This window comes from Thiohalocapsa marina (assembly GCF_008632335.1).
GTDB classification, from domain to species: domain Bacteria; phylum Pseudomonadota; class Gammaproteobacteria; order Chromatiales; family Chromatiaceae; genus Thiohalocapsa; species Thiohalocapsa marina.
This window is the reverse complement of record NZ_VWXX01000003.1, coordinates 230,687-281,203: the sequence shown is the minus strand read 5'-3', so window position 1 is coordinate 281,203 and position 50,517 is coordinate 230,687. Positions and strand designations below refer to the sequence as shown.

44 protein-coding genes (1 of these 44 running past the window's edge) are annotated in these 50,517 nt (G+C 67.2%); 13 read left to right on the top strand and 31 right to left on the bottom strand.

What is annotated here, in order from left to right; all coding sequences use genetic code 11:
• The first annotated feature begins 519 nt into the window (after window positions 1-519).
• Window positions 520-909 (top strand): preQ(1) synthase, encoded by a 390-nt coding sequence (queF, locus tag F2Q65_RS04065; RefSeq protein ID WP_150090657.1) that lies wholly within the window; start codon window positions 520-522, stop codon window positions 907-909.
• An 84-nt stretch (window positions 910-993) separates the two neighbouring features.
• On the opposite strand, the gene recD is transcribed toward queF, so the two are convergent.
• The 5 genes from recD to F2Q65_RS04040 all read right to left on the bottom strand — a co-directional run bounded on the left by recD (window position 994) and on the right by F2Q65_RS04040 (window position 13,300).
• Window positions 994-3,303 (bottom strand): exodeoxyribonuclease V subunit alpha, encoded by a 2,310-nt coding sequence (gene recD, locus F2Q65_RS04060; RefSeq protein WP_150090656.1) that lies wholly within the window; start codon window positions 3,301-3,303, stop codon window positions 994-996.
• A gap of 1 nt (window position 3,304) precedes the next feature.
• Window positions 3,305-7,327 (bottom strand): exodeoxyribonuclease V subunit beta, encoded by a 4,023-nt coding sequence (gene recB / locus F2Q65_RS04055; RefSeq protein WP_150090654.1) that lies wholly within the window; start codon window positions 7,325-7,327, stop codon window positions 3,305-3,307.
• Between the two features lies 1 nt (window position 7,328).
• Window positions 7,329-10,964 (bottom strand): exodeoxyribonuclease V subunit gamma, encoded by a 3,636-nt coding sequence (gene recC, locus F2Q65_RS04050; RefSeq protein WP_150090652.1) that lies wholly within the window; start codon window positions 10,962-10,964, stop codon window positions 7,329-7,331.
• A 140-nt stretch (window positions 10,965-11,104) separates the two neighbouring features.
• Entirely contained in the window at window positions 11,105-11,671 is a 567-nt protein-coding gene (locus tag F2Q65_RS04045; RefSeq protein ID WP_150090650.1) for a copper-binding protein, read from the bottom strand.
• A 63-nt stretch (window positions 11,672-11,734) separates the two neighbouring features.
• A complete protein-coding gene (locus F2Q65_RS04040) occupies window positions 11,735-13,300 on the bottom strand; it encodes a cache domain-containing protein (protein ID WP_150090648.1) in 1,566 nt (521 codons plus the stop codon).
• Window positions 13,301-13,699: 399 nt separating this feature from the next.
• Here F2Q65_RS04040 and F2Q65_RS04035 point away from each other — a divergent pair, with 399 nt between their 5' ends.
• Window positions 13,700-14,404 carry an EAL domain-containing protein gene (locus F2Q65_RS04035; protein ID WP_211353942.1) on the top strand — a complete coding sequence of 235 codons (705 nt, stop codon included), beginning with the start codon at window positions 13,700-13,702 and terminating at the stop codon, window positions 14,402-14,404.
• A 101-nt stretch (window positions 14,405-14,505) separates the two neighbouring features.
• Here the strand turns inward: F2Q65_RS04035 and F2Q65_RS04030 are convergent, their stop codons facing one another.
• The 11 genes from F2Q65_RS04030 to F2Q65_RS03980 all read right to left on the bottom strand — a co-directional run bounded on the left by F2Q65_RS04030 (window position 14,506) and on the right by F2Q65_RS03980 (window position 24,461).
• Window positions 14,506-16,977 (bottom strand): proton-conducting transporter transmembrane domain-containing protein, encoded by a 2,472-nt coding sequence (locus F2Q65_RS04030; protein ID WP_150090646.1) that lies wholly within the window; start codon window positions 16,975-16,977, stop codon window positions 14,506-14,508.
• Window positions 16,974-18,473, bottom strand: coding sequence for a proton-conducting transporter transmembrane domain-containing protein (locus F2Q65_RS04025; RefSeq protein ID WP_150090644.1), 1,500 nt, complete (start codon window positions 18,471-18,473; stop codon window positions 16,974-16,976). Before F2Q65_RS04025 ends, F2Q65_RS04030 begins: the two co-directional genes overlap by 4 nt.
• The gene (locus tag F2Q65_RS04020) at window positions 18,470-19,939 is read right to left on the bottom strand and encodes a complex I subunit 5 family protein (protein ID WP_150090642.1); all 1,470 of its coding nucleotides are present in this window, start codon (window positions 19,937-19,939) and stop codon (window positions 18,470-18,472) included. The genes F2Q65_RS04025 and F2Q65_RS04020 overlap by 4 nt, the downstream gene beginning before the upstream one ends.
• Complete coding sequence (locus F2Q65_RS04015; RefSeq protein ID WP_150090641.1) at window positions 19,929-20,213, bottom strand: cation:proton antiporter subunit C; 285 nt, start codon at window positions 20,211-20,213, stop codon at window positions 19,929-19,931. The genes F2Q65_RS04020 and F2Q65_RS04015 overlap by 11 nt, the downstream gene beginning before the upstream one ends.
• A complete protein-coding gene (locus F2Q65_RS04010; RefSeq protein WP_150090639.1) occupies window positions 20,210-20,890 on the bottom strand; it encodes an MnhB domain-containing protein in 681 nt (226 codons plus the stop codon). The genes F2Q65_RS04015 and F2Q65_RS04010 overlap by 4 nt, the downstream gene beginning before the upstream one ends.
• Complete coding sequence (locus F2Q65_RS04005) at window positions 20,887-21,174, bottom strand: Na(+)/H(+) antiporter subunit B (RefSeq protein WP_150090637.1); 288 nt, start codon at window positions 21,172-21,174, stop codon at window positions 20,887-20,889. Before F2Q65_RS04005 ends, F2Q65_RS04010 begins: the two co-directional genes overlap by 4 nt.
• Window positions 21,171-21,467, bottom strand: coding sequence for a cation:proton antiporter (locus F2Q65_RS04000; protein WP_150090635.1), 297 nt, complete (start codon window positions 21,465-21,467; stop codon window positions 21,171-21,173). The genes F2Q65_RS04005 and F2Q65_RS04000 overlap by 4 nt, the downstream gene beginning before the upstream one ends.
• Complete coding sequence (locus F2Q65_RS03995; RefSeq protein WP_150090633.1) at window positions 21,464-21,733, bottom strand: MrpF/PhaF family protein; 270 nt, start codon at window positions 21,731-21,733, stop codon at window positions 21,464-21,466. Before F2Q65_RS03995 ends, F2Q65_RS04000 begins: the two co-directional genes overlap by 4 nt.
• On the bottom strand, window positions 21,730-22,296 hold the full coding sequence (locus F2Q65_RS03990) for a Na+/H+ antiporter subunit E (RefSeq protein WP_150090631.1): 567 nt from the start codon (window positions 22,294-22,296) through the stop codon (window positions 21,730-21,732). Before F2Q65_RS03990 ends, F2Q65_RS03995 begins: the two co-directional genes overlap by 4 nt.
• 352 nt (window positions 22,297-22,648) lie before the next feature.
• Entirely contained in the window at window positions 22,649-23,413 is a 765-nt protein-coding gene (locus F2Q65_RS03985) for a hypothetical protein (protein ID WP_246155955.1), read from the bottom strand.
• Window positions 23,414-23,657: 244 nt separating this feature from the next.
• Window positions 23,658-24,461 carry a DUF4198 domain-containing protein gene (locus tag F2Q65_RS03980; protein WP_150090629.1) on the bottom strand — a complete coding sequence of 268 codons (804 nt, stop codon included), beginning with the start codon at window positions 24,459-24,461 and terminating at the stop codon, window positions 23,658-23,660.
• Between the two features lie 218 nt (window positions 24,462-24,679).
• Here F2Q65_RS03980 and dauA point away from each other — a divergent pair, with 218 nt between their 5' ends.
• The 4 genes from dauA to F2Q65_RS03960 all read left to right on the top strand — a co-directional run bounded on the left by dauA (window position 24,680) and on the right by F2Q65_RS03960 (window position 28,971).
• Window positions 24,680-26,383 (top strand): C4-dicarboxylic acid transporter DauA, encoded by a 1,704-nt coding sequence (gene dauA, locus F2Q65_RS03975; protein ID WP_150090627.1) that lies wholly within the window; start codon window positions 24,680-24,682, stop codon window positions 26,381-26,383.
• A 161-nt stretch (window positions 26,384-26,544) separates the two neighbouring features.
• Window positions 26,545-26,865 (top strand): hypothetical protein, encoded by a 321-nt coding sequence (locus F2Q65_RS03970; RefSeq protein WP_246155954.1) that lies wholly within the window; start codon window positions 26,545-26,547, stop codon window positions 26,863-26,865.
• Window positions 26,866-26,888: 23 nt separating this feature from the next.
• Entirely contained in the window at window positions 26,889-27,674 is a 786-nt protein-coding gene (locus F2Q65_RS03965) for a DUF4198 domain-containing protein (protein WP_150090625.1), read from the top strand.
• Window positions 27,675-27,714: 40 nt separating this feature from the next.
• Window positions 27,715-28,971 carry an LbtU family siderophore porin gene (locus F2Q65_RS03960; RefSeq protein WP_150090623.1) on the top strand — a complete coding sequence of 419 codons (1,257 nt, stop codon included), beginning with the start codon at window positions 27,715-27,717 and terminating at the stop codon, window positions 28,969-28,971.
• 91 nt (window positions 28,972-29,062) lie between these two features.
• Here the strand turns inward: F2Q65_RS03960 and F2Q65_RS03955 are convergent, their stop codons facing one another.
• On the bottom strand, window positions 29,063-29,551 hold the full coding sequence (locus F2Q65_RS03955) for an HMA2 domain-containing protein (protein WP_150090621.1): 489 nt from the start codon (window positions 29,549-29,551) through the stop codon (window positions 29,063-29,065).
• A 451-nt stretch (window positions 29,552-30,002) separates the two neighbouring features.
• Between F2Q65_RS03955 and F2Q65_RS03950 the strand changes: the two genes are divergently transcribed.
• From F2Q65_RS03950 to F2Q65_RS03930, 5 genes are all read left to right on the top strand, one after another.
• Complete coding sequence (locus F2Q65_RS03950) at window positions 30,003-30,482, top strand: YtxH domain-containing protein (RefSeq protein ID WP_150090619.1); 480 nt, start codon at window positions 30,003-30,005, stop codon at window positions 30,480-30,482.
• Between the two features lie 10 nt (window positions 30,483-30,492).
• Window positions 30,493-30,837 (top strand): magnetosome protein MamC family protein, encoded by a 345-nt coding sequence (locus F2Q65_RS03945; RefSeq protein ID WP_150090617.1) that lies wholly within the window; start codon window positions 30,493-30,495, stop codon window positions 30,835-30,837.
• A 3-nt stretch (window positions 30,838-30,840) separates the two neighbouring features.
• Entirely contained in the window at window positions 30,841-31,041 is a 201-nt protein-coding gene (locus tag F2Q65_RS19605; RefSeq protein WP_211353941.1) for a carbon monoxide dehydrogenase, read from the top strand.
• 78 nt (window positions 31,042-31,119) lie between these two features.
• The gene (locus tag F2Q65_RS03935) at window positions 31,120-31,512 is read left to right on the top strand and encodes a YtxH domain-containing protein (RefSeq protein ID WP_150090615.1); all 393 of its coding nucleotides are present in this window, start codon (window positions 31,120-31,122) and stop codon (window positions 31,510-31,512) included.
• A gap of 31 nt (window positions 31,513-31,543) precedes the next feature.
• Window positions 31,544-33,673: a heavy metal translocating P-type ATPase gene (locus F2Q65_RS03930; RefSeq protein WP_246155953.1), complete on the top strand. Its 2,130-nt coding sequence runs from the start codon at window positions 31,544-31,546 to the stop codon at window positions 33,671-33,673.
• A 528-nt stretch (window positions 33,674-34,201) separates the two neighbouring features.
• Here F2Q65_RS03930 and ccoS read toward each other — a convergent pair.
• The 14 genes from ccoS to surE all read right to left on the bottom strand — a co-directional run bounded on the left by ccoS (window position 34,202) and on the right by surE (window position 47,538).
• Window positions 34,202-34,417 (bottom strand): cbb3-type cytochrome oxidase assembly protein CcoS, encoded by a 216-nt coding sequence (gene ccoS / locus F2Q65_RS03925; protein ID WP_150090611.1) that lies wholly within the window; start codon window positions 34,415-34,417, stop codon window positions 34,202-34,204.
• A 48-nt stretch (window positions 34,418-34,465) separates the two neighbouring features.
• Window positions 34,466-37,042 carry a heavy metal translocating P-type ATPase gene (locus F2Q65_RS03920; protein WP_281290986.1) on the bottom strand — a complete coding sequence of 859 codons (2,577 nt, stop codon included), beginning with the start codon at window positions 37,040-37,042 and terminating at the stop codon, window positions 34,466-34,468.
• 197 nt (window positions 37,043-37,239) lie between these two features.
• A complete protein-coding gene (locus F2Q65_RS03915; protein WP_150090610.1) occupies window positions 37,240-37,764 on the bottom strand; it encodes a FixH family protein in 525 nt (174 codons plus the stop codon).
• Between the two features lie 70 nt (window positions 37,765-37,834).
• Window positions 37,835-39,268, bottom strand: a complete 1,434-nt coding sequence (gene ccoG, locus F2Q65_RS03910) for a cytochrome c oxidase accessory protein CcoG (RefSeq protein ID WP_150090608.1) — start codon at window positions 39,266-39,268, stop codon at window positions 37,835-37,837.
• A 338-nt stretch (window positions 39,269-39,606) separates the two neighbouring features.
• On the bottom strand, window positions 39,607-39,738 hold the full coding sequence (locus F2Q65_RS20145; protein WP_281290985.1) for a hypothetical protein: 132 nt from the start codon (window positions 39,736-39,738) through the stop codon (window positions 39,607-39,609).
• 116 nt (window positions 39,739-39,854) lie between these two features.
• On the bottom strand, window positions 39,855-40,775 hold the full coding sequence (ccoP, locus tag F2Q65_RS03905) for a cytochrome-c oxidase, cbb3-type subunit III (protein ID WP_150090606.1): 921 nt from the start codon (window positions 40,773-40,775) through the stop codon (window positions 39,855-39,857).
• On the bottom strand, window positions 40,762-40,968 hold the full coding sequence (locus F2Q65_RS03900) for a cbb3-type cytochrome c oxidase subunit 3 (protein WP_246155952.1): 207 nt from the start codon (window positions 40,966-40,968) through the stop codon (window positions 40,762-40,764). The genes ccoP and F2Q65_RS03900 overlap by 14 nt, the downstream gene beginning before the upstream one ends.
• Before the next feature lies 1 nt (window position 40,969).
• On the bottom strand, window positions 40,970-41,722 hold the full coding sequence (ccoO, locus tag F2Q65_RS03895) for a cytochrome-c oxidase, cbb3-type subunit II (RefSeq protein ID WP_150090604.1): 753 nt from the start codon (window positions 41,720-41,722) through the stop codon (window positions 40,970-40,972).
• A gap of 33 nt (window positions 41,723-41,755) precedes the next feature.
• A complete protein-coding gene (gene ccoN / locus F2Q65_RS03890; protein WP_150090602.1) occupies window positions 41,756-43,207 on the bottom strand; it encodes a cytochrome-c oxidase, cbb3-type subunit I in 1,452 nt (483 codons plus the stop codon).
• A gap of 289 nt (window positions 43,208-43,496) precedes the next feature.
• Window positions 43,497-44,558, bottom strand: coding sequence for an RNA polymerase sigma factor RpoS (gene rpoS, locus F2Q65_RS03885; RefSeq protein WP_170265503.1), 1,062 nt, complete (start codon window positions 44,556-44,558; stop codon window positions 43,497-43,499).
• A 98-nt stretch (window positions 44,559-44,656) separates the two neighbouring features.
• On the bottom strand, window positions 44,657-45,469 hold the full coding sequence (locus F2Q65_RS03880; RefSeq protein ID WP_246155951.1) for a peptidoglycan DD-metalloendopeptidase family protein: 813 nt from the start codon (window positions 45,467-45,469) through the stop codon (window positions 44,657-44,659).
• A 13-nt stretch (window positions 45,470-45,482) separates the two neighbouring features.
• Window positions 45,483-46,058, bottom strand: a complete 576-nt coding sequence (locus F2Q65_RS03875) for a YqaA family protein (RefSeq protein ID WP_150090601.1) — start codon at window positions 46,056-46,058, stop codon at window positions 45,483-45,485.
• A complete protein-coding gene (locus F2Q65_RS03870) occupies window positions 46,058-46,801 on the bottom strand; it encodes a protein-L-isoaspartate(D-aspartate) O-methyltransferase (RefSeq protein WP_150090599.1) in 744 nt (247 codons plus the stop codon). Before F2Q65_RS03870 ends, F2Q65_RS03875 begins: the two co-directional genes overlap by 1 nt.
• Window positions 46,789-47,538 carry a 5'/3'-nucleotidase SurE gene (surE, locus tag F2Q65_RS03865; protein ID WP_150090597.1) on the bottom strand — a complete coding sequence of 250 codons (750 nt, stop codon included), beginning with the start codon at window positions 47,536-47,538 and terminating at the stop codon, window positions 46,789-46,791. Before surE ends, F2Q65_RS03870 begins: the two co-directional genes overlap by 13 nt.
• Before the next feature lie 233 nt (window positions 47,539-47,771).
• Here surE and F2Q65_RS03860 point away from each other — a divergent pair, with 233 nt between their 5' ends.
• On the top strand, window positions 47,772-48,326 hold the full coding sequence (locus tag F2Q65_RS03860) for a Smr/MutS family protein (RefSeq protein ID WP_150090689.1): 555 nt from the start codon (window positions 47,772-47,774) through the stop codon (window positions 48,324-48,326).
• 99 nt (window positions 48,327-48,425) lie between these two features.
• On the top strand, window positions 48,426-50,517 hold the 5' portion of the coding sequence (locus F2Q65_RS03855) for a mechanosensitive ion channel domain-containing protein (protein ID WP_170265502.1). Its footprint extends 1,355 nt past the window's final position; only the first 2,092 of its 3,447 coding nucleotides appear in the window; it begins with the start codon at window positions 48,426-48,428; the stop codon falls past the right edge of the window.

Here is a 50,517-nt window from a genome sequence, read left to right as displayed (position 1 = left end):
CCCCCCCACCCGCCCCCCCAATCTCACCCCACCACCCGGTGGTTGCGCCGGGCGGGCGGGCTGGGTACCGGCGGTCGGGGGTCTCGATCGCAGGGATGCGATCGTGAAGCCTCCAAGGACGGATCCACGGCGTCCCCCGACTGCCGATACCCAGCCCGCCAGCCCGTCTCCAAAAAACTAAAGCCGCCAGCCGCCTGGGACCTCGAAATTGAAACCGCAAAGGCACGGAGGGCGCAGAGAAGACGCAAAGCAGCCGAAGGGGAATGCTGGTTTTTAGCCAACGATCATCAGTTTTCGCAGCGAGCCTTGTCTTTTCTTCGTGTCGGCTACGACCTTTGCGGTCATGTTCCGCGACCGTCGGTATCAGGCAAGCCTGAGCGGCGTCTCGTTGGCGACAGATGTCCTCTCAGGCAAGCGACAGTCGGGCTGCATCCGGCATGCACGCTGGCCGGGCCTGCTATACTCCGCACCCTTTCCTATCTGGCCCCCTGTGCGGCCCTAATTTCCAGAGAGCATGCCATGAGCACAACCCCGAGCAAGACGCTCGACACCTTTCCGAACCCGCAACCGGAGCGCGACTACAACATCCACATGCGCATGCCGGAGTTCACCTGCCTGTGCCCGAAGACGGGCCAGCCGGACTTCGCCGAGCTGACCCTGGACTATGTGCCGGATGCCCTGTGCGTGGAGCTGAAGTCGCTCAAGCTCTACATCTGGTCGTTCCGCGACGAAGGTGCCTTCCACGAAGCCGTGACCAACCGCATCCTGAGCGATCTGGTGGCCGCCACCCAGCCGCGTTTCATGCGGCTGACCGCGGATTTCAACGTGCGCGGCGGGATCTACACCAAGGTGGTGGCCGAGCACCGCGCCGAAGGCTGGCAGGCCCCGACACCGGTGCAACTACCCTGACCCCCGCCTAAGCCGAAGCCAAGGCCGGATCCCCACGGCCGCTCGCGCCCAGGTTTAGCGGTGCAAGCCGCTGAACATGAAGCCCTAGCACAGCCCCTGCTGCAATCCGCTGACGCGGCGCACGCGGCGCTCCAGCGCCTCGGCCAGGACGGCGTCGCTGCCCACCAGCAGCGTGAAGCGCTGCCTGGCCCGCGTGATGGCGGTGTAGAGCAGTTCGCGGGTCAGCACCGGATTGGGCCTGTCCGGCAGGATCAGCGCCGTGTGGGTGAACTCCGAACCCTGGGCCTTGTGCACCGTCATGGCAAAGACCGTCTCCACCGACTGCAGGCGGCTGGGCAGCACCCAGCGCACACCACCGTCGGCGGTGGGAAAGGCCACCCGCAGCATCTGGCGTGATTCGGCCCCAGCGGGCATCCGATCGGGCACCGGCGCCGATGCCTGCTCCTGAAGCCGGCCGGTGCTGTCGCCCGGCGCCGGCACGTTCAGAGTCAGCCCGATGTCCCCGTTCATCAGGTTCAGGCCGTACTCGTTGCGCGTGACCAGCACCGGACGGCCCGCGAACCACTGGCGCGGCTGTGCCGGACCGACAGCATCCGGGCCGAGCAGGCCCTGCCCGCGCAGCAGTTCGATGATGCGCTGATTGAGCCCCTCGACACCCCAGACGCCCTGGCGCAGGGGCGTGAGCAGCTGAAACCGCTTCTGCGCCTCCAGCAGCCGGCGCGCCCAGGCATCGAGCGCAGCCGGGTCGGCGGTCGCCGGCGCCTGGGTGTGCATCAGGCGCAGATAGCCGTCGTCAGCGCCGTGACCGTCGATGATCAGGGCCGTGAAGCGCGGATCGGCAGGATCGGCCAGGCGCTGCAGGGCGATGGCGCCGAGGTCGCCGTCGGTGCGCTGCGCCTCGGCGTCGAACAGCGCCAAGGCCGCCTTCAGCCGATCGGGGCGCTGGGTTGCGATTCGGGACCCGGGCTCGTTGCGGGACTCGGTCTGTGACTGGCTCTGAATCTGGGACTGGGCGTCGCCCGGAGGCATGCCGTTGACAAGGGCCGCGAGGGCGCCGATGCCGCCGCGGGCGCTGAAGCGATGACTCGTGCGCAGCATCACCACCGCCTGATCCAGCGCGGTTCCTGCGGCATCCGTCAACGCCGGCGGCACGTGCTGACCCGTGGCCGCCTGCAGCCAGTCCACCACCGCCGGCCGGTAGCGGGCATCCGCCGCACGCTGGCACAGATCGCCAAGCACCGCCCCGGCCTCCACCGAACTCAACTGATCCTTGTCGCCCAGCAGGATAAGACGTGCGTCCGGCCGCAGTGCCTGCAGCAGCCGGGCCATCATCTCCACGTCCACCATGGAGGCCTCGTCCACCACCACCACGTCCGCCGGCAGCGGGTTGGCCGCATGATGGCGAAAGCGACGGCTGTCCGGCAAGGTGCCGAGCAGCCGATGCAGGGTCTGCACCCGGGTCGGGATGCGCTCGTGAACGACGCCCTGCCCGGCCAGTGACAGTACCTGCCCGGCGATGGACTCGTTGAGCCGGGCGGCGGCCTTGCCGGTGGGCGCGGCGAGCTCGATCCGCAGCGGTGACGCGCCGGCGTCCGCCGCCAGCCCCTGCAGCAGCGCCAGCAGCCGCACCACGGTGGTGGTCTTGCCGGTGCCGGGGCCGCCGGTGATGATGAAGAAGGCGCTGCGCGCCGCAAGCGCACAGGCGATGCGCTGCCAGTCCGGCGCCCGGCCCGGCACCCGCTCAGACATCGGAGCCTCGGCCTGTGCCGGCCCGAAGATCGCATCCAGTTGCAGCCTCAGGTGCACCGGATCGACATCAAGGCGCTGAACCAGGCGGCCCAGGATGCCGTCCCGGATCAGATTCTCGTACTGCCAATAACGACGCAGATACAGCAGCGGCTGCGTTGCTGTGCCCGCAAGCACCAGGGGCGAGACGCCGTCGTCGGCCCCGGCATCGCTCCCATCGCCGGCCCCGGCGCCGAGCCGGTCGCTGATCGCCGGGCTGCGGGCCAGGCGCGCGACCCAGTCCGACAGCCGCAGCCCCTGCAGCCGCTCCGCCAGTTGCCGCCGAACCCCGGTGCTGACCGCCTGATCGTCCCGCAACTGCCCGAGCAGCGCACTGGGGTCGTCGAGCACCCCCTGCAGGTCCAGGCAGACATGGCCATGGCCGTTGCGCTCGCTGGTCAGGGCGACCGCCAGCAGCACGGCGTCGTCGGCCTCGCCGCCCTGTTCGGCAATGAAACGCGTCAGCGCGAGGTCGAGGGCCCGTAAGGCGTCGGCCTCGACCCAGCTGGCCAGGGTGTCGAGCACCGCGCCCGGCGGGGTTTGGGGCGTGGCTGAGGTCGGAGCCGAGAGCGGGGCCGACGGCTGCGAGAACAGGTCCAGTTGTTCCATGTCAGGCGACCCCGTGGATGGATGGGGAGGAATGCCCGGCAAACAGCCGGTCCAGGCCCTCGATCAAGGCTCGGGGTGGCCTGTCGGTGAACAACCCCTGGCTCGCCGCGCCACTGCCGCGCAGAAAGACATAGACCGCGCCGCCGATGTCCCGGTCGTAGTCATAGCCTGGCAGGCGTGCACGCAGTTGTCGGTGCAGCGCGAGCAGGTACAGGGCGTATTGCAGGTCGTAGCGATGCTGCAGCATGGCCGCGCGCATCGCTTCCGGCGTGTAGGCGTCATCGTCCGGTCCGAGCCAGTTGGACTTCCAGTCCAGCACGTAGTAGCGCCCCTGGTGCTCGAAGACCAGGTCGATAAAGCCCTTGAGCATGCCGTTCAGTGCATCCTGGCGGACCAACGGTCGAGGCAGGCCGGGCAGGCAGTGTGTCCGCACCAGCTGATCCAGGACCAGGGTGTCGACGGCGCGGCTCTCCAGCCAGAACTCCATTTCCACCTGTAGCTGGTGCGGCGCGAGATCCCGCAGGCGCATCCGCGGGGCCTGGCCCGTGGCGTCCTCGAGCCCGGTGAGCCGCCATTCCTGGGTCAGCACCCGGGCGAGCCAGCCGTCCAGGGGCTTGATCCAGTCGCCAAGGCCGCGCAGGCTGCAGCGGCGCGCGAGCATGTCCTGGCGCAGATCGGCGGCGCCGGCCGCGGCGGCATAGCCGCGCAGTCGGCTGCCGTCGTCCGCCGGCGCCTGCTGCACCGCGGCCCATTCCAGCAGGCCGTGCAGGAAGGTGCCGTAGCGGCTGCCGCGCGGCAGGTCGTGCAGCGACGGGCCGGACGGGATCATCGTGTCGCCCGGACCTGAGCCTGGGCCAACGCCCAGACCGGCGAGCTCCGCGGTGTGTGCCGGCGCCTGTTGTTCGCGGCCCAGTTCCTCCAGGGCCGTCTCCTGAGCGGCGGTGTCGGCGGAGACACCCGGCAGGGCGGGTGCTGCCACGGTCGGCGCCCACCCCGACGAGAGATCCGTCGCACTGCCTGCCGCCTCCAGCCGCAATGCCGAATAGCTCGCAATCCACCAGGGTGCGAAGGCGGCATGCGCGGCCACGCGCGCCGGCTCCAGCGCAACCTCGGGAGACGCGGCCAGGGCATCGGTCCGGGCCGCCGGCGCGGCGGTGAGGTGGATCTCCGGGCAGCCTTCAGCCACCTGCGCCAGCGCCTGCCAGAGCGCGTCCGCCGAGGCCAGCTGCTCGCCACCGGTGAGCACGTGACCGATGGCCGCCTTCTCCAGTTGCGGCTTCTCGGTCTTGCCGCTCTTCAGCGGCGCAATGCCCAGCCAGACCCCGTGGCGGGCGCGGGTGACGGCCACATAGAGCAGACGCATGTCCTCGCTCAGACGCGCATCGTCGGCGGCCTGCCAGGCCTCTGCGAAGACCCGTTTGCCGGCCACCTCCAGCGCGCGCTGCGCCGAGCGGCTCGCCGCGGGGCGATAGGGCACCTGCTTGGTGCGGCCGTCGACCTCGCGCCAACTGCAGATGAAGGGCAGCAGCACCAACGGATATTCCAGCCCCTTGGACTTATGGATGGTCACCACCTGGATCAGCTCGGCGTCGCTCTCCAGGCGCACGATGAACTCGTCGCCGCGACGGTCCAGATGCTCGGACAGGTGCCGGATCAGCGCCTGCTCGCCGTCCAGTGCGCCGGCCGACTGCTGCAGCCATTCGGCGAGATGCAGCAGGTTGGTCAGGCTGCGCTCGCCGTCGTGGCGCGCCAGCAGCCGCGCCGGCAGGTCCTGCTCGTGCAGCAGCCGGTGCAGCATGGCCAGCACGCCCCGGCGCTGCCAGAGGCGGCGGTAGTCGCCGAAACGCTCCACCTGCGCCTCCCAGGCCAGCTCGTCCTGTTGCAGGCGGGCGAGCGCCTCCAGGGGCATGGCCAGGGTGTTGGTCGCCAGCGCCGTGCGCACCAGGCCCTCGTCGGTGGGGGCGGCACAGGCGCGCAGCCAGTGCAGCAGGTCGCGGGCCTCTGCGGTCTCGAACACCGAGTCGCGGTCGGATAGATAGACGCTGTTGATGCGCAGCGCTGCCAGCGCCTCGCGCATGGCGGCCGCTTCGCTGCCGGTGCGCACCAGGATGGCGATGTGCTTCGGCTGCAGGGGCGTGAAGCCGTCCGCTGCCTGAAAACCAGTGCTGCCGGCGCGCGCCTGTTCGAGCCAACCCGCGACCGCGGCGGCAGCGGAGGTGGCCATGCGCGTGCGATAGTCCTCGGGGTTGATCACCTCCGGATCGCCATCGAGCTGCCATAAGGTCATGGCCCGGGCAGGGGCGCCGTCGATGACAAGGTGCTCCCCGCGGCCCTTCGCCTTGACCTGAACATAGGGGATGGGATTCTCGGCAGCGGGGTCGGTGTGGAAGCGAAAGGCGCCGCGGGGCCGGGCCTCGGCATGGCCGAAGAAGTGGTTGCAGGCGTCCACCACGGCTGTGGTGGAACGAAAGTTGGTGCCGAGGCTGTAGTGGCGCCCGTCGGTGGCCCGGCGGGCCGCCAGATAGGCGTGGATGTCGGCGCCGCGAAAGCCGTAGATGGCCTGCTTGGGGTCGCCGATCATTACCAGGGCAGTCGCCGGATCATTGCCGGCGACGTCGTAGACGGCATCGAAGATCCGGTACTGGACGGGATCGGTATCCTGGAACTCGTCGATCAGCGCCACCGGGAACTGGTCCCGGAGGGTGGCGGCCAGCGCCCTGGCCCGGGCCATGGACTCCGGCGTCGGGTCGGCCGGCGTGAGGGCGGCATCGAGGTCGCGCAGCAGTTCGTCGAAACCCATCTCGGCCCGAAGGTTCAGCCGCCGCGGCAGCTCGCGCTCGACCCAGGCGGCGGCGTGGGCGAGCAGACAGGCCTCCAGCGTGGGCTCGGGCGCTGCGGGGGCCGCGGGCTTGGCGGTCTGGGCCGACTGCCAGGCGGCGATGGCGGCAAAGGCGGGATGCGCCTGTTCGGACTGCACCGATGCGTTCTTGAGGAAGGCGAAGCCGCCCTGGGCGAAGTTCTTGAGCTTGCCCGGCGCCGGGCCGCCGTGGGCCCAGGTCGCAATCTGCGCGAGCAGCGCGTCGAAGCCCTCCTCGGTCTTGCTGTCGTGTTGCGGTCCCTTCAGGTTGGACCTGAGCGCGCGCAGGTAGGTCTCCAGCCCCTTCCGGTCCGCCTGCCATGCGTCACGGGCGGTCTGCTCCAGACGCGCGACTTCGGCGTCGATAGCGGCGCGGGCCTCTGCGACCGCGTCGGCCTGCCCCCGCCATTGGCGCTGCGCGGCCAGGGGCTCGGCAAGGCTGTCGCACTGCAATGGCACGCCCTTGTAGCAGAAGGCGGCATCGCGGCGGCTGAGCCAGTTGCCGAGCGTCTGCCGCAGGGCCTCGGGGGAGGCGACGATATCGCGGATGGAGCGGGCATCGGCCGCGTCGAGGGGGTAGAAGTGTACGCGCCAGTAGTCGCGCAGGATCTCGGTGAGCAGATCGGTCTGGTCGCTGACCAGCGTGCGCTGGAACAGCCCGCGGGTGGCGAAGGCATGCTCCTGGAGCATGCGCTGGCACCAGCCGTGGATGGTGGCGATCATGGCCTCGTCCATCCATTCCGCCGCCTGGCGCAGGCGCCGCGCACAGCCGGGCCAGTCCGCCTGCGGATAGCTGTCGCGCAGGGCCAGCAGCGGGTCGTCCGCGGCGCCGGATTGGTCGCCGCATTGGTCATCAGTCTGCTCGCCGCCGTCCTCGACCGCCTGGCCGAAGACCTCGGCGGCCTCCACCAGGCGCGCGCGGATGCGCTCGCGCAGTTCCTTGGTGGCCGCCTCGGTGAAGGTGACCACCAGGATGTTCGGCGGCATCAGCGGCGTGCGGAACGCACTGCCCCCGGCACCGTGGCCGAGCACCAGGCGGGTGTAGAGCAGCGCAAGGGTGTAGGTCTTGCCGGTGCCGGCGCTGGCCTCGATGAGGCGGCTGCCGTGCAGCGGAAAGACAAGCGGGTCCAGCGTCTGATCGCGGGTCGTGTCGGTGGCGGCCGCCATGTCAGAACACCTCCTGTCGCAGGTCGTGCGCCAGCAGCGGGGCATAGAGCTGCCGGATCAGGGGCTGAAACCGCCTGTCGGCCGTCAGCGCCGCATAGTCCGGCCAGAAGCGGCCGTAACCGGCATGCTCGTCGCGCTCGGCGCCGCGGTTGTAGCCGCCTTCGTAGGTGTCCCTTGGCTTGGCCTTGGAGTCGCCCGCCTCCGCGGCGAGCACGTCGAGGGCGGTCTTGCAGGCCAGCGGCAGCAGTTCGGTGAGACCCAGCACATAGCCCCGCAGCAAGTCGGCCAGGTGCGCCTCGGCCTCGACACGCAGCAGCGGCGGCAGCATCACCGCACCGCCGGGGCCGAACAGCCAGGTGCTGGTGGGCGCCACCAGTTGAGCGGCAAGGTGCGTGGGCCAGGCACGCACCAGGTGGTGCAGCTTGAGCCGTTCGTCCTTGATCAGCGCACTGGGCTGCAGGGTCAGGCCCAGCCGGTTGCCCTCGGCATCGGCGCGCAGGCCGCTCAGGCTGTCCTCCAGCACCAGGCCGTCCTGTTCCAGGCGCAGACCCTCGCCAGGCAGCAACTGCGGATGGTCTGCTAGCAGGGCTCGGTAGCGCGCCAGCGGGGGGTCCAGTTCTGCCGCCAGCTGTTGCCTCCAGGCCGCATCGAAGGGTGGTAGCGGCAGTTGGCCGGCGCGGGCCAGCCGCGCGATGGCCGCGTCCAGACAGGCCTCCGTGGTGCGGTCGGGCGTCTGCACCCGCTGCTGCTCGACGGCGGCGATGACCTGCTCGCGCAAACCCCAGCCGTCGAGGCCGTCGATGTCGAAGGGCTCGGCGTCTTCGCTCGGCGCGGCCTCATGCTCCAGCCTGACCTGCAGCCGCTGGGTGTAGAAGGTGCGCACCGGGTGGCGCAAAAAACGACCGAGGGCGGCCAGGGAGATCGGGCCGTCGAAGTCCGGACGGGACAGCCGGGGTGGGTCGTCCTGTTCGGTGGCCGGGGGCGCATGCAGCGCGCGCCATTCGTCGGCATAGGTGAACAGGCGCGCCGAGCGCCCCGGCTCGAAATAGCGCCGGCTGAAGGGCTGCAGCGAGTGCTCGGTGGTCAGGGCCGCGACCAGGGCGGTGCCGGAGGTGTCCACCTCCGACGCCTTGGCGGCTGGCCGGGCGACCGCCGCCGTCTCCGCAAGCCGCCAGCCGGCGGCGATGTGATCGCGCAGTTGCCCGACCAGCACCGAGGGCGGACGCTCGGCGTTGTCGCGGATGCTGCGCCCGACCCAGCTGACGACGAGCTTCTCGCGCGCCGACAGCAGCGCCTCCAGAAACAGATAGCGGTCGTCCTCGCGTCGGGAACGGTCGCCCGGACGGTAGTCGTTGGCCATGAGATCGAAATCCGCCGGCGGACGTCGGCGCGGGTAATCGCCGTCATTCATGCCCAGCAGCCAGATCTGGCGAAAGGGAATCGCGCGCATGGGCATCAGGGTGGCGAAGTTGACCGCACCGGCCAGGAAGCGCTGACTCAGTGTCGATTCATCGAGCCCGGCGAACAGGGAGCCGCGCACCACCTCCAGCGGCAACGGCTCTGCCCCGAGCGCGCCGCGGGCGCAGTCCTGCTGCCACTGCTCCAGGGCCTCGCGCAGCCGCGCCAGGGTCAGCTCGTCGGCATCGCCCGCGGCGCTGAAGCAGTCATCGAGCAGGTCGGCGATGAGCGCGACCCAGTCGTCCGCCGGGCGCGGCGCGCCGAGCACGGTGGCGTAGTGGACGAGTGTCTCCAGCAGGGCGTCGAGGCGCCCGACCAGCACCGCCTCCAGACCGCCGATCTCGTCGAACGGCTCCACGCCCTTCCAGGGACCGCTGTCGCCGGTGGCGAAGCCGAGCAGCATGCGCCGCAGGCCGAACCGCCAGCTGTTCTGCTCCAGCCCCGCGGGCAGGCCGAGGCCGCTGCGCTGCCGGGCATCCAGGCCCCAGCGGATGTTGGCGCCGGCGATCCACTGGCGCAGCCGCGGCAGGTCCGTCTCCCGCAGACCGAAGCGTGCCCGCAGTGCCGGGATGTCCAGCAGGTCCAGCACCTCGCTGACCGACATGCGCGCCTGCGGCAGCGTGAGCAGGGTCTCCAGACCGATCACCAGCGGGTTGCGCCGGCGCTCGCCCTGATCGGTGATGTGGAAGGGGATGCGGCGCGGGTCGTCCTGGGGCAGCCGCCCGAAGACCGCCTCGATGTGCGGAGCGTAGACGGCGATGTCCGGCACCATGACCAGGATGTCGCGCGGATGCAGGCGCGCGCCGGCCTGTTCGGTCTCGGCATCGGCGAAGGCCGCAAGCAACTGGTCGTGCAGGATCTCCACCTCGCGCTGGGGGCCGTGGGCGGTCAGGAATTCCAGGCTGCGGTCATGGCGCGGGTCGATGGCGCTTGCGCGTGCTTGGCGCTCGTGCAGCGGGCGCAGTTCCAGGATGTCGTCCTGCAGCTGCTGCAGCAGGGTGGCGTCGCCGGGGGGCTCGAACAGGTCGATGCTGAGGTGCTGCTCGGCGAAGTGTTCCTCGTAGCGGGTGCGGTCATCGTGCGCATCGAGCAGCCGGATGTAGTCGCGGCCCTGCTTGCCCCAGGCCGCCAGCAACGGATGGCCGTGCAGGTGGAGTTTGTGCTCGTCGACGGCCTCCGGCACCTTGCGTGCGGCGGTGCGTCCGTAGGCGCGGCGAAACAGCTCGCGGCCCTCGACGATGTCGCCCCAGTAGTGCTGGCTGGGGTTGTGCACCAGCAGCATGACCTGGCAAACCGGGGCGATGGCCTCCAGCACATCGATGGTCTGGCGCGGCAGCGAGGAGATGCCGAAGACCACGACCCGTCGCGGCAGGTCCTGCGGACGCGACGCAGGGGTCAGGGACCTGGCTCGGGTCAGGAACCGGGTGTGGATGTCGGCGCGGCTGAGCTCTGGTTGCGCCGGAGCGGCCGGACCCTGCCCGGCCAGGGGCACGGCGGTCGACGTGGTGACCGGCGGGGTCATGTCCTGCCTCAGCCGGCGCCAGAGCAGCGGCTGCCAGCGCTGGCCCTCCGGCACCGACACGCGGCTCTGGTCTGGACGGATCAGCGCGTCCTGGCCCGCCTGCCAGGCCGCGAGCCAGTCGGCGCGGTAGACCTGATACTGGTCGTACAGATCGGCCAGGCGCTCGGCGAGCTGTTGGCGGCGGCGTGCAGCGTCATCGGACTGCAGGAATCCCCGCAGCGGGGCGAGCCAATCGTGCTCCTGTGCGTTTTCTGCCAAGGCGTCGAGATCGCCCAGCAGCCGGTAGAGCCGCCAGCCGAGCGGTGCCTTGTCGTAGGCGGAGAGGTCGGGCAGGTCGCCGAGGACCGCCCGGTAGGCCTGCCAGAGAAAGCGCCCGGGCAGCATCAGGTCCAACGCCGCGGCGATGCCGCAGCCGCCGCCGATCGTTGGGCTGGTTGACGTCTCCGCCGGATCGTCATCGGGCTGCATCGCCAGCGCAAGCTTCAGCCATTGGCCGATGCCGTTGCTCTGCACCAGGATGATCTCGTTCTCCAGCGGATGCAGCGGGTGCTGGCGCAGCCAGGTGGTGAGCAGCCCGCGCAGGGACTCCAGCCGGTTGCCCTGGATCAGCATGAAGCCGGTGGGCCAGTCGCGCAGGGACTCCGATGACTGTGACATCTGACGATCCTCTGTTCAGGGCGGTCAGGCACCGATCGCCGGTGTCCGGCGCCCGACCCAAGGAAACCCGAACGGGAGGAGCGTATCGGACCGATGCGACAAGGGCTGTCGCAGGATGTCAGGACGCTGTCGGTCCCCGGTCAGTCGAAGGTCACCCGACCGGAGATCACGTTGAGGAAGTTGGCCACCACGCCGTCCCCCACCGCCAGATCATCCAGCAGCGTGACGTCTTCCACCTCGAAGGTGCGCACCGCTTCGGGGCCCTGGATGGTGACCGTCCCGGCGGCCTTGTCGATGCCCACCACCTGCCCGCGCACGGTCAGGACATCGGTGATGGTACCCGCGGGCTTCTCGCCCGGCTCGCGATCGATGAGGGTCGCACCTTCGGCCCCGATGGCCCCTGCATCGGCCCCCTTCTCAAGGGCGATCAGGGTGGAGGTGGTCTCGCTGACCTCCACTCTGTTGCCGATCTTGATGCGATCGATGCGCTCCACCTCCGGCGGCACGTGCAGCAGCACATAACTGCCGTCTCCGACCTTCACCGTCATCAGCCGCGTCTCGGTGTTCACCACCATCACCTTGCCAACGATGGAGGTCTGCGTGGCGGCGAGCGCGACCGGTTCCGTGGTGAGATCGGACTGCGCAAAGGCCGGGCCTGCCAGCAACGAAATCAGGATCGACGCAGGAACAAAAGGAGATCTGGGCATGTTGCCGTTTCCTTGAGCGAGTGAATGAAGTGCATGAAACCCCGCCGGAAGGGTAGCGAGCCCCTAACGTTTGCGCAACTTGGTGATCACAGCAAACCGCCAGCCGGTGAGCGTGGATTTGCGGAATGACAGGACCTGGTCGCGTCCCGCCAAGGACAAGCCGACCTGTCCTTGCGGCTGTTGCATCATGCGGCGGAAGATATCCCGCGCCGCCGGTGTCACCTGGACGGCAGGGTCCTGGCCGATCCGTGGCGCCTTGGCATGCAGGATGTATTTTCCACGGCTGTCGAGGGCGAAGAAGGTGCGATCCTCCGGCAGTGAGAGCATCCGGGAGATCTCCCGGCTCAGCACCTCGGCATAGACCGAGGCCCCGAGGACACCGGTGACCCTTTTGCCGTCCATGACCGGGACGGCGACGATGGCGGTGGTCCGGCCGGTGGACAGGCTCACCACAACCGGCCCGACGGCAGGCACGCCGGCAAGCAGGCCCGGGAAGTAAGGCCGCGCCATGAGGTTACCGGAGGTCAGGTCATCCACCGTGGTGTAATAGGATCCGTCCGGTCGGGCATACCAGAGCCGTGCCGCGGCCTCGCCACGTTCCTGCTCGACGAGGAGCGGGCGGATGCGTTCCCACACCCCGGACTGGACCTCTTCCGTCAGGGCCAGCACCTGGAAGGTCCGTGCGATGGCACCAAGTCGCAGCTCGGTCAGGGCGACGAGCGAGGACAGCAGGGGATCCGTGTCATCGCGTACGGGCTGCTCGCCGAAGTGGCGGGCCATGATCGCGTCGTAGGTACCGTCCGCCTTCATGGCATCAAGTGCGCCTTGCCAGGCCGCCACCCGCGCCGGGTCCGTCTGCTTGTTGAATGCGATGAACAGCTCCCTGGTCTCGACCGGGTAGAGGGCAACAATATCCGTCTGCTCGATTCCCGCCTTGCGGATGTTCTCGGCGGCGGTGTCGCTACTGCCGAACCACAGCGCAATGTCCCCGGCCATGAGCGCCTGCACACAGGTGACATCGTCCGGGCAGGTTGTCAGGTGCGTTATGTTGTGTCGCTGCAGGAACCGATGCCTCGCACTCGCTTCGACGACACCGATCGGTCCCGCGTTGCGCACCGCCTCGAGGCTTTGAACGCGGATCGGCGCGCTGGCTTTCGCATAAAAGACCAGCTCGTAGGCACCGACCGGCCCGACCCATGCAAAGAGCGGCTCGCGTTCCGCGATGCGCGCGGTGGAATAGAGGACCGAACCCGGTGTCTCCAGGGTCTGCCGATAGCCTTCCGCCCAGGGAACGAGTTCGATTGGGGCGGCTTGTCCAAGGCGGGAAAGGATCGTGCACACCACATCGGTCGAAGACCCGATGAGCGTCCCGTCCGGCGCGCGGTCGTTGTAGGGCGGAAAGGCTTCGGTGTAGATGCGCAGATCGGCCGGGGTCCGGACGCCTGATTTGCACTGTTCGCTGGCGCTTGCCGCCTCCACCGGCGGCAGCACCGGGGCACCGACGGCCTGGACTGCGGTCGACGCCGCTGGCGTCTGCGCGACCCCCTCATCGGCGGCGCTGCAAGGTCCGGCCAGCGCAAGACCGATCACAACATGTGCAAAAACGACAATCCTGTGTGCAGGCATCATGACATCTTCAAGGTTGAAACAGATCTGCCGCGCGCTACACCTGCCTCGTCTGCCGCGAAGTCGTGTACAAGGCGCGCGCCTAAGGAGACGCCGCGCACGGGAGCATGTGCTCAAACTTAAACGCGACCGCACCTGAACGCTGTGGCGCAGGCAGATTGCGCACCACTCAGGGCATGAAGGCCCGACATGCAAACTGTATACTTACCCGCCGCGGCCTACCATTACCTGAGCCTGCTGGCGCCCTGCCTTGCTAAAAAACAGCCTACTCACCAAGCCGATGCCGTACGGCGCGACCTCCCGCCATCACAGGTACAGATTGACATGGCAAAGATAACACGCGTCCCAAAGGCACACTGCGCACAGTGTCATCAAGCGGAACCCTTGGGTTTCGAGTTTACGATGGCCTTGCAACCCATCGTCCGTCTGAGTGATCGCAGTATCTATTCGCATGAGGCCCTGGTCCGGGGCTTGGCAGGCGAGTCGGCCCGATGGGTTTTCGAGCACGTCAACGCAGACAATCTATTTCGGTTCGATCAGGCATGCCGGGTCAAAGCGATCCAGTTGGCCAGCCAGCTGCGGATGGAAAGCCATCTCAACATCAACTTTACACCGACAGCCGTCTATCATCCTGAACGCTGCATCCAGAGCACACTGGAGTTTGCCAGGGCGACCGGATTCCCTCTGGAGCGGATCATTTTCGAGTTCACCGAAACCGAGAAGGCCAACTCGCCAGCGCATCTGAACGATATTGTTGAGTGTTATCGGAGCTTGGGATTCAAGACGGCGATCGACGACTTCGGTGCCTGCTACTCTGGCCTGAATCTGCTGGCTCAGCTCAAGCCCGACCAGGTGAAATTGGATGCAGTACTCGTGCGCAACATCGACCGTGACCGCAGACGCCAGGCGATCGTTCGTGGGCTCGTCGACATCTGTCGCGAGCTCGAGGTCGAGTTGCTTTGCGAAGGGATCGAGACCGCCGATGAACTGGCCGCCTGTGCCGACACCGGCATCGATCTCTGTCAAGGCTACTGGTTTGCAAAGCCCTTGCTGGAAGCCATGCCAAGCCTGAATCCAGGCTGCTTCGAACCATTAGGGAAGCGCTGATTTATTCGGCGCTTCCCGTGCGGGGCAAGACTCTCCACCAAGCGCTGGTGCGGTTACCGGCAATCACGGTGTCGATATAGAAGGGTCCGATCGATTGTCCGTTATCCGCGGGGCTGAAGCCGGTCGAGCAGCTCGAAATCGATGGTCCCGTCCGCCTCCATACCCTGGCTTTGCTGGAAGCGGCGGATCGCATCTCGGGTCAAGGGACCATCCAGGCCGTCCACGGGGCCGGCAGCGAAGCCCAGGGTGTTCAAGCGTGCCTGCAACAGACGCAATAGCTCATTCGAGACGGGCGGAGCCGCGATCCTTTCTGGCGAGCCATTCACCAGACGACACTGCACCAGTTCGAGCGTCGTGTCACTGCCATCGGTAAAGCGGTAGCGCTGACCCGGATCGCAGACCCCAGGCGCTTGCGGCCGCTGGGGCGCCGATTCCTGCGCGGTCACCGATGCTGGTTCCGATGCTGGCTCCGATGCTGGTTCCGATGCGATGGACTCAGGCGTCGCATCGGGCACCGAGGGGGACAGAGCCAGCTCCACCACAGGCGTCACCGGCGCGGGCTGGACAGGGTCTGATACGAGATCGACGGGGGCGGGTTCGGGTGCGGTCGCCTCGCCAACCGCCTCCGACTCCGCCGACATCTGGGCCCCATCGACCGTGGCCGACGGCCTCTCGACAGCTTCGGGGGCGGCGTCAAGCGGCTCGGACGGCAGGCCACTGGCGGGGCTCTCGCCCTCGAGGGTTCTCTCGGCAGACGCTGTCTTCGACGCCGGTGGCTGCTCCGCGATGCTCGGCCAGAGAAGCGCCAATGCGATGAGCCCGGCCATGATGCCAAGCCAGAGTGCACCGGCCAGGGGCCAAGCCGTGAGGCGCTGATCGAGCCCGACGCCGGTCGCTCCCGCCCGCGACTCGAGGCGCTGTCGCACCGTCGCAAGAACACCAGCGCTGGCCGCCCGGATCAGAGCCTCTGCCCTCCCCAGCACCCAACGAAGCGTCCAACGGATGGCCCAGCGCAGGCCCAGGAGCAGCGGGCGCACGAGCCCGAGCAGGTCCCCCGGTGGGATGCCGTCCTTCAAGGGCGCAAGGATGGCCGGCCGGCGCCAGGCAACCAGGGCGATGGGCAAGAGCAGCACACCGACCAGGGCGATCAGCCCGACATCGGTGGTCCAGGAGACGGCGGTCCCGAACACCAGGGGATAGAGCAGCACCAGGATGATGAGCGGGCTCCAGGCCAGCAGCGGGATCAGATCCCGATACCTGGCAACCGCCTGATGCTCCAGGCGCAGCGCCCCAGATTCAGACCCGGCAGCGCCGGCCTCCGCGGACTCGGCCCCCACCTTGGCGATCGCCGGCCTGGCGAAGGCCATGATCCAGATGAACCGCGCCATCATGGCCGCGGTGGCCATGGTGGTCAGGGCGATCGCGACACGCAGCCAGGTCCATTCGAGCGCCACCAATGCGGGCTTGATGCCGTACTTGGCGACCGCACCGCCCGTGAGCGGCACCGCGGCCATGGAGAGTGCCAGCACCAGCAAACCAATGAAGACCCAGCCCTGCGCTGCCGGCGCGGCGGACTTGCGCAGTCCAACACCGAGAAACAGGCCGCCCTTGCTGAGTGCATGGTGTCCCGCATACAGTCCGATGCCGATGACCGCCGCGCCGGCGATGGCCGGCTCGAGCAGTGCCGCCCCGACCACCACGACCATGAGTCCCATCTTGCTCACGCTCGAATAGGCCAGCAGGACCTTCGGATTGGACTGCACCAGTCCGACGGGGACCGCGAAGAAGGCGGTCGCAAGACCGACGAACACGAACAGCAGGCCCCAGCCCGGCAGGGCCATCTCCCCGATGGGAAGAAACCTCAGCCACCCGAGCAGGGCGACCTTGATCATGGCGCCACTCAGGACGGCGCTTGCCGGGATCGGCGCGGCCGGGTGGGCGAGCGGCAGCCAGACATGCAGCGGCACCAATCCGGCCTTCACGGCCAGACCAAGGATCAGCAGGCCGATGGGCAGATCGCCAAGCCCCCTGAGGTCCTCCGGGCCCGGGACGAAGGTGCCCGCCTGCGCCGCGATCAGCACCAGCGCCATGAACAACACCACCTCGGCGCACAGGGTCAGGACCAGATAGACCCGACCCGCACGCAGGGCATCGCGATCGCCCTCATGCACCACCAACCCGTAAGAAGAGAGCCCCATCAGGGCAAAACCGGCATAGAAGCTCACCAGATCCTGGCCCAGGATCAGCCAAAGATTTCCGGCCATCGCCAGCAGGAAGAAGGTGTTGAAGCGCCCGCAATGGGCCGTGCCCCGCAGCGAAGCGGCGGCATAGAGTCCGGCACTGAGCCAGAGGATGGCCGTGAACAGGAGGAATGTCCGACCCAGCGGGTCCAGCGCAAAGACTGCGCCGGTCAGCAACCAGCCGGCCTCGAGCTCGGTGCCGATCGGAACCAGCAGTGCGGTGCAGAGTGCCGGGATGGCACCGATCGCCGGCGCCCAGGCCAGACGCGGCGAACGCGCACCCGCGGCCAGGATGAGCGGAAACGCCCAGGCCAGGATGAGCAGCAGGCTCATCGCCCGTACTCCCGCTCGGCGATCAGGGCCGCCCACTCCAGCGGCGAGAAGGGCGCTGCGGCGAAGAGACCGGCGGTAAGCGCCAGCACGGCCGTGATCACCGGCGGCCAGAGCAGCGCCCCGGCCGTCTCCAAGCGGCCGCGCCTCGCATGTTCCTTGGGCCAGGCGCCTGGCTCGGCGCGGAACCAGGCGCGGAAGAGGATCGGCAGGAAGTAGGCCGCGTTCAGCAGGCTACTGGCGACCAGGACGATCAGGACCCAATTCGCGCCGGAGTCGGCCGCACCAAGACCCAGGTACCACTTGCTGACGAATCCGGCGACCGGTGGCACCCCGATCATGCCGAGCGCACCCACGGTGAAGGCGAGACTGGTCAAGGGCATGCGTCGACCCACGCCGTCCATCTCGCTCACCTTGTGGATACCAAGGGTCTCCGCATAATTGCCGGCGCAGAAGAACAGCGTGATCTTCATCACCCCCTGATGCACCAGATGCACGACACCGCCGATGGTGGCGATGGGACCAAAGATGGAGGCGCCCAGCGCGATGTAGGACACCTGGCTGACGGTCGAATAGGCCAGCCGCTTCTTCAGGCTGTCCTGGGTCAGCGCCTTGACCGATCCGTAGACGATGGTGATGGAGGCAAGGATGCCCAGCGCAAACAGCAGCCCGTTCGCATGCGCGAAATCCACGCCATAGACATCGTAGACCACGCGAATGAGACCGAAGGCGCCGGCCTTGACCACGGCAACCGCATGCAGCAGCGCGCTCACGGGCGCCGGGGCGACCATGGCCTGCGGCAGCCAGCCATGCAGGGGCACCAGGGCCGCCTTGACTCCCAGACCGGCGAGCAGCACGAAAAAGAGGATGATGAGCGCTGGACGGAGCGCCTCCGCAGAATCGCCCAGGATGCCGCCCTGGGTGAATTCGACCGGCCCGACCAGCGACTGCAGCCCGATGGCGCCGATCAGAAGCACAGCACCACCGCTCATGGTATAGGCCAGATAGACCTTCGCCCCCTGGGCGGCATCGGGGGTGCCGCGATGTGCCACCAGCGGATAGGTGGCCAGGGTCAAGATCTCATAGAAGAGCACGAAGGTCAGCAGGTTCCCGGAGAGTGCAATGCCGACGGTGGCCGAGACACAGATGCTGAAGAACCCGAAAAAGCGGCTGCGGTTCGGCGAGTCCTCGAGATAACCGATGGCGTAGACGGTCGTCACCAGCCAGAGGACGCTGGACAAGGCGACGAACAGGACGGAAAGCGCATCTGCACTGAGCACGAGTTCCAGGCCGGGTGCGAGCGCCCAGCGATACTCGAACTCATGACCGTCGTAGACGCCCTTGATCATCCAGACCACGAGCGTCAGTTTCACGACCGCTCCGCCCAGGTTCAGCGCGGTGCGCAGGCGATGGCTCTTTTCCTTCAGGAAAAAGATCAGCAGGCCCGGCAACAGCGAGCTCAAGACGATGGCGGGTGGCAGCAGGGTATCGGGGCTCATCCGATCACCCCTTGTCCGAGGAGCGTCCAGAGGGGCTGGGCAGCCAGGCCCAACACCAGGGCAGATAGCGCACCCAACAGCAAGGCAGGGATCTCGGCGCGCGCATCGTTGACGAAACGGTAGGGCGTGGGCTCACGGTTGAAGGCCCGGCTGAGCACGCGAAACACGTAGCCAACGGCAAGCAGGGTGCCGATCATCATGACAAGCACCCACCACCAGAGTCCCAGGATCAGCGACTGCTCCAGCAGGATCCACTTGGCGATGAAGGTCCCGCTCGGCGGCAAGCCGATCAGGGCCACCCCCGCCAGACCGATGGTGAAGGCGGCGGCCGGCAGCCCTTGGGCGGCGCCGCCGAGATTGTCGATCCGGTCGTGCCCGGCGGTCTTCTGCACCATCCCTGCGGCCAGAAAGAAGCCGGCCTTGGCGAAGCCATGGGTCAAGGCCAGGAGCACGATCGCCGCGATCAGGTTATCCCGTGCCGGGCCGGCCGCGGTAGCGGCGATCAGGGGGAAGCCGATAAACAGGTAACCCATCTGCGCGACGGTCGAATAGGCGGCCAGCAGCTTCAGCCGCTCGGCGCGCAGGGCGCGCCAGGATCCCCAGAGCACCGCCGCGGCGCCGAGCAGTCCCAGCAGATTGGCGGCACCGAGCGGCGTGATCGGCCCGTAGAGGTCGAGCCAGAGACGCAGCACCAGATAAAACGCCGCCTTGACCACCAGCGCGGAGAGCACGGCGCTCACAGGTGCCGGGGCATTTGCATGCGCCGGAGGCAGCCAGAAGTGCATGGGAAACAGGGCCGCCTTCAACAGGAGCCCGCCGAACATCAAGGCCATCGCGGTCGCGGCCACGGGTCCGGGGGCGATAACCTCCGCCAGCAGGCCGATATCCAGCACGCCATAGGCGGTGTAGATCAGGGCAACCCCGAGCAGATAGAACAAGGATCCCAGCAGACCGACCAGGAGATATCTGAGATTCGCCTCCACCGCCTCTCGGCTGCCCGTCAAGGCGCCCAGCGCGGCGGCGGAAAGGCCAAGTAGCTCGAGCGTTACATAAAGATTGAACAGGTCTCCAGCAAGGAAGAGCCCGTTGAGCGCGCTCCAGAGCAGGAGCCAGAGCGGCCAGAAATGCCGGGACCTGGAGTCATCCGCAAGGCGCTCACCGTCCTGGGGCGAGCTGAAGTAGCCGCCCGCATAGACGCTCACGGACAAGGCCACGAGGCTCGCCATCCCGAGCAAGGCCGCAGAGAGACCATCCGCCTGCAGCGTGATCGCCAGCGGCACGCCCCAACCGCCGAGCTCGGAGCGCAGCACCCCGTCGGTCCAGACGACGGCGGTAATGGCCAGAGCGGCCGCGGCCGAGACGACGGCCGCCGCCACACCAAGCCTTTGGGCATGTCTCGGGAACAGGGTCACCACCACCGCGCCGAGCAAGGGCGCGACAATCGCCAACGCCAGGCTATCGATCATCGTCGCGGTCCAGGCGCTGGCCAAAGGCCAGGGCCAGCGCGGTCGCGCTGACGGCCACCACGATCCCCGTGAGCACCAGCGCATGCGGCACCGGATCCGGCGGCGTGTCGAGGCCACGATAGGCGGTGGCGACCAGGATGTGGAAGACCCCGGCGCCCATGACATTCAGGGCGATGAGCTTGCGCAGCAGCGGCGCATGCACCAGGAAGGACCAGAGGCCAAGGAGCAGCAGCAGGATTCCGCCCCCGCCGTAGAACAGTTGGGTCGAGATCATGGCGCATCCACCTCAGAGGTGTGGTCCGGGCGTCCGCCCAGATAGGCCGCCGCCAGGGTCACGCCAATGGCCAGGGTTGCGCCGGTTTCAATCAGCAGTATCAACCACTTGGCCAGTTCAGGCGGGTAGGTCAAAAAGCCCAGACCGAGCACCATGAGGACCAAGCCAACGAGGCAGAATGCCAGGATCCCAAGGATCGAGAGCAGCCTCAGCAACCGCTCCGAGGGCAGGCCCGCGCTCGGGTAGCCGGCGAGCGCCAGCATGACCCCAGCCGAGCCCAGGAGGGCGCCGGCCTGGAAGGCCCCGCCCGGGGCGTAGGCGCCCACCCAGAGCATGTAACCCGCGGCAAGGATCAGCAGCGGCACGAACCAGTCCACCATGCCCTGCAGGATCTCACCCCCACGCTGAAACCCCGGTGCAGCCGGGCCAAGCGACCAGATGCCGAGCAGGGCGGCCAGGAGCACCGCGAGCTCGAGCAGGGTGTCATAGGCGCGGTAGTTGAGGAGCACCGAGGTCACGGGATTACTGACGCCGGTCTCGGGGACACGCGCGAGTGCGAGGTCGGCGAGACGCGCACCGGCCTCGCCGGTGGCAGCCAGGTAGAAGGTCCAGATGAGCACGACCCCGATTGCTGCCAGACCAAGCGGCAGCAAGACCAGCGAGACGAAGCGTGTCATGGCTGACCCTCCGGCGATCCCGATGCGCCTTCCTTCGTGTGCGCCTTCGCGCGGCGCGTCGCCGCGAGCAGAAGCGCACCGCTGAGCCCGGCGCCGATGGCAGCCTCGGCCAAGGCGAGGTCGGGCGCCCGCAGGCGAGCCCAGACCAGTGCCAGCACGAGTCCGAAGGCGATGAAGAGGATCACGGCGCGACGCGGCTCAGCGCTGGTCAGCGCCGCCGCGGCAAGCGCGAGTAGCGTGAGAGACAGCAGGATGTCGAAGGCGGCCAGCAGCGTCGTCGTCATTGGGCGTCCTCACCGTCGCCGCGCAGGGCCCGCTTTGCGATCAGGTGCGCCCCGGTTGCCCCGGCGATCACCACAAGGATCCAGATCAGCCCAAGCTTGAGCGCCTCGCGTACATCGGCCGCGAGCGGCATCAGGCCGAGCACGATCAAGCCCAGACCGACATTGTCGGCCTTGGTCAGGGCATGGAGTCGGGTGAAGCGATCCGGCAGCCGGATGAGTCCGACCGAACCTGCCATGAAGAAGAACGCACCTGCGCCGAGCAGGCCGAAGCTCAGACCCTCTGCGATCGTCATCCTTTCGCCTCGCGCTCGTTTGCACGCCGACGCGTGAAGGCTGTTACGGCCACCGCGGCGAGCAGCGCGAAGATCAGGGCGACATCGACGAGCCCGCCGACCTCGACCACCTGCGCGAGCAGCAGAACGACGCCGATGCCGGATGTCCCCATCAACTGGGCCGCCATCATGCGGTCCGACGGCGTTGGGCCGATGGCGACACGCACCAGGCCGATGGCGATGCTCAGCATCAGGACCAAGGCGATCACAAGCAGATAGGCGGTCATCGGGCGCCCCCCGCTGCCGGTGGCGAATCCACTCCAGCCTGGTGATCGAGCACCTCGCCGAACAGGCCGGCCACCCGCTCCTCGAGCCGACGCAGTTCCGCATCAAGAGGGGCACGCGTATCCAGGGCATGCACCGACACCTGATCACCGCGCAGATCGGCGCTCAGGGTGCCTGGAATCAGCGAGACGCTGTCGATGAACATGACGCGGGCGGGCCGCCCGCGCAGCCGCATGCGATAGACATGCACCCCCGGCCGAATGCGCAGGCGCGGCACCATGACCCGCCCGGCCACATCGAGCCCGCCCCGCACGGACTCCCACAGGAAGTAGGGGGTGAAGCGCAGCAATCCAGTCAACGACAAAGAGGATCCAGGGGACCCCGGGCGCGCCGACGGGCGGCCCTTGATCAGCCAGAGGCTGGCGACAGTCGCGCCGATCACGGCAGGCCCGCCCACGATCCAGGCCACGGGGTCAGGTCCCACCAGGAGTACCCAGACGCCCGCAAACAGGGCGCCCCGCAGGAAGAGCCGCTTGGCAAGGAGGCCGGGCGAGCGATGGGTCATGCGCGTGCGGGTCCGTGTCTCATGCGTGTCGGGATGAGCAACTCCAGCTCACCGCTGGGAGGTCATGGCACTTCGGTGGCACCGCGCACCGGCGCGTCGCCATTCCCGACCAGAGGGTGGGGTCTTGTCCCGAAATCTCCAAAGGGGCACCAGTGCGTATCCGTGTTAGAGGGTGTCGGCGGTCGGGGTCTCGATCGCCCTTGATCCGAACAGGGATGCGATCGTGAAGCCCCCGAGGATGGATCCACGGCGCCCCCAGACCACCGACACCCAACCTGCGAACCCAAGCTCAGGTTGCGATGAATCGATACACCCTCACCCGGAGTTTCCGCTTAATTTATACACTGTCACCCTAGTTGACAGATGTGTTGCGACGGGCCTTCCACCACAGCGCCAGACCGGCGAGGCCGAAGATGTAGCCGATGCCGCCGAGCACGTCCTGCAGCCGCAAGGCGTCGCGGGTGGCGAGCAGTTCCTCTCGCAGGGGGCGGATCTGTTGGGCAATCTGGCGCGCGACGGCGGCCTCGATCGCCGCTTCGAGCCCCGCGGCTTCAGGTCCCGGCGGCGGCGCGGCCAAGGTGACTGGAACTGCGCTGTCTGCCGCGCCCGTGGCTGCATCACCAGTGACTGCATCACCAATGGCTGAATCCAGGACCGGCTGGTCTGCCACCGGGGCATTGGTCATTGCAGGCGCCAGCGTCTCCGCCTGTGCCGGCGCAAAGCCGCCGGCAAGTTCCTCGGCCGTGACCAGCCATTCGGCCCGATGACCATCTCCAATGCGGGCGATGACCCGGTGGTCCTGGGGACCGCTGGCCTGAAAGCGAAAGCGGCCGTCCGCCGCCGACTCCAGTTCCGCCAGCAGGGCGCCGGACGCGTCGGTCACGCGGATTCTTGCGCCACTGGCCCCGGCGCCACCGGCGAAATAGGTCGAGCCCTCGATCCAGGTGCCGTCGGCGGCGGCAAAGACATTGAGCTTGTGGGCGTAGGCGGGCCTGATGCCTGGCCACAGGACGCCCGACAACAGGGCGACCAGCAGCAGGACGACCGGCGCCCGCACACCGGGCGCCGGAATGCCGGCCAACAGCGCGCCCAGACTGGCCCGTCGCTGTCGGCGCATCACGCCCCCTCCGGACGTCGGTTTGCCGGGACCTTCATCACGCGATCAGTACCCCTGTATCTTCAACTCGCATCGGTGTTCGGGCGCAGCCTGAGACAGTGATCATCAACGACCATGACCTTGGGCCCAGGCCGACACCCAGCCCGCGATAAGGAGACACCGTTTTACTGGCCAGGAGACCAAAAATCAGCATTTCCCTTGCGGTTCAACTGTGCGTTCCGGGATAAACGGACTCAATCCGGGCCTATTGCATGTCCCGGGCGCGCACCCAGATCAGCGCGCCCTGCTCCACCGGCACCGGCTCACCGTCCGGATTCGGCATCGGTGTGTCCCCTTCGATCAGCGCCGCGAAGCCCCACCAGCCGGCCCGCGGCATGGCATAGCTGAACTGTCCCTGGGCGTCGGCCTTCAGCACCTGGGTCACGAAGGGGGCCGCCGGGGGCGTGACGCTGCCGTCGTTGCGCCATTCCACCTCGACCTCGGCATGGGGCACGGGCTCGCCGCCCTTCCTGACAATGCCGGTGAACAGGTTGCCGGTCCAGAGACCATAGGGGCGGGTCAGCGGCTCGATCTCCACCGGCAGCCCCACCGGGCGATCCCAGCCCGCCTCGGCCCCGTAGGCGTCGACGATGACCTTGGTGTAGTGGACGATCATGACCCCTTCGGCCGGCTCCCAGTAGGGCGCGGGCTCGACAAAGAATATGTAGTCTCCCGGCCCCGGCACCGCGAAGCTGGCGCGATAAGCCGTCTTTCCGTCCAGTTCGACGGCGTCGAGCGACGCGCGAAGGTCGCGACGGCCGTCCGGCGTCAGCACACCGAAGGCGACGGGCTCTGCCATGGGCATGGCCGGACCGCGTTCCATCGGATGCGTGAATGCCAGATCGAGCCTGATCTGGCGCCCGGAGTCCGCATCGACGATCTCGGTGGACGGGATCAGTTCCTGGAAATGGGCCGCGGCGCAGAGCGGGAGCAACAGGCTAGCCAACCCCAGGGCTACCCGATGAAGGGCACGGCGAGGCGCGCAGCGGCGGCAATGCAGGACGGTCATGTGGATCTCCAGTACAGCTCGATGATGACGGCCAAGACGATAAGCCCGGCGCTGAGTTTGTGGCAACCCGGGCTTATTCAGCCACAGTTCGCGCCAATCGACAGCACGGCCGGTTATGCACTCGAACCATGCCAGGCACGAAAACGAAAACCTTGCTTGCGACGGGTATATCATGGGACGTTACACGCCCGTCCGCCAGCATTGAGGAGTCCCGTCCGATGTTTTCCGCCGTCACCGATTCGCTCCGCGGGGGCCTGCGCCCATCGGCCGTGCGTGGTGACATCCTGGCCGGGCTCACCGTGGGCGTCATCGCACTACCGCTATCCATGGCGCTGGCCATCGCCAGCGGCGTGGCACCGCAGCACGGGCTCTACACCGCCATCGTCGCCGGCATCGTCGTCGCCCTGAGCGGCGGCTCGCGGGTGAACATCTCCGGGCCCACGGCTGCCTTCGTGGTGGTGCTGCTGCCCATCACGCAAACCTACGGACTGGGCGGTCTGCTGCTGGCGGGCATGCTGTCGGGGGTGATCCTGGTCGCACTCGGCCTGGCGCGACTGGGCAAGCTGATCGCTGTGGTGCCCTACCCGGTCACCATCGGCTTCACCGCCGGCATCGGCACCGTCATCGCGTTGCTGCAGATACCCGAGCTGCTGGGGCTTGGCCTGGGCCCCCTGGACGGCAGTTTGCCGGAAAAGGTGACCCGTATCGCCGCCGGGCTGGGCGGACTGCGCTGGGAAGACACCCTGATCGGGCTGCTGACGTTCGCCATCCTGCTCGGCTGGGGTCGCCTCAAGAGCCGGATCCCCGGCCACCTGATCGCACTGCTGGCGGGCACGCTGCTGGCGCTCCTGCTCGGCTGGGCCAGCGACGGCGGCTTCCAGGTAGCCACCATCGGCTCGCGCTTCGAGTACCTGCTCGACGGCGAGACGCTGCCGGGCATTCCGCCGCTGCCGCCGCAGCCCCTGCTGCCCTGGCACCTGCCGGGGCCCGACGGCACGCCAATCGGGCTGTCGTTCGAGCTGTTGCGCGCGCTGATCGCACCCGCATTCGCCATCGCCATGCTCGGCGCGCTGGAATCGCTGCTCTGTGCCACGGTGGCGGACGGCCTGTCCGGCGGCCGGCACAATCCCAATGACGAGTTGATCGGCCAGGGCCTCGGCAATCTCGCGGTGCCTTTCTTCGGCGGCATCCCGGCCACCGCTGCCATCGCACGCACGGCGGCCAATGTCCGCGCCGGGGCCGGCTCGCCGCTGGCGTCGGTCGTGCATGCCATGTTCATCCTGCTGGCCATCGCATCGCTGGCCCCCGCCCTGGCCCACATCCCGATGGCGGCCATGGCCGCACTGCTGCTGATGGTGGCCTGGAACATGAGCGAGGCGCGGCACTTCATGCGCATCCTGCGGGGGGCGCCGCGCGGCGACGTGGCAACCCTGCTGACCTGTTTCGGACTCACGGTGCTGGTCAGCATGGAGATCGCCGTCGCCGTGGGCATGGGCCTGGCGGCGGTGCTGTTCATCCGCCGCACCATCGAACTGACCCAGATCCAGCTGGTGGAGCCCGCCCAGCATCCGCATGCCGCCCAGCTGCCGAACGACGTGCTGATCTACGACATCAACGGCCCGCTGTTCTTCGGTGCGGCGCAAAAGGCCCTGAGCGCCCTCACCAGCGTGCGCCCAGAGGTGCGGGCGATCATCCTCGACTGCTCCGATGTCACCCTGATGGACCTGACCGCCATGGTGGCCATGGAGTCCATTGCCGCCAATCTGCGCCAGCGCGGCGTAAAGCTGGTCATCAACGGGCTGGCCCCACGCATGCTGCTGAAACTGCGCCGCTACGGCATCCGCCGCCGCCGCGGCGAACTGGAGTTCGCACGCTCCATTGCCCAGGCGACACGGATCGCGCTGGATCGCAGCAACGGCTGACACGCCGCTCGCCGCCCCTCCCCCAGTCAAGCCGACACTTCCGCCCTGCAGTACCCTAGTGCTCAGCTAAAGTAATGAGAATCGTTGTTATTTACTTTCGTGTTGGATGCCGCTAGTCTATAGGGGCTTTTGGCACAAACGCAACGAAGAGACCCAGCACCATGATGATCAGATCGTTTTCCGCCGGCATCGGCCTCGCCGCCGTTCTGGGCGCCTCCGGCGCCATTGCCCACACCCCCTTGTGCGCCTGTTACGACAACGGCGACGGCACCGTTCTGTGCGAGGGCGGCTTCTCTGACGGATCCTCCGCCGCGGGTGTCGCCGTTCGGGTTGTCGGCATCGATGGCAGCACCCTGCTGGAGGCGGAAATGAGCGAATACAGTGAGTTCGAGTTCGACAAGCCCGACGGCGACTACCGGGTGGTGTTCGATGCCGGACCCGGCCATGCCGTGGAAATCGCCAGCAGCGACATCGTGGAATGAACCCGCAACAGGAGAACACCTGCATGAAGACGTCCCCTCTGATCGCCGCAATCGCCGGTGCCACCCTCGCCGGCAGCGCGCAGGCCCATTTCCAGCTGGTCTACACCCCGGAGGTCATGCTGCAGGACCCCACGGAGATCAACCTGAAGCTGGTCTTCGGCCACCCGATGGAAAATGGACACGCCATGGACATGGGGCAGCCGGAACAGTTCACGGTCACCTTCAAGGGCGAGCAGACGGACCTGACCGACAGCCTGAAGCCCGTCACCTGGAGCGGTGCCCACAACGAGGCGCAGGCCTACGAGGCCAACTACAAGGTGCGGCGTAATGGCGACTATGTGTTCGCACTGACGCCGGCGCCCTATCTGGAGAGCGCCGAGGACATCTACATCCAGCAGATCACCAAATCCATGGTCAACAAGGGTGGCATGCCCACGGGCTGGAACGAGCCCGTCGGCCTGCCCACCGAGATCGTGCCGCTGAACAAGCCCTATCAGGCCTTCGCCAACGGCAGCTTCACCGGACAGCTGCTGTCCGATGGCAAGCCGGCCGCCGGCGTCGAGTGCGAGGTGGAGTACATCAACACCGACATCGACATGGCGGGCAATGCCTTCGGCAAGGAGAACACAGGCCCGGTGCCGGATACCGCCATCGTCGCCATCACGGACCCCAACGGCATGTTTACGTTCGGCATCCCGCGGCCCGGCGTCTGGGGATTCGCCTGCCTGGGTTCGGGTCCGCAAAAGGAGCACGAAGGCAAGGAGCTGTCACAGGATGCCGTGCTGTGGATCAAGGCGTCGGAATTCTAAGCCAGCCGCCAGCCACAGCAACGTCACCGAAACACGCATCATGAACAAGAAGCAAAGCTACCTCGGCGTCAGCCTAGTCGTTGCGGGTTGCACGGCCCTGTCGCTCCCGTCGCACGGCCAGACCCTGGAAGAACGGGTCAAGCGACTGGAGCAGGAGAACCGCGAGCAGGCCGCGGCCATCGAGCAACAGCAGAAGACCATCGCCGCGCAGAAGCAGGCGCTGGAGGGGGCGCCGATGCGCGTCCAGGAACTGGAACGGGCACTGGAAGAAAAAAGAGTCCATTACGGGGGCTGGTTCCAGAACATCGACATTACCGGCCTGATCGAGGTCGAGGCGAGCTATGTCGACCCCTTCGAGGGCACTTCCGAGTCCGACATCACCCTGGCCACCTTCGAACTGGGCATCGCATCCCAGGTGAACGACTGGGTTCAGGTGGTGGCGTCGCTGCTGTACGAGCAGGACGAGACGGATCTGGAGGTCGATCTCGCCTTCATCACCATCGCCAATCCGGACCTGAGCCCGATCTTCTTCACCGCCGGCCAGCTGTATGTGCCCTTCGGCGCCTACCAGACCAACCTGCTGTCCGACCCGCTGACGCTAGAGATCGGCGAGGCCCGCGAGACCGCCGCACAGATCGGCTTCGTGCACAACGGCTTCAGCGGCAGTGTCTACGGCTTCAGCGGCGACAACGACGTCGATGGGGAGCAGGAGATCGGCAGCTGGGGCGCCAATCTCGCCTTTGCCATGGAGACCGGAAACCTGACCTGGAGCGCCGGTGCCGGCTACATCAACGACCTGGGCGACTCGGATTCCCTCGCCGACCTGATCTCGGACAATCGCGGCGAACGCTACAATACGCTGTACGCCGAAGATCCGCACACGACCTTCAGCATGGATCCCACCGAACGCACCGGGGGCTGGACCGCGAATCTGGCCATGGTGCTGGGCGACTTCAATGTCATCGCCGAGTATCTGACCGCAGCGGATGACTTCGACCCGGACAGCCTGAGCTTCAAGGACCAGGGGGCGCAGCCCGCGGCCTGGAACCTGGAGCTGGGTTACAGCTTCGACCTGTTCGGCAAGGAGGCGGTTGCCGCCGCCGCCTACCAGACGACCGAACAGGCCCTGGCACTGGAACTGCCCGAGGAGCGCTGGCTGGTGGGCATTTCCGTCGGCATCTTCGACAACACCGCCCTGTCGCTGGAATACAGCTACGACACCGACTACGGCACTTCGGACGGCGGTACCGGCGAGACCGGCAGCGCCCTTGTGGCCCAGCTCGCCGTGGAGTTCTGACGACCGGATACCCCTTTCGCGCGCGCAACACGGCCCCGTCCGGGCCACTCGGACGGGGCTGTGCTGTCTTGTACCCGCTCTACGACCGCGATCAAGCCGACTCGGCACGCTGGCGCCGATGGCCGACGGCGAGCAGGTCGTGCCACCAGTAGCGCAGGCTGCTGCGGAACATCCAGCGAACCATGCGCGCGTTCAGCTTGCACACCGGCATCGGTGTCCGGCGACCGTCTTGCCGCGACATGCGGCTGCGACCTTTCAACCAGAGGCGTTTCCACTTCGGCTCTGCCCCAGCCTTGGCTTTGGCCCCAGACTTGGCCTTGACCTTGCCCAGGTGTTGCTCCCGCACGGCCAGCTGTCGTGTCAGGATTCCCTGCACACGGGCCTGCAGCAGTGGAGGATCAACGCGACCCGGCTGGAAATTCACCACCAACGACCCGCAGGCCGGATTGGCGCGAACCTGCTGCACCCCCTGCAGGGACTCCAGGTCCCGCGTGAGTTCAGGCCCGATGTTCGGCGTCTCGGCCAGAAGCGGGATTTTGAGTCGAACGCGTCCCGGCACATGGTGGCGAATCTCGATCATGTCGGATTGACCCCGGTCTAGGTTTCAAGTAGATTAATAGTATTACGAATCGCTCTTATTAACAATGTTAGGCCGATACCAGACGCCTTACAGTCGCCAGCCGCGTTCGCAAGGAGAAACCTGCATGCTAGAACCGTCGCACACTTCCACAGGACATCAACCGCCCGGACAACCGGTGCAGACCGGGCAATCCCGCAGCCAGGGTTCGCAGGCGCAAGACGCTCAGGCGCAGACCGCACAGGCATCCGCAGCAGGTTACGCGCCACAACCCGCCGCGGACATGGCCGCCAACGGCGGGGCCCCAGGCCCGGTCTGGGGTGGCCAGCCTGCGCCCCCCTTCATGCCAGGGGCCTACGGTCAGTTCCCACCGCCCTACCCTGCGTTCGGCTACACCGGCCAACCAATGATGCCGCCCATGGGCATGCCCGGCAGCCCTGCATATCCCGGGTTCATGCCAGTCGGGACGGCACACCCGGGCCTGCAACCGCATGCCCAGCCGACCTACGGCATGGCGGCCCATGGCATGCGGCCGCAGTACATGGCACCAATGCCCCAGCCGCACTATCCGCCCCAGACGCCGGGGGGCGACATCGGTCAGGGTGCCGGTTCCGGAGCTGGTTTGGGGGCTGGCCTGGGCGCCGGCATGGGAGCCGGCGCCGCGTCCGGGCATCAGGCCGGCATGGCACAGATGATGGACGAGATCGCCAACGGCGGCAGCGGACTGGCCAGCCTGAGCAAGCTGCTGAACCTGGAAGACACCGAGTTCTGGAAAGGGGCACTGGTCGGCGCCGCCGCCGTGCTGTTGCTGACCAACGACTCCGTGCAGAACATGCTGTTCAAGGGTGGGGTGAAGGCGAAGGACGCGGTCAAGACCGGCGCCGAAAAGGTCAAGGACACGGCCAGCAGCGCTGCAGCCAAGTTGAAACCCTGAAGGTGAATCCATGAGCAACGACGACTACCCGATGCAGACCCAATCCTCCATGCTTCAGCGACCCTCAGGCAGTGACACCTGCTCCACGCTGCTACAGATGGCCACCATCGGCGCCGTCGTCGGTGGCACCGCGGCGGCCGGGACAAACATCCGCCGCCTGCAGAACGACGAGATCCAACTGAACGCAGCCCTGGTCGACATCGGCCGCGCTGCCGCCACCAGCGCCGCCGCCACGGCCATCGCGGGAGCCGCCGCCAACGCGGTGGCAGGCCAGGGACTGACCCGCCTGGCCGTGCTGTTCGCCGCAGGCACCGCGACCATGTACGGTCTGCAGCGCAGCCTCGAGCGGGAGTGAGCCATGTCGTCCGACGGGCCGCAACGACAACGCCACGGGGTCAGGAAGAACATGGTTGAGGGTGTCGGCGGCGTCATCGTCGGCGCTGCGCTGGTGGTGATGGCAGTCTCCCTGCTCAAGCGCCGCCGCGCCGCCCCCGCGCCGCAGCCGGAGCCTGCCGGCGACACCACCGCCGACACGCAGATCCCGCAGGCCACAGACTAGCAGGCGAGCTTCCGCATCGGGCCGACGTGACGGCCTGGTGCCGGGGTCCCGCCACTGATTCATTTTCCGGAGCCATCAATGAACAGCTACTACCACCCAATGTACCCGGGACAGGCCGTTTATCCCCAGGCCGGCATGACCGCCATGGGCGTCCCCCACATGCCGCAACAGGGCTATCCCGCCGATGCCTACGCCGCGCCCCCCGGCATGGGCCAGGCCATGAACCCTCAGGGCACCTATCCCGCACGGCAGACACCGTCGGTGCTGGGCTTCACCAATGACCGCTTCCTCAAGGGACTGCTGATCGGTGCCGCCGCGGCCTATCTGCTGACCAACGAAGACGTGCAGCGCACCGCCATCAAGGGCGCCGTCAAGCTCTGGTCCACGGTGCAGGGCGGGGTCGAGGAGGCCAAGGAACGCTTCCGGGACGCCGAGGCCGAGGTGCATGCAGCCCGACAGGGTTCGGACTGACACAGCCCAGCCGGCACGACGAGGACAGTCCGTGAATCCGATCGACTACTCCGTGGTGCACGAGGTGCCCGGCCGCCTGCGCCTGCGCATACCGGCCATGGGCAGCCCTGGCTACCGGGCCGACTACCTGGAGGCCTGGATGGAGGCATCGGCCCAGGTCACGGACGTCCGTGCCAACCGTCACGCGCGGACCCTCGTCATCTGCTACCGCGATGCGAACGCGGGACGCGACACCGTGCTGAGACGGCTCGCGGGCTTCTCCCCCGAGCCGGACAACGGCCTGCCGGAGGACGGTGTCACCGAAGCGGAAGTCACGCCGATGATCGCCACGCTGTTCACGCTGGCCGCGCTGCCCTTCCTGACCCCGCGGATGCAGATGCTGCTGACCCTGGTCAACGTCGGCTCGACCCTGGCGAAGGGTGCCGACACCCTGATCAACCAGGGCGTCAAGGTGGAAGTGCTCGATGCCATGGCCGTCGGCCTGGCCGCGGCCAACGGCAAGCTCTACACCGCCAACATCACCGACCTGCTGCTGAACCTGGGCGAGTTCCTGGAACACCGCACCGCCCGCCAGTCGGACCGCCTGCTGCGCCGGCTGTTGCGACCGGACCCGGCCATGGCCTGGGTGGAGCGCGACGGCCAGTTGCTGCAGGTGGCCGGAGACGAGGTGGAGGCCGGCGAGACCGTGGTCATTGGCGTCGGCGACACCATCCCGGTGGACGGCCGCGTCGTCGATGGCGCCGCGCTGGTGAACCAGTCCACCGTGACCGGCGAAGACATCCCGGTGCGCAAGGAGGCGCCGTCACGGGTCATCGCCGGCTCCGTGCTGGTGGAAGGCCGATTGCGGGTCGAGGCCACCCAGGTCGGCCAGGACACCACCACCGCACGGGTCGCCCGCTTCATCCAGGAATCCATCGGCAAGCGCACCGACACCCAGCGCATGGCCGACGATCTGGCGGACAAGCGGGTCTACATCACCCTGGGCACCGGTGCCGCCGTCTACGCCGCCACCCGCGACCTCACCCGGCTGCAGTCGGTATTCCTGGTGGATTACGCCTGCGCGCTGAAACTGGGCACGCCGGTGGCATTCAAGTCCGGCATGTCCCGTGCCGCGGAACACGGCGTGCTGATGAAGGGCGGCGAGGCCATCGAGCACATGGCCGACGTGGACACCATCGTGTTCGACAAGACCGGCACCCTGACCCACAGCGACCTTATCGTCACCGACGTGCGCGTGCTGGAGTCGTGCGGCACCTGCAGCGAGCAGGAACTGCTCGCCCTGGTGGCATCGGTGGAAGAGCATGCCAGCCATCCGGTGGCCGAGGCCGTGGTGGAGGCCGCCCGCGCGCGCGATCTGCAACACATCTCCCATGGCGAAGTGGACTACATGGTCGCCCACGGGCTCAGCGCCGACGTGGAAGGCGGCTGCATCGTCGTCGGCAGCCGCCATTACCTCGAAGAGCACATGCAGATCGGCTTCGGCGCCCATCAGGCCTTGATCGATCAGTTCGAGAGCGAAGGCAAGACCCTGCTCTACGTGGGCAACGCCCAGGGACCCATCGGCCTGATTGCACTGCGCGACACCCTGCGCGAGGAAGCCGCCCCGACCCTGGCGCGGCTGCACGCACTCGGCATCCGCCGGCTGATCATGATCACCGGCGACCGGCGTGCGAAGGCCGAGGCCCTGGCCGCTGAAATCGGTATCGACGAGGTGCATGCGGAGATGCGGCCGGAGGAAAAGGCCCGCATCATCGAGGCGCTGCGCGCCGCGGGACACAAGGTCGCCTTCGTCGGCGACGGCGTCAACGACGGCCCAGCCCTGAGCATCGCCGACGTCGGCATCGCCATGCCCCGCGGCGCCGACATCGCCCGGGCCACCGCCGACATCGTGCTCATGGACGACCGCCTCTCCGCCGTTGCCGATGCGCGCGAGATCGCCGACCGGACCATGCGCCTGATCCGGACCAACTTCACCGCCGCTGTCGGCATCAACACCGGCCTGCTCGGCGGCGCCGTGCTCGGCTGGCTGTCGCCGGTGGCAAGCGCCGTCATGCACAATGGCGCAACAATAGGGGTGCTCCTGAACGCCCTGCACGGGGTGAAGCTCGACCGCGATCGGCTACCGCCGCCGGCCGAGCCTCCCACCCGCTCCCCCGACTGACCTCCCAGTTGCACGACCTGATCAGGTGCACCGTCTGCCGCGGCAACGGCGTCCTGGGTTCGGGTCGGTAACAGTCCCCATGCGTCCAGGCGGTCTCCGCCGCCTCGGCGGCACCATGCAGCCCCTGGCGACACAATTCCCACAGCACCCTGTTCTGATTCGGCGTCATCGTCAGCCCCTTAGGCCGTCCGGCAACGCGGTGACCGCGTCGCGCCGGCCTCCTGCAACTGGTTTCGGTACATCCTCGACACACCCGGCGCCCCCGGCACGGGATGTATCAGCGTTGCGCCAGCCCATTTTGGTGCATAAACGCAACATGGCGCGGATTGCTCTAACTTGAGCTTAGCCTAGCCACGAGGATATGCAAGGGAAGAAAAGACAGGGGCCTGTCGTCTTGAGACGACAAAAGAAACCTTGTTGCAATTAAGAAACAGCAGCGGCGCTCATCGAACCGCCAACGAAAACCTTCAAGCGCACCGGACCAAAGGCTGACCCGGAAGGCGACACCACAAACCAGTCAACCAACGGTCACCCGTCAGCCCCCCGGTGCTCATCACGCCCATCGTCCTCGGCATCCGGAAACCGCCGCGCCTGGCGTTCGTCGACATCGTCATCCATCAGGATGCGATGGGCATCCCCATCCAGATCATCAAACTGCCCCGAGCGCGCCGCCCAGAAGAGCACCAGCACCGCCACCAGGCCGAGCACCAGCATGCCCGGAATCAGACCGTAAATGACTTCCATTGGATCAACTGCCGTCGTATGCGCCTTTCAGGTTTCCGCAGGTATGCACTACCGGCCCGAACGGAACAGCCCGCGGATCCGCGCTGAATTCCCGATCACCGCCAGCGAACTGAGTGGCATCGAGATCGCCGCCACCAACGGCGTGATCATCGCCCCCATCGCCAGGGGCACCATGATGATGTTGTAGACCACCGACAGACCGATGTTCTGCCGGATGGTCCGCAGCGTGCGCCGCGCAAGCCGACCCGCATCCCCCACCCGCGTCAGTTCATCGCTCATCAGCACCAGATCCGCACTGGCGATGGAAACATCCGTGCCGCTGCCCACCGCGATGCCCACATCCGCCCGGACCAGTGCCGGCGCATCGTTGACACCGTCACCGATCATTGCCACCCGCTGCCCGCCCGCCTGCAACCCGGCGATCACCCGGTCCTTGTCCTCCGGCAGCACCTCCGCAATCAGATCCACATCGCCCAACTGCGCCGCTATCCGTTCCGCCGCTGTCTGCCGATCGCCGGTGAGCAGGGTCACACGCAACCCGTCTGCTCGCAACTGCCGCACCACCTCAGCGGCATCCGCCCGCAGACGATCCGCTGCCAGCAACTGCATCACCTCGACGCCATCCACCGCCGCATGTACCAGGGTGCCGCCCAGATCCCCGGCCAGCGATTCCGCCGCCAAATCCTTCCCAGACGCCTCTTCCGCGGACCCGTCTGGCCAGGACGCCAGCGCCACGCCGAAACGCCGCAGCCAGTCCGCGTTGCCGATGACCACCTGGCTGCCGTCGACACAACCGGCGATGCCCTGACCCGGCACCACCTCGACATCGGAAACCTGCAGTCGGCCGGCTGGCAACCCGGCCTCGTCCGCCAGGTCCGTCACCGCACGCCCCAGCGGATGCTCTGACAGCCGCTCCAGCGCCGCCAGTTGCTGCAGCCGCCGACGCCGCCCGGCATCCAGCGCCTCGACGCCGTGCGCGCTCAGCCAGACACCGCCGGCATCGCGGATGCGGGTGACCCGCGGGCGCCCCTCGGTGACCGTGCCCGTCTTGTCGAAGACATAGTGGCCGATGCCGGACAGCGCCTCCAGCACCGCGCCGTCCTTGACCAGGATGCCCTGGCGAGCACCAAGGCCGGTGGCGACGGCGATGGCCATGGGCGTGGCCAGCCCGAATGCACAGGGACAGGTGATGATGAGCACCGCCGTGGCCGCCGTCAGCGCCGTTTCCACATCCTGCCGCAGCCACCAGAAGAAGGTCAGGGTCGCCAGCAACAGCGTGACCGCGACGAACCAGGGCACGATGCGGTCGGCCATGCACTGGATCGGCGACTTGCTGGCCTGGGCGTCCTCAACCAGCCGGATGATGCGGCCCAGGGCGCTGTCGCGCAGCACGCCGGACACGCGAACCCGCAGCACCCCGGCACCATTGAGCGTGCCCGCGCACACCGCATCGCCCTGCCCCCGGGCCACCGGGGTGGACTCACCGGTCAGCATTGCCTCATCCACTTGGCTTAATCCCTCCACCACCACGCCATCCGCCGGGATGGTCTCGCCGGGGCGAACCAGGATCTCGTCATCCTGGACCACCGCACGGATCGGTACCACCGCCTCCTCGCCATCGCGCAGCACCGTCGCCACCTTCGGCTGCAGGTCCAGCAAGCGCTGGGTTGACGACACCGCCTGACGCTTGGAGATGGCCTCGAGGTAGCGCCCGACCAGGATCACGAACATGAAGTTCACCACCGTGTCCCAGTAGACATGGCCGCTGCCGCTGACGGTGACGTACAACGAATACAGATAGGTGATGGAGGCACCGATGGCGATGGGCAGGTCCATGCCCAGCCGCAGCCGGCGCAGACCCAGCCAGGCACCCCGGTAGAACGGCCAGCCGGAGTACAGCAGCACCGGCGTGGCGATGACGAAGCCGATCCAGTGGAACAGATCGCGGAACTCGCCCTGGTCGGCGCCGGCATAGAGGGCGATGGAGATCCACATGAGGTTCATCATGCCGAAGCCGGCGAACGCCATGCGATAGAGCAACGCGCGGTTCTCCCGCTTCAGCGAGCCCTCGGCTGCATCCGGGTCGAAGGGCACCGCGGCATAGCCGATCTCGGCCAGTCGGCGCAGCACGCGCGACAGCTTCAGCCGGCGGTTGTCCCACTTCAGCCGCAGGCGCCGTCCGGTGAGATTGACCCGGGCCTCCTCGACCCCGGGCATCGCCGCCAGCCCGTTTTCGATCAACCAGACGCAGGCCGCGCAGTGGATGCCCTCCACCAGCAGGTTGATCTCGCGCGTCTCGCCCAGGCCATCGACGAACTCCTCCTGCACCTCGTCGAGGTCGTACAACGCGAGTTGCTTCGGCGGTTCCGGCGGCGGCCCCAGGATCTCCCCCTCGGGGGTTCGCCGGTAGAAGCCCTCGAGCCCGGCGGCATGGATGGCCTGACAGACGGACTTGCAGCCATTGCAGCAGAAGACCCGCTCCGCACCGGCCACCCGGGCGCTCTCCCGCACCGCCGCATCAGCAGGCAGGCCGCAGTGGAAGCAGCGCGGGGTCTCTGCGGCGGCCGCTGCGACCCGGTCGTCCAGGGCCGTGACGGCTGCCGTGGTGGCGTCAGCGTTGGACAAGGCGGCAGAAGACAGGCGGGCGAATCGGTAGCGCCAAAGGCGGCACTACATCTGATAGCAGGATCGGCACCGGATCGCCATCAGCGGTCATGACCGGAACCGAGCCGGAGTCCAGGCTGGAGACAGCATGGAAGCCCCTCGCTGGAGCCATTTCCTGCGCCAAGCCTGTCACCAATTCCAGAAACAATTCCGGGGCCTCAGGGCCGACCCACGCTGAGGCGCTGGCTGACGGCATATTCATCATCGCCGACCTGCACGCTCACCAGGCTGTCCCAGACCCCGCCGACGGGGAAGCTGACATCCGCGGCATAGCGGCCCGGGGCCTCTTCACGCATGGGCAGCGAGAAGTCCAGTTGCGCATCGGAGGGCCGGTAGACATAGAAGGTCACGGCATCGGGGCGCACCGGTTGCCCGACCTTGTCGACGACGAAGAAGCGCACCACCGCCGACGCGTCGACGACGAGATCGGCCGGGGCATCGATGGTCATGGACCAGCCAGGCCCCTGTTCGAGCCGACTCATCACGGTGCGCTCCACATCCCGGCCGCCTTCGTAGTAGTCCGCGCGCACCAGGCCGGGATTGGTCGTGATGGCGAACACGACCATGGTGATGTTCACGGCAAGCACCGTCACCACCAGGCCGATCCAGCCGATCACCCAGGGGCTGCGCCAGGCAGGGGTTCCCGGCGTGGGGCCGGCCGTACGTTGGGAGACATCGGTCATGGTCTACTACTCCTGTTCGACCGGCCAGTCGCGGCAAGTGGATTGGTACCCGGGGTCTGCATCGTACTCATCAGCGACGGGGGCCAAAGAAGGCACTCTCCCGTTCGCTGGACACCTGCGACCCGTCGGCCAGCGTGGCCTCTGCGTGGAAGGTAAGCGGCAGGCTTTCCGCATTCAAGTCGCGCCGCTTGATCTTGACGAACACCGTCGCCGGAACCACTTCGCCATGTCTGGCCTGGACCGGCTTGTCGGCGCCAACCAGCTCGATCGGCACTGCGCTGTCCACCGAGATGGTCACCGCCAGATCGTCGTTGGACTTGTTCAGCAGCTTGAGGGTGTACTTGTTCTGGATCGAGCCATCGCTGAGCTGCACATACAGCGGCGCCCGCTCGTGCAGCACCTTGAGGTCGATGGTAGACAGCGAACTGAGCCCGTAGAGGATGCCGATAAGTGCCGCGGTCAGGATGCCGCCGTAGACCCACACCCGCGTACGCTTCAGCAAGGGCTTGACCGGGCGGCCCTCGATCTCGTCCAGGGACGCATAGCGCACCAGCCCACGGGGACGACCGATCTTGTCCATCACCGCGTCGCAGGCATCGATGCACAACCCGCAGGTGATGCAGCCCTCCTGCTGACCGAGGCGGATGTCGACGCCGGTGGGGCAGACCGCGACGCACTGGCTGCAGTCGATGCAGTCGCCGGTGCTGCGTTGCTGCGCGGCACCGCCCTTCTTCAAGCGCCCGCGCGGCTCGCCCCGCGACTCGTCATAGGTGGGTACTACGGTGTTGCGATCCAGCATGACGCCCTGGATGCGCGCATAGGGGCAGAGCCAGAAGCAGGTCTGTTCCCGCAGCCAGCCGGCGAGCACATAGGTACCGACGGTGAACAGGGCTACGGACGCATAGACCGTCACATTGGCCTGACCGATAAAGAAGTCCCGCCACAGGTTGCCGGCGCCATAGAACCAGGCGACGAAGCTGAAGCCGGTGAGAAAACCGATGAACACCCAGATACCGTGCTTGGGCGCCTTGCGCAGCAGTTTCTGCAGTCCGAACGGCTCCTTGTCCAGCCGACGACGTTGGGACGGGTTGCCCTCCAGTTTTTCCTCGATCCAGGTAAAGACGTCGGTCCACACCGTCTGGAAGCAGAAGTAGCCGCAGTAGACGCGGCCGGCCAACGCCGTGGCCACCGCCAGCAGGATGGCGAAGAACAGCAGCAGCAGCGACAGCATCCAGAAGTCCTGGGGCAGCACGGTCACGCCGAACAGGTGATACTGCCGGTTCGGGATGTCGAACAGCACCGCCTGGCGACCGTCCCAACGCAGGTAGGGGCCAAGGAAGTAGATCAGCCAGACCGATGCGGCAACCCATTTGATGCGGCGCCACTTGCCGGGCATGCGCTTGGCGTGGATGGTCTCTCCGCCGGTGTTGACATGCCATTGCTCGGCCTCGGCGTAGAGCTCGTCGACCGCCGCGTCCTGGCTGGTACCCTGCTTGGTCGTCATAGTTGCTGCTCCGGTAAGGAAGGGGGCGCGGAGAGGATGCCGGATTGTCCGTGGTGCCCTCAGGACCGAGACCCGGATAGAAGGCCATGTCGGACCACAGGTTGGACCCTGGTGCGGCTCGGGATGTTCCCGAGGTGCATCGGACAGTCGGGAAAGCGGGTCGGGGCATCCTGCCCCGTGAGGGTACGCTGAGGGAGCGCGGCCGGCACCTTATTCTGGCCCGGTTTCTTGGCCCGGGTTGTTATCCGATATCTCAGAGGTGCCGATGCGGCCTCAGCGACGATCAGCGCGGCACGCCGTCGTGCCGCCGCAGGTGCCGATCGTCCTCCGGTGCCTCCTCATTGTCCGGTTTTGTTCCGTTCCGCATCGTCGTTCATCAGCTTGACAACTTTGAAGCCAAGGTAGATGAAGATGGCCACAGCGATGATGACGCTGATGATCGAACCCCAAAACACGGCATCTAGGTGCATACCATCCTCCTGTAGAACTGCTTGATCTGGTTGCAGCTATCGTCCTGGCTCTGATTAGAGACCCGGACCGCCACCGGGTCGATTGGCCCGATGGCGGCACCACGATCAGGACGTGCCTATTGGCCACCACCCAGCTGGTGCACATAGACCGCGAGCATCTTGATCTGGTCGGACGACAGCTTGCCTTCCAACTCGCCGAGCGAGGCGAACGCCGGCATCACCGCATCGCGCGTCTGCTCGACACCAGGCTGGTTGACCCCGTAGAGGATCGTGTGGCGGGCGCTGTCGTAGCCGCCGGGCTCGAACCGCCAGATGGCGTCGGTGAGGTTGGCGGCACCCACGGTGACGATGGTGCCGTCGGGCAGTTCGGCCAGGACGCCGTTACCCTCGGCACCGTGACAGGCGTTGCAGCCCTTGGTGTTGTACAGGGCCCAGGCCTCCGGACTGCCCTCGCCGCCCTCGCTCAGATCCACGACGAACCGCGCCAGCGTGTCGACCTCCTGCTCGCTGAGGATGTTGGCATGCGCGGTCATGGCGCCCTTGCGGCCGTTGGTGATGGTTTCGGTGATCTTGTCCAGGCTGCCGCCATACAGCCAGTCATCGTCCGCCAGCACCGGATAGCCCGGATTGCCCTGACCGCCGCTGCCGTGGCAGGCAGAACAGTAGTCACCGAACAGCACCTTGGATGACGCCAGGGTGTACTGGGTCAGACCTGGATCCTGCAGGATCTCAGCGGCGGTCATGCCGGCGATCTGCTGGTCATACTCCGCACGGACCTCCTGCACCTGGGCAAGGCCTTTCTCGTACTCCTTGATCTGGGTCCAGCCGAGGAGTCCCTTGGTGTAGCCGTCGCCGTCCGCCGGCTGCCACGGCATGGGCCAGCTTGGGTACAGCACGGTGTAGAGGACGACCCAAGCGATGGACACCCAGAAACCGATCATCCACCACCGCGGTGGCGGATTGGCCAGTTCGCGCAGGTTGTCGTCCCAGAAGTGCCCGGTGTTGTTCTCGCCCGGGAAAGGGTTATTTTCCGCCATCGTTGTCTCCGATGTCCTGGTGATCGTCATCGAACGGGATGTGCTTTCTCGACTCCAGCGAATCCCTGTTCTTGGGCCGGAATACCTGGAAGTACGCCACAACCATCAAGATGAAGATGACGACGGTCAGAATGGTTCCGACCCAGTCCGTCGCCGTCATCGCCGCCCAGTCGGTCTGAAAGTACTCCAGCATGTTACTGGCGGTACTCCACGCCGGGTTCGAGCTTGGCCATGGTTCCCAGTACCTGCAGGTAGGCCACCATGGCATCCATCTCGGTCTTGCCCTCGACCAGCGCCGGGGCCTGCTCGATGTCCGCATCGTTGTACGGAACGCCGATGGCGCGCAGTCCCTTCATGTGTCGCTGCATCCGTTTGCCGTTCACCATGCGATCATCCAGCCAGGGATAGGCCGGCATCACCGACTCCGGCACGACAGAGGTCGGCTCGCGCAGGTGCTGACGCTGCCATTCGTCGGAGTACTTACCACCCACGCGGGCCATGTCCGGGCCGGTGCGCTTGGAGCCCCACTGGAAGGGGTGGTCGAACATGGACTCGGACGCCAGCGAGTAGTGGCCGTAACGCTCGCGCTCGTCGCGGAACGGCCGCACCATCTGCGAGTGGCACAGATAGCAGCCCTCGCGCTGGTAGATGTCGCGGCCGGCCAGTTCCAGGGCCGTGTAGGGACGAACTCCGTCGCCCGGCTTCCAGTTCCATTTCTGCTTGCCGTCGGCGTTGACGGTGACGATGGGCTCGGAGCCGGGGTTGTCGCCGTTCCAGACGATCTCCGGGAAGCGGTTTGCCTCCTCGGTGCTCTTCAAATAGAACAGCGGAACGATCTCCACGATGCCGCCGACCGCCAGGACGATGGCGACGGCGACCAGCATGCCCCAAATGTTGCGCTCCAGGCGCTCCTGAATGCCCTTTGGCGGTGTGTTTTGGTCAGCCATAGTGTTTACCTCGTTTCGTCGGACTGCACCAGATCAGGCCGCTGCCGGGATGGGGGCGGAGCGGGCTGCGCGCAGGCTACCTTCGGTGGCGGACTTGCGAACCGTCATCAGGATGTTGAAGAGCATGATGATGGCGCCGAGCAGGAAGATGCCGCCACCCACCGCGCGCATGGCGTAATAGGGATGCATGGCAGCAACCGATTCGACGAAGGTGTAGGCCAGGGTGCCGTACTCGTCATAGGCACGCCACATCAGGCCCTGCATGATGCCCGAGACCCACATGGCGACCACGTAAATCACCGTGCCAATGGTGGCGGTCCAGAAGTGCACGTTGACCAGCTTCTCGGACCACATCTCGGTGTGCCACAGACGGGTCATCAGGTGGTAAATGGCGCCGATGGAGATGCCGGCCACCCAGCCCAGGGCACCGGAGTGCACATGGCCGATGGTCCAGTCGGTGTAGTGCGACAGCGCGTTGACGGTCTTCAGCGACATGACCGGGCCTTCGAACGTGGACATGGCATAGAAGGCCAGCGCGATGATCAGGAAGCGCAGCACGTAATCCGTGCGCAGTTTGTCCCAGGCCCCGGAGAGCGTCATCATGCCGTTTACAGCACCACCCCAGGACGGGATGATCATGGCAATGGAGACCGCGGCCCCCAGGGAGCCGGTCCAGTCCGGCAGTGCGGTGTACTGCAGGTGGTGGGCGCCGAGCCAGACGTAGCCGAACATCAGGGCCCAGAAGTGGATGACCGACAGGCGGTAGGAGTAGATGGGACGGTTGGCCTGCTTGGGCACGAAGTAGTACATGATGCCGAGGAAGCCGGCGGTGAGGTAGAAACCTACCGCGTTGTGACCCCACCACCACTGGATCATGGCGTCCTGGACGCCCGAGAACAGGCTGTAGGACTTGAACAGGCCGACCGGGATGGACAGACTGTTGACCACGTGCAGGTAGACGATCATCACCATCATGCCCAGGAAGAACCAGTTCGACACATAGATGTGCGAGGTCTTGCGGTTGGCGATGGTCATGATGAAATTGATGGTGAAGGCCAGCCAGACCACCGCGATCAGGATGTCGATGGGCCATTCAAGCTCGGCATACTCCTTGGACTGGGTCAGGCCCAGCGGCAGGGTGACCACTGCCAGCACGATGACGGCGTTCCAGCCCCAGAAGGTGAACCAGGCCAGCTTGTCGCTCCACAGCCGTACACCGCAGGTGCGCTGCACGGTGTAGAACGCGGTTGCCATCAGCGTACAACCGCCGAAGGCGAAGATCACCGCATTGGTATGGACCGGCCGCAGCCGGCCGAAGGAGATGTACGGACTGTCGAAATTCAGAAATGGCCAGGCCAGTTCCGCGGCGATGTAGACGCCCACCGCGGCACCGACCACCAGGTACACGACCGCCATGACAGTGAACCAGCGTACAACGTCGAAGCTGTACTTCTGTTCCACTGTCCGCTCAGCTGTGGCTTCCATAGAACCCCCGAAGTGTGCTGGGAAAACTAGTGAGTGGCATTCGGGTGTCCTGCCCCTGAACTCCATGCGATCCATCCCCTATGCCGGACCACGCAATGACAATGGATCGGGGGTCGAAAGTCAAGGCGACGGAGGCCCTGGAAGCGGCGATTTTCCGCGTTTTCCAGAGATTTCATTGACATTGGTCAGTCAAGAAAAATATCGGGATAGCGCCCTAAACCCCTATTTGTACGGTTTTTTTTACCCGTATCAAAAAAATTTGTGGGGCCGGCCAACGGCCGGGACGGCGTCACTTGAAGAAGGCGTCGACGGAAAAGCCCTCTTGCTCCAGGATGTCGCGCAAGCGGCGCAAGGCATCCATCTGGATCTGCCGGACACGCTCGCGGGTGACGCCCAGTTCGCGCGCGACGCGCTCCAGGGTGGAGTGCTCGTAGCCGTGCAGCCCGAACCGCCGCACCACCACCTCGCGCTGCTTCTCGTTGAGTTTCTCCAGCCAGTGATCCAGGTTGGCCTGGATGTCGTTATCCTGGATGCCGTCGCTGGGATCCTGCACCGAGTCGTCCTGGAGCATGTCCAGCAGGGGCTTGTCCGCATCCTTGCTGCAGGGGGTGTCGACGGACGCGGTGCGCTCGTTCAGGCCCAGCATGCGCTTGACCTCGGCGATCGGCTTGTCCAGCAGCTCGGCGACCTCCTCGCTGCTGGGCTCGTGGTCGAGCCGCTGCGCCAGCATGCGCGTGGCGCGGAGATAGACATTGATCTCCTTGACCACATGGATCGGCAGACGCACCGTGCGCGTCTGATTCATGATGGCCCGCTCGATGGTCTGGCGGATCCACCAGGTGGCATAGGTGGAGAAGCGAAATCCCCGCTCCGGATCGAATTTCTCCACCGCCCGGATCAGGCCCAGGTTGCCCTCCTCCACCAGATCCAGCAGCGGCAGTCCCCGGTTGAGGTAGCGACGGGCGATCTTCACCACCAGGCGCAGGTTGCTGACGATCATGCGGCTGCGCGCCTCGTCGTCCCCCTGCTGGGCGAGGCGTGCGTAGTGGACCTCTTCCTCCGCGGTGAGGAGTTTCGACGCGCCGATCTCGTTCAGGTACAGGCGCGTTGCGTCCAGGTCCCCGTCACCGGCGGCATAGCGTCGGCCGTGCCGGCTCTCCGCCGCATTGGCCCTGTGCGGCCTGTTGTTCTCCTGCCCGACGTCGTCCTCCTGCGCCACGTCCTCTGCGCCGTCTTCTGCGTCATCGTCCGCCTCGGCATCAGCGTCCATCGCCTCACCATCGTCAAGCAGTCCGTCCTCGTCAGGCTCCAGATCGTCCTCGAGGTCGTCATCCTGATTGTGCGTCGGCATGCCTCCCCCATGTCTGCGGACGTGAGCGCGGCCGTTTCTGGCCGCCGAGCGGGCGGTGCCCGGCGGGCAAGGACCGCAACCCGCCCCGTCGGGGTGCCCTATCGGGACGCCGGCAGGAAACGCAAGGGGTCAACGGCAACACCGTCCTTGCGGATCTCGAAGTGCAGCAGACTGATGCCGTTCGGGGCCTCGCCAACTTCGGCCACGCTTTGCCCACGCTTGACGCGCTCCCCCTCCCGCACCAGCAACCGGCGGTTGTAACCGTAGGCACTCAGATACCGGTCACTGTGTCGGACGATGATAAGGTTGCCGTACCCCTTGAGTCCACTGCCGCTGTAGACCACGGTTCCGTCCGCGCTGGCCCCCACCGGCGTGCCGGCGGGGGCAGCGATGCGGATGCCGGAACGGGTGCGGTCGCCGGCGCGAAAGCCCTGCTTGACGGGGCCGGACAGCGGCCATTGCCAGCGGATCCCGGAACTGGCGGCATCGGCACCGGACACGGGCCTGGCGGTCAGCGGAGTCGACGCGGCCTTCTGGCCCGCAGTGCCGGCGCCGGCCACCTTGCTCGCCCCGCTCCGAGGCGGAGCCCCAGCCTGCGGCGGCTTGACGCGCAACAGCCTGCCGGCATAGATCGGATACGGCGGCGCCAGCCCGTTCCAGTCCGCCAGCCGCTGCATGCTGACACGCTGGCGCCGGGCAATCTCGCTCAGGGTATCGCCGCGGCGGATACGATAGTAGCCCGGCGGGGGCGGACCGTATCCGTCACGGCTGGACACCGGCGCGAAGCCACCGCCACAGCCAGTGAGGAACAGCGGCAGCAGCAGCGCCGACAGCAAGAGCGCCGACAACATCGACGGGCGAATGCCATGCTCGCGCCTGATCATGCTGCGCAACAGGGGCACGCGGAACATGGGGCAGGCTCCGTCAGTACAGCATCACCACCAGAGCGATCAGCAGCAGCATCAGCCACCCCAGGGTGTCCACGTACTGCCGCAAGCGCCGCTCCATCGGCTCGCCACCCCAGGCCATCAGCGCGGCGACCAGGAAGAAGCGCGCGCCGCGCCCCACCGCCGATGCCAGCAGGAACGGCAGCAACGCCATCGACAGCACGCCGGCGGTGATGGTGAAGATCTTGTACGGGATCGGCGAGAAGCCGGCGAGAAACACCGCCCACACGCCCCACTGGTCGAACCAGGCACGGCCCTGCTCGAACGCCTCATGATAGCGTCCGCCCTGCCCCACCAGGGGCTCGATCAGCTCGAAGGCGAAGGCACCGATGACATACCCCAGCAGGCCACCCGCCACAGACGCCAGGGTGGTGATCAGCGCGAACCGCCACGCGCTGGCGGGACGGGCCATGCTCATGGGCGCCAGCATCACGTCCGGCGGGATCGGAAAGAACGACGACTCGGCAAAACTCAGCCCGCCGAGGTACCACTGCGCGTGGCGGTGACGCGACCAGGCCATGACCCGGTCGTAGAGCGGAGAAAACAGGCGCATCAGGCAATCCCTCCCAACAGGGGTACAAAGGTGACGGGCTCCAGTACTTCGTGCCTGAAACCGGCCCCGGTCCGTGTCAGTCGCAACAGCACCTGGCCCTCGCCCCGATCCAGCGGCAGTACCATCCGCCCTCCCGGCGCCAGCTGCTCGGCCAGCAACCGCGGCACGCCGTTTGCCGCCGCAGTCATCAGGATACCGTCGAAGGGGGCGTATTCCGGCCACCCCAGATGGCCGTCACTGTGGCGCAGACGCACATTGCGCAGGCGCAGGTCGCGCAGCCGGGCCTCCGCCCGTTGCCAGAGCGCGGCGATGCGCTCGATGCTGTAGACACGGCGCACCAGGCTGGCCAGCACCGCGGTCTGGAAGGCAGAGCCGGTGCCGATCTCGAGCACGGTGGCGCAGTCGCCGGCGGCCAGCAGGACCTCGGTCATGCGTGCCACGGTATAGGGCTGCGACAAGGTCTGTCCGTGTCCGATGGGCAGCGCGGTATCATCGTAGGCGTGGCTGGCCAGGGCCTCGTCCACGAACAGGTGGCGTGGCAACAGCCCCAGCGCCTGTAGCACCCGTTCGTCACGAATGCCCGCCGCGCGCAGCCGCCGCACCAGTTGCTGACGTGGGCGCTGCCAGGCCGGTCCGGCGCCGTCACGGGCTCTGCCAACGCCGTCATCGCCCCCGTCAGCGGTTCCGGTTGCGTTTCTGGGATCGGCACCGCCGACGGCGCCGCTGTCGCCTACCCCAGGCATTCAAGCCAGCGGCCCAGGGGGGCCACCGCCGCATGCCGCGTCAGGTCCACCTGGATCGGCGTCACCGACACCCGTCCACTGCGCACGGCGTGAAAGTCGGTCCCCTCGCCGGCGTCCTCTTCCCGGCCGGCGGGGCCGATCCAGTACATGCGCCGACCCCGGGGGTCCTCGATCGCGGTCACCGGCTCGGCCTTGTGGCGGTGCCCGAGGCGGGTCGCGGCATAACCGCGGATCTCCGACAGCGGCAGGTCCGGGACATTGACGTTGAGGATGGTGCTGGCGCTCAGGGCCACGTCGCGCAGCCCCGCCACCAGACGACCCGTTACCGCCGCCGCCGTGGCCAGATGCCGTGGATTGTGCGAGTCGATGGACACCGCAATGGCCGGCAGTCCCAGAAAGCGTCCCTCGGTGGCCGCCGCCACGGTGCCGGAGTAGATCACATCGTCACCCAGGTTCGGGCCATGGTTGATGCCGGCGACCACCAGGTCCGGCTCCCGGCTCAGCAGACCGGTGATGGCCAGATGCACGCAGTCCGTCGGCGTCCCGTTCACCCGCACGAAGCCGTTGTCGAGCCGCTCCGCACGGATGGGCACATCCAGCGTCAGCGAATTGCTGGCGCCGCTGCGGTCCCGATCCGGCGCCACCACCGTGACCTCGCCGTGCTCCGCCAGCGCCTGCGCCAGTACCTGCAGACCGGGAGAGCGGTAACCGTCGTCGTTACTTAGCAGGATGTTCATGGGCCTCGCACACAGATGAACCGCGGAACCGAACGGCCGATGCCGATACCTGAAAGACGCTGACTTACTGGCCTCCTGGCCAAAAGTCAGCACGCGATTCGAAAACGCGGTTTCCGAATCGCGGCGGGAAATGCTGAATCAATCATCACTTCCCTAGACCAGCACCAAGGCCGATACAGGGCGATCGCGCTGTTATACTGCACCGGTCAGCGGACGCCAGCATGAAAAAGCAGATGAAGGTGCACATTCAGGATTCTGATTATGAGCTTTTTCGCTCTGCGGTCCAAGATGCCGAGCCCTTGCGGCAGGAAACCGCAGAGCCCTATCGCCCGCGACCGGCGCCGATCCCCCGGCCACGCGAGGCAGACGACGAGGCCGAGCCAACGGAGACCCTGTCCGAGGCCGAGGTCGAGACCCACGACTACCTTCTGTTCGTCCGCCCGGGGGTGCAGAAACGCGTCTTCCAGGCACTGCAGCGCGGCCAGATCGAACCCGGACTGGAACTCGACCTGCACGGCCTGCGGGTGGAGCAGGCCCGGCTGGCGCTGCGCGAGTTCCTGGCGGAATGCCATCACCGGCGGATCCGCTGCGCGCGCATCATCCACGGCAAGGGCTTCGGCTCCGAGCACCGGCAGCCGGTGCTCAAATGCAAGATCAACTACTGGCTGCGGCTGCGCGCGGACGTGCTCGCCTTCTGTTCCGCCACCCGTCGGGACGGCGGCACCGGCGCCGCCTACGTGCTGCTGCGCAACCCGGCCAAGAATGCGTCGCGGACGCAGGGCGCCTGAGTGAACACCACCGCTGACTCGTCTCCATGCCGCGCCAGCCCGCGGCACATCCAGACACTGCGCCCTGAGGCACCACGGATTTTGCCACGGGTTCTGCCATTGGTCCCGCTCCCGATCCTGCTGGCCGTCTGCGCGCTCTTGGCCGTCAGCCTGCCGCCGCACGCACTCGCCCAGTCCGAGTCGCCAGACGCCATACCCCAGCACAGCACCGCCTTCGTGATCGAATCGCCCCTCACCGCCGAACTGGTGCAGGCGCGCATCAGCAAGCTCGAGGCCGACACCAGCATCGCCGAAGAGGTCCGGGCGGGCCTGCTGGAACAGTACCGGGATGTGCTCGGCAACCTTGAGCAGATCAAGGCCTTCAACGCCCGGGCACTGGAGTCCAGGTCCGCGCTGGAGCGGGCACCGAGCGAGGCGGAGGCGATCCGCGACCAGCTACGCACGGACCGGGAACAGCTGTCGACGGAATCGGGACAGGAGCCGCCGCCAGCCACCGACCTGAAGGAGACCGAACGCCTGCTGGCACGGCAGAAGGCGGAACTCGCATCCATCGACGCCATGCTGGCGGAGATCAACAAGGCCCTGGACGAGAGCGACCTGCAGCCGACCCTGATCCGCACCCGGCTGGCGGAGGCCAGGAACGCGCTGGAATCCATCAGCGCAGAGCTCAAGCTGCCGCTTGGCGAGACGCTAGGCACCGAGGCGCGCGAGGCCCGGCAATGGGCGCTGGAGAGTCGGCGCGATGCGCTGCGCGCCGAGATCCTGGCCCTGGACCAGCAGTTGCTCAGCGCGGATGCGCGGCGCGAGCTCACCCAGGCCCGCCGCGACCAGTTGCAGCATACCCAGAAGCGTCTGCGCGAGCATCGGGCCTTCCTGGAGAACGAGGCCGACCGGCTGCGCCGGGTGGAGGCCGAGCGCGTGCGCAGCGAGACCGCGGCAGCGGAACGCGAGACCCTGGGCGCGCACCCCCTGGTGCGCACACTGGCGGAGCAGAATCGCGATCTCAGCGACGCCATCGGCGACATCACCCGAGACCTGGACCAGATCGACGAGCAGCAGGCGGCTCTGGAAGAGCGCACGCTGGCACTGGAACAGAATTTCCGCAGCGCGCGAGAGCGGCTGGAGGCGGTGGGCCTGAGCCGCGCCCTGGGCCAGGCGCTGCTGGACGAGCGCAACCAGCTGCCGGAACCACGCACCCTGAGGCGGCAGTCCGAGCAACGCGCCGAACGCATCGGCGAGATCACGCTGGCGGAGATCCGCCACCGCGACGAACTGCGCCAGCTCGGCGAGATGGGCCGCTACCTGGCGGAGGCCACGGCCGGGGTCGAGCCCGAGCAGCAAGAGCAGGTGCAGGCGGCCTTGCGCAAGCAGGCGGAGCTGCGGGCGACCTTGCTGCAGCGCGCCATCGACATAGAGACCAGCTACCGGCGCGCCCTCACCGCCCTGGACCTGGCCGCCGCGCAGTTGCGCGAGACCACTGAGCGCTACGACGCATTCCTGTCCGAACGCCTGCTATGGGTGCGCAGCACTCCACCGCTGACCGAGCAGAACTTCGCCAGCCTGCCCGCCGCGCTGCGCTGGCTGCTGTCGCCGACCAACTGGCTGCAGACGGGGCAGTCGCTGCTGGACGGCGCCTGGCGCTCGCCGCTGTTCTGGCTCGGCCTGCTCGGCGTAGCCGCGTTGCTCTGGTTCGGCGGCGCCATGCGCAAGGGCATCCGCAGCCGGGCCGACGGCCTGCGGCGCATCAGCACGGACCGCTTCGGCCTGACCCTGGAGGCACTGGCGCTGACATTGCTGCTGGCGCTGCCCTGGCCATTGCTCGCGCTGCTGCTGGGCCTGCAACTGCAGGCGGCGCCGCAAGCCGACGCCTTCGCCCAGGCGGTGAGCAATGCCGCCCTCAGCCTGGTGCCGGCGCTGTACTACCTGCGCGCCTTCCAGCTCATCTGCATGCCCGGCGGGCTGGCGGACCGGCACTTCCGCTGGCGCAGCGAGGGCCTGACACTGCTGCGCCGCGCCATCGGCGTCGCCATGACCCTGCTGCTGCCCCTGGGCTTCATTGCCGCCGCCGTCTACGGCAGCGCAGATGAGGGCTTCCGCGGCACCCTGGGCCGGCTGGCGCTGACCCTCATCGGCCTGGGCCTGGCCGTGCTCACGGCACGGGTCATGCATCCGCGCCGCGGCATCCTCAGCG

What these genes read in the sequence shown, in the direction of transcription:
- queF (WP_150090657.1), top strand. Translation starts at nt 520, where the DNA reads ATGAGCACAACCCCGAGCAAGACGCTCGACACCTTTCCGAACCCGCAA.
- recD (WP_150090656.1), bottom strand. Translation starts at nt 3,303, where the DNA reads ATGGAACAACTGGACCTGTTCTCGCAGCCGTCGGCCCCGCTCTCGGCT.
- recB (WP_150090654.1), bottom strand. Translation starts at nt 7,327, where the DNA reads ATGGCGGCCGCCACCGACACGACCCGCGATCAGACGCTGGACCCGCTT.
- recC (WP_150090652.1), bottom strand. Translation starts at nt 10,964, where the DNA reads ATGTCACAGTCATCGGAGTCCCTGCGCGACTGGCCCACCGGCTTCATG.
- F2Q65_RS04045 (WP_150090650.1), bottom strand. Translation starts at nt 11,671, where the DNA reads ATGCCCAGATCTCCTTTTGTTCCTGCGTCGATCCTGATTTCGTTGCTG.
- F2Q65_RS04040 (WP_150090648.1), bottom strand. Translation starts at nt 13,300, where the DNA reads ATGATGCCTGCACACAGGATTGTCGTTTTTGCACATGTTGTGATCGGT.
- F2Q65_RS04035 (WP_211353942.1), top strand. Translation starts at nt 13,700, where the DNA reads ATGGCCTTGCAACCCATCGTCCGTCTGAGTGATCGCAGTATCTATTCG.
- F2Q65_RS04030 (WP_150090646.1), bottom strand. Translation starts at nt 16,977, where the DNA reads ATGAGCCTGCTGCTCATCCTGGCCTGGGCGTTTCCGCTCATCCTGGCC.
- F2Q65_RS04025 (WP_150090644.1), bottom strand. Translation starts at nt 18,473, where the DNA reads ATGAGCCCCGATACCCTGCTGCCACCCGCCATCGTCTTGAGCTCGCTG.
- F2Q65_RS04020 (WP_150090642.1), bottom strand. Translation starts at nt 19,939, where the DNA reads ATGATCGATAGCCTGGCGTTGGCGATTGTCGCGCCCTTGCTCGGCGCG.
- F2Q65_RS04015 (WP_150090641.1), bottom strand. Translation starts at nt 20,213, where the DNA reads ATGATCTCGACCCAACTGTTCTACGGCGGGGGCGGAATCCTGCTGCTG.
- F2Q65_RS04010 (WP_150090639.1), bottom strand. Translation starts at nt 20,890, where the DNA reads ATGACACGCTTCGTCTCGCTGGTCTTGCTGCCGCTTGGTCTGGCAGCA.
- F2Q65_RS04005 (WP_150090637.1), bottom strand. Translation starts at nt 21,174, where the DNA reads ATGACGACGACGCTGCTGGCCGCCTTCGACATCCTGCTGTCTCTCACG.
- F2Q65_RS04000 (WP_150090635.1), bottom strand. Translation starts at nt 21,467, where the DNA reads ATGACGATCGCAGAGGGTCTGAGCTTCGGCCTGCTCGGCGCAGGTGCG.
- F2Q65_RS03995 (WP_150090633.1), bottom strand. Translation starts at nt 21,733, where the DNA reads ATGACCGCCTATCTGCTTGTGATCGCCTTGGTCCTGATGCTGAGCATC.
- F2Q65_RS03990 (WP_150090631.1), bottom strand. Translation starts at nt 22,296, where the DNA reads ATGACCCATCGCTCGCCCGGCCTCCTTGCCAAGCGGCTCTTCCTGCGG.
- F2Q65_RS03985 (WP_246155955.1), bottom strand. Translation starts at nt 23,413, where the DNA reads ATGCGCCGACAGCGACGGGCCAGTCTGGGCGCGCTGTTGGCCGGCATT.
- F2Q65_RS03980 (WP_150090629.1), bottom strand. Translation starts at nt 24,461, where the DNA reads ATGACCGTCCTGCATTGCCGCCGCTGCGCGCCTCGCCGTGCCCTTCAT.
- dauA (WP_150090627.1), top strand. Translation starts at nt 24,680, where the DNA reads ATGTTTTCCGCCGTCACCGATTCGCTCCGCGGGGGCCTGCGCCCATCG.
- F2Q65_RS03970 (WP_246155954.1), top strand. Translation starts at nt 26,545, where the DNA reads ATGATGATCAGATCGTTTTCCGCCGGCATCGGCCTCGCCGCCGTTCTG.
- F2Q65_RS03965 (WP_150090625.1), top strand. Translation starts at nt 26,889, where the DNA reads ATGAAGACGTCCCCTCTGATCGCCGCAATCGCCGGTGCCACCCTCGCC.
- F2Q65_RS03960 (WP_150090623.1), top strand. Translation starts at nt 27,715, where the DNA reads ATGAACAAGAAGCAAAGCTACCTCGGCGTCAGCCTAGTCGTTGCGGGT.
- F2Q65_RS03955 (WP_150090621.1), bottom strand. Translation starts at nt 29,551, where the DNA reads ATGATCGAGATTCGCCACCATGTGCCGGGACGCGTTCGACTCAAAATC.
- F2Q65_RS03950 (WP_150090619.1), top strand. Translation starts at nt 30,003, where the DNA reads ATGCCAGTCGGGACGGCACACCCGGGCCTGCAACCGCATGCCCAGCCG.
- F2Q65_RS03945 (WP_150090617.1), top strand. Translation starts at nt 30,493, where the DNA reads ATGAGCAACGACGACTACCCGATGCAGACCCAATCCTCCATGCTTCAG.
- F2Q65_RS19605 (WP_211353941.1), top strand. Translation starts at nt 30,841, where the DNA reads ATGTCGTCCGACGGGCCGCAACGACAACGCCACGGGGTCAGGAAGAAC.
- F2Q65_RS03935 (WP_150090615.1), top strand. Translation starts at nt 31,120, where the DNA reads ATGAACAGCTACTACCACCCAATGTACCCGGGACAGGCCGTTTATCCC.
- ccoS (WP_150090611.1), bottom strand. Translation starts at nt 34,417, where the DNA reads ATGGAAGTCATTTACGGTCTGATTCCGGGCATGCTGGTGCTCGGCCTG.
- F2Q65_RS03915 (WP_150090610.1), bottom strand. Translation starts at nt 37,764, where the DNA reads ATGACCGATGTCTCCCAACGTACGGCCGGCCCCACGCCGGGAACCCCT.
- ccoG (WP_150090608.1), bottom strand. Translation starts at nt 39,268, where the DNA reads ATGACGACCAAGCAGGGTACCAGCCAGGACGCGGCGGTCGACGAGCTC.
- F2Q65_RS20145 (WP_281290985.1), bottom strand. Translation starts at nt 39,738, where the DNA reads ATGCACCTAGATGCCGTGTTTTGGGGTTCGATCATCAGCGTCATCATC.
- ccoP (WP_150090606.1), bottom strand. Translation starts at nt 40,775, where the DNA reads ATGGCGGAAAATAACCCTTTCCCGGGCGAGAACAACACCGGGCACTTC.
- F2Q65_RS03900 (WP_246155952.1), bottom strand. Translation starts at nt 40,968, where the DNA reads ATGCTGGAGTACTTTCAGACCGACTGGGCGGCGATGACGGCGACGGAC.
- ccoO (WP_150090604.1), bottom strand. Translation starts at nt 41,722, where the DNA reads ATGGCTGACCAAAACACACCGCCAAAGGGCATTCAGGAGCGCCTGGAG.
- ccoN (WP_150090602.1), bottom strand. Translation starts at nt 43,207, where the DNA reads ATGGAAGCCACAGCTGAGCGGACAGTGGAACAGAAGTACAGCTTCGAC.
- rpoS (WP_170265503.1), bottom strand. Translation starts at nt 44,558, where the DNA reads ATGCCGACGCACAATCAGGATGACGACCTCGAGGACGATCTGGAGCCT.
- F2Q65_RS03880 (WP_246155951.1), bottom strand. Translation starts at nt 45,469, where the DNA reads ATGTTCCGCGTGCCCCTGTTGCGCAGCATGATCAGGCGCGAGCATGGC.
- F2Q65_RS03875 (WP_150090601.1), bottom strand. Translation starts at nt 46,058, where the DNA reads ATGCGCCTGTTTTCTCCGCTCTACGACCGGGTCATGGCCTGGTCGCGT.
- F2Q65_RS03870 (WP_150090599.1), bottom strand. Translation starts at nt 46,801, where the DNA reads ATGCCTGGGGTAGGCGACAGCGGCGCCGTCGGCGGTGCCGATCCCAGA.
- surE (WP_150090597.1), bottom strand. Translation starts at nt 47,538, where the DNA reads ATGAACATCCTGCTAAGTAACGACGACGGTTACCGCTCTCCCGGTCTG.
- F2Q65_RS03860 (WP_150090689.1), top strand. Translation starts at nt 47,772, where the DNA reads ATGAAGGTGCACATTCAGGATTCTGATTATGAGCTTTTTCGCTCTGCG.